Origin of the sequence: Streptoverticillium olivoreticuli subsp. olivoreticuli, from assembly GCF_003391135.1 — a bacterium.
Taxonomy (GTDB): domain Bacteria; phylum Actinomycetota; class Actinomycetes; order Streptomycetales; family Streptomycetaceae; genus Streptomyces; species Streptomyces blastmyceticus.
This window is the reverse complement of record NZ_CP031455.1, coordinates 1,200,780-1,256,874: the sequence shown is the minus strand read 5'-3', so window position 1 is coordinate 1,256,874 and position 56,095 is coordinate 1,200,780. Positions and strand designations below refer to the sequence as shown.

The following is a 56,095-nucleotide window of genomic DNA, read 5'->3' as shown; positions in this document are numbered from 1 at the left end:
GGCCGGGCGTCGCTACCTGGCGCACCGCGCGACCGGTTCCGGGCCGGACCCCTTTCCTGGGCCGACCGGATTCCGGGTGGCCGGACCCGCTGGTCCGGCTCGGAGGCTGTGTTCAGGTGGCCGGGCGGAGCAGGGACCTGCCCGACACCCCTGCAGTGTATGTCCAGCAGCGGGGCACGGCGCCCGGCACGGCACGGCACGTACCGCCCGTACGGACGGGTGGGCGGATCTCCAGGATGGTCGCGGTGCTCGCCACCGCGTGCCGCCGTGCCTCGGACAAGGGCTTTCGCGCCTTGCCCACCCGGATCACCCGCGCGCGTCGTCCCGGTGCGAGGGCCCGGGCGGAGCGCACTGCCCGGTGGCCTCGTGCTCCTGCGCGATCTGTTCGCCCAAGAGCTCACCGATCAGTTCCGCGATCCGCAGCTCCACCGGCGTCGCCTCGGACGGAAGGCGCAGTGCCTCGTCCATGGCGGGCCAGCGGACCTCGCCCGTCTCCTCGTCGACCTCGATCGGCGCGTGGTGCTCGTCATGGTCGATCCCGGCGGCGCGCTCGGCGTCCTCCATGGCCTGATAGTGGGCGACGTACTGGGCGGCGAGATCCCCGATGCCCGGATCGTCCGGGCCCGAGAGGGCTCGGGCGGCACGGTCGAGACGGTCCTGCTCGGCGCGCAGCGCTTCGTCGGCCGAGAGGACACCGAAGCCCGCGGCCTGCATCGCTGCCTCTTCAGGGCCGAAGAACCGCTCCGTGACCAGCAGCGTGTCGAGCTCGTCCGCGCGCAGCGGACCCGCGCCGACCCGGTCCAGCACCTCGCCCACGGCGGGGGAGAGCAGCCCGACGTCGCTGTCGGCCTGGCGCAGGCGCCGCAGGACCGCGCGCTGGGAGCGGATGGCGGCCTCCTTCTCCGCGAGGTCTTCCTCGAGGCTGTCGAGGATCGCGCGCCGGCCCCGGACGTCATCGGCCGTGAGCACGGTGCGGATGCCGTCCAGGCTCAGCCCGGCCTCGGTCATCCGCCGGATCCACAGCAGACGCACGATGTCCTCGTAGCCGTAGCGGCGCCGGTCGTCGCCGCCGCGCCCGGGTTCCGGGAGCAGCCCGACCTGGTGGTAGTGCCTGATGGCACGGGGCGTGGTGCCGGCCAGGGCGGCGGCCTCGCCGATCTTGACGGTGAGGGGTGGCGTGGGGGTGCTGAATGTCATCGGAAACTCCGCCTTTCGCTCGCAGCCCCACAACAGCACATGCCGCTACGTCACGTGCAAACGATCAGCGCCGTACCCGCCGCCGTGGCATCGCGTTCACGGAACCCCGTGCCGGCCGTGCCAGCCGTGCCGGCACGCAACGAAGGCCCGACAGCCGAGCTGCCGGGCCTTCATGCGAGTAGCGGGGACAGGATTTGAACCTGCGACCTCTGGGTTATGAGCCCAGCGAGCTACCGAGCTGCTCCACCCCGCGTCGGTACGGTGAACAGTACGGCATCGAACCGGTGGGGCCGAATCGTCGTCATCGGCCGCATGCCGCGGGCCCTGGGGTCAGGACGCCTTGAGCTTGGCCCAGACCCGTTCGAGTGCCTCGATGTCCTCGTCGTCGAGGCGGTCGTCGAAGGGTTCGGCCAGCGCCGCCCGCCGTGTCGCGTCCGCCTCGGCGAAGGCGCGTCGACCGGCCTCGGTCAGGGCGATCCGTACGGAACGCGCGTCTGTCGGCGAGGGCACTCGCTCGGCCAGTCCCCGGCCGCTCAGCGAATCGACCACCCGGGAGACCTGGCTGCGGCTGAGCAGCGTCTTCGCGCCGAGCTCCGACGCAGCGACCGGCTCGTCCTGGCCGCTGAGCCAGAGCATCACCTCGAACCAGGAGAGCGGGAGGTCGTGGGCCCGTATCAGCGCCTGGTCGACCCGTGCGCTGAGAGTGGTCCCGGCCCACACCAGGCCGTAGAAGGCGTGGTCGCGGGCGGTGAGGGAGCCCAGGGTGAGTTCGTTGCGCGCCATGAGGTGAAGTTTAGTCACTTGCGTGTGTGTACACACAACTCTATTGTGTGTACACACACGCAATGCACGCACGTCAAGGAGACCTTGTGACCGACAGGACCGTTCTCATCACCGGCACATCCTCGGGCATCGGCCTCGCCACCGCCGTGGGCGCGGCGCGGGCCGGCTGGAAGGTCGTCGCGACGATGCGTGACCCGCGCAAGGCGGACGCCCTGCTGAAGGCCGCGTCCGAGGCGGGCGTCGCCGATCGGGTCCGGGTCGAACGGCTGGACGTGACCGACGCGGAGTCCGTCACCGCCTGCCTGGCGGAGGCCGTCGCCGAGCACGGCCGCCTGGACGCCGTGGTCAACAACGCGGGCGCGGGTCACCTCGGTACCGTCGAGCAGGACGACATGGCCGCTATCCGTCGTGCGATGGAGGTCAACTACTTCGGCGTCGTCGAGGTGACGCGCGCCGCGCTGCCGCACCTGCGCGCGTCGCGCGGCCGCCTCGTCACCGTGACGAGCGTCGGCGGGGTGATCGGCCAGCCCTTCAACGAGGCGTACTGCGCCGCGAAGTTCGCGGTGGAGGGCTTCATGGAGTCGCTGGCCCCGGTCGCGGCAACTGTCGGCGTGGACGTGAGCGTGGTCGAACCGGGCGCGGTCGCCAGCGAGTTCGTGGCCGCCCTGGGGGTCGACATCCCGGCGCTGGTGGCCGCGGCCGGCCCGTACGCCCCCGCGCTCCGGGCCTACATCGCCCGCACCCAGCAGTCCTTCGGCAACGCCCAGACCCCGGCCGAGGCCGCCGCCGCGGTCATCGACGCGCTGACCGCGGAGCGGCCGGCGTTCCGGGTCCAGACCTCCGACTGGGCCCGCGACTTCACGGCCACCAAGCTCGCCGACCGGGACGGCTCGGCCGTCCAGTCGCTGATGGCCACCTGGGTGGAGGCCGAGGAGCTCGGCGGCTGAGCCTGTTGCGTCGACGGCTTCGGTGGCCGCGGCTCGGGCGGGGCCACCAGCCCGGGGCAATGTGTGCGGGCCAGGCGCGTTCGGACCACTACCTCAACCATCGCGTCGGCACGCTCCCCGACGTCCAGGCCGTGGAGACAGCCCCCGTCCTCCGCGAGGTCAAACGTCTCGTCCACGGTGTCCACTCCAACAGCGATGGATCCACGGTGAAGTGGCGGAATAGAAAACGTCTATCCGGGTGAAGGGATTTTCCGGGATAAGCGGAGGGGGTTTTGCCATTCATTGGTTCTCCGCCGCCACCTCACTGCAGCAGCCTGAATCCGCGGGGGTGACCGGACCGCATATTCCCAATTCCTCAAGGATCGCAGGTAATGCTCATGGCAACGATGAAGCCCTGGAAGGCACACGGCGGGCGGACGCTGTTCGCAGGTGCCGCCGCAGCCGTCGTTCTCGGCTCCGCCGCATTTCCCGCCGCGGCCGCCGACGAGCCGACCACCGACCAGCTCATGGCCGACTGCGCCAGCGGCACCGGCAAGTGCACGTTCAACAACCCGGTGGTCAAGAAGGCCTACCTCGGCGACTACCACCAGGTGTCCGACACCCTCTACAACTGCAGCACGTCCCCCGCGACGCAGGGGCTGAGCTGGTCGGACTCCGTGGGATCGTCGGACTCGCTCGAGGTCTCCATCACGAGCGGCGGCAAGATAGCGGGCATCGTGGACCTGAGCGTCACCGCGAAATACGGGCACACCTGGAGCACCGAGCACTCGGACGGCGGCAACCTGGGCATGACGGTCCAGCCCGGCGAGGTGGGCTGGATCTCCCGGGCCCAGGTCATGCACCAGGTCGACGGCAGATGGCAGACCCACTACGACAACCCGCACTGGGGCCACTACTACTGGTTCTGGGACGACACCATCACCAGCCCCGCGCCGAATGACACCGACGGGGTCAAGAGCGCCGTGGTCGTCAAGACCCGCCCCATGACCGCCGACGAAAAGGCGTCGTGCGGGGCCCGGAACGCGAAGGTGTTCACCTCGGCCACCAAGGTGGAAGTCCCCCATCAGAAGGCGCCGGGCTCCGGCACGGGGAAGTCCACGCCCATCCCCGGCGACAACGGGACCGCCGCGGTGAATGAGGAAAAGAAGGAAGGCAAGTGAGCGTGCGCCGAGTTCGGTGAAAGGGAGTTTTGAACGGCCGTCGGCCTGCCGCATCCCATGGATGCGGCAGGCCGACGGCGCGGCAGGACCCGGAATTCCGCCGGGCTCCTCGCTCAGCCTCCGCAGATGGGTGAGACGTCTCCCCAGCCGACGAACACGGCATAGCCGTCGCAGCCACCGGGGTGGTGGGAGAAGTGGTACTGCAGGCGCCAGGGAGGCGTCCCCATCGGCTTCACGAGCGAGACATAGCGGAACGCCTCGTCGTGGTCGGCTTCCTGGAGCCGGTCGTACGCCTGGGCGGGCGTCATCGTGACCTTCTCGTCGATCGGCAGGGCACCGATCCACCTGCTGCCGTGCTTGGTGATCGACCCGAGCGTGCCGTCGAGGTCTCCGCTGATCTCCACGGAGGAGTTGTCACGGTTGTTGAAGACGAACCGCCAGTGCGTCACGTCGGCCATGTCCCGGGTCGGCCCGCTCGGCGCGTTCCCCTCCGCGACCATCAGCACCGCTTGTGGATACGAGGCGCGGACCCGGGCCGTCGCCCGGTCGATGAGACCGAGGAGGGACAGCTCGGCCGGAGCGGCCCGGACCGCCTGGCGCGTCGGCTCGTCCACCGTGAAGGTCACCTTCCACGGGATCACGATCTGCGGACAGAAGTAGCCGGGTTCCGGGATGCACCGCTGGTACGCCTCGATCTCGGCGGTACCGGGCCGTACCGCGCGGAACGTGGCCGTCGCGTTGCCGTCCCGCGACGTACCGGCCGTCGTGCGGTCGAAGACCTGGGAGCCGCTCGTCGTGGGCACGCTCCACGCCCATGTGGCGCCCTCCGAGCGGGAGCCCGTCAGCTCCACTCTGACGCCGTCATCGGTCCGGACGTTCAGCGTGCGGCCGTTGTCGGCGTTCCTGAGCGTGACGTCGACCGCCGGATGCGGGCCCGGCGCGGGGGGAGCGGCCGAGGCGGCGGGCGCCGTGGCGACGCTCAGCGCCATGCCCACCGCGAGCGGAACTGCCAGGAGCGCGGCGGACCTGAGGGGCTTCGGAGTCTTCATGGGCATCCGTCCTCGAGTTCTTCAGGAGTCTGAACCGCCCCAACGCTGCTCTTCCGGAACGGAGTTGTCCGTACCAATTCGCGTCATCCGGGGAGCCGGGAACCCTGGCCGGTCGTGGCCGGTCGGTATCAAGCCGCTGCCCGCGAGCGGTCGGCTGTGGGCGCAGCGCGTGATGGCCGGGCGGCGTGAGCGCGTGGCCGTGCGGGGTACGGACAGGGTGGGTCACTACCCGCACCCCGCAGTCACCCACGTCCCGAGGAGCCTCAGATGCAGGACCGATCCGACGCACCGCACCGCCTCGACGTGACCGGAGCCGGCCAGCACGCGGCCAACGAGCGGCTGCGCGCGCGGGGCCCGGTCGTGCCCGTGGTGCTGCCCGGCGACGTCGCCGCCGTGGCGGTCACCCGGTACGAGGAGTTGAAGGAGTTCCTCGCCCACCCCGAAGTCGCCAAGAACGCCCGCCACTTCACGGCACTGCGCGAGGGCGCCATACCGCCGGGGTGGCCGCTGGCCACCTTCGCCACCGTCGAGGGTATGACCACCGCGGACGGGGACGACCACCGGCGGCTGCGCGGGCTGGTCACCCAAGTCCTCACCCCGCGACGCATCGAAGGACTGCGGCCCCGTGTCGAGGAATTGACGGCCCGGCTGCTGGACACGCTGGGCCGGGCCGCGCCCTACGGGGGCACGGACGCCGCGGCGGCGGTCGACCTGCGCGAGCACTTCGCCCTTCCCCTGCCCATGGCCGTCATCAGCGAGCTGCTGGGCGTCGACCCGGACCTGCGGGACGGACTGCACCAGTTGTCGACTCTGATCGTGAGCACCACGACCACCCCGCAGCGGGCCCTGGCCGTCAACCGGGACATGGCCGACGTCCTCGCCCTCGTCGTCGCCCGCCGCCGGGCGGCCCCGGGCGACGACCTCACCAGCGCGCTCCTGGCCGCGCAGGCCGAGGACAGCGACCGGCTCACCGACCGCGAACTGGTCGGCACCCTGCTGCTCATGGTCGTCGCGGGACACGAGACCACGCTCAACCTGATCACCAACGCGGTACGGGCGCTGTGCGCGTACCCGGAGCAGCGAGAGCTGGTGCGCACGGGAAAGGCCGACTGGGCGGACGTGGTCGAGGAGACCCTGCGCTACGACAGCCCGGTGAGCTTCTTCCCGTTCCGCTATCCGACCCGCGACCTGACGGTCGGTGGCACGGTCATTCCCCGGGGCACCCCGGTGCTCGCCTCGTACACCGCCGCCGGCCGCGACGAGCGGGCGTACGGCCCCGACGCGGCCCGCTTCGACATCACCCGGCGCCCCGCGGCCCGCCACCTCTCCTTCGGCCACGGCCCGCACTATTGCCTGGGGGCACCGCTGGCCCGGCTGGAGGCGACGATCGCCCTGAGGGCGCTCTTCACCCGCTACCCGGACCTCGGGCTCGCCGTCCCCGACCACGATCTTCCGCCGCACCCCAGCTTCGTGGGAAACAGTGCGGAGGTGCTGCCGGTGCGGCTTCGGCCGACCGGAATCCCGGCCCACCGCTTTTGAGCCGATCGCGGCGCCACACGGCAGCCCGGGCCACGCACAGTGATCACGCGGGCACCCATGGAGCGCGGCTCATCCCGCGAAAGCCCCTGCCCGTACGGCCCGTTGATCGCTGTGCGTACATGACCGAAAGCGGAACCCTCCCCTCGTAGGCGATCGAAGCCTCTGCGAAAGTCGGGGCATCCACGGAGTCGCCGATCATGGAGGACCGCCTTGAGAGACGCCTTTCTTCCCCGTGTTCTCGGCCGAATACGCGGCCCGTTGGCCGTGGGCGCCTGCGGCGTCGTCGCCGCGGGGCTGATCTACGGAGGCCAGGCGCAGGCCGTGCAACTGCCGCGGGCCGATGTCCGGGCCGGCGCGCAGGCGGACCCGGAGGACGCACCGCTCATCGACTCCGGCTCCGCCGCCGGCCGGAAGTTCCGTTCGTCCGGCCGTCTCGTCGGGGGCGGCGGCACCACCTGCACGGCGACGCTCGTCCACGCCTCGGGCAAGCCGGACCCCGGCGCCAAGGCGCTCGTCCTGAGCAACGGGCACTGCGTCAGCGACACGATGAAGACCAATGAGGTCGTCGTCGACCAGCCCGCGGGGCCCGACTGGAGCTTCACCCCCGCGTATTTCCACGACAACACCGCCGAGCACAGGACGTTCCCCGTCGAGCGCGTCGCCTACGCGACGATGAAGGGCATCGACGTCTCGGTGCTCCGGCTCTCCGCCACCTACGGCGAGCTGGCCCGGCTGAACGTGACGCCCCGCACGCTCGCCGCCGCCCGTCCCGCTCCGGGCACCCCGCTGCAGGCGGCGCATGCCCCGACCGACGGTGTGGACCCCGACCGGCGGTATCTGCGGCTGTCCGCCTGCAAGGCGACGGCGTCCTCGGTCGCCCTGCACGAATACACCTGGCTGTGGCGGGACTTCACCCGCACCGACTGCCTCGGCATCAGCGGCGGCTCCTCCGGCGGCCCCGTCACCACCGCGAGCGGCGAGCAGATCGTGGGCATGCTCAACACCGTGTCCACGCCCGGCTACCTCGGCTGCGGCCTCGGCCGCCCCTGCGAGGGCGGCGCGTCCGGGCTGGTGGTTCCCAAGGACAACACCGTCTACGCGACACCGGTCGACGCGGTCGCCTCCTGCCTGGACGGTACGGGCCTGCGGCTGGACCGGAACGGCTGCCGGCTCGACCGGGGCGAGCAGGCCGACGTCGCCTCGTCTGGGCAGCACACGCAGAGCAACACCCCGCAGGGCCCCGCCCGCTGGGACGCCCGCGTCACACCGCGCAAGGACGCGCACCACGCGTACGCCGCCTTCAAGACCGGCCCGTTCGGCGCCGTCGACTGCACCGACCCGCGCGGCTACACCCGGCCCCGGCCCCTGCCCGCCACGGGGCTGGCGTACACCGAACTCCTGCCCGGGCACGACAACCTGTACGTGCTGTGCGCCGTCGGCGGACCGGATGCCCACCTGGGCGGCGCCGAGTGGGCGAAGTCGCTCGCGCACCCGTCGTACGCCTACGCGCGCGTCGACAACACCCCGCCGACCGTGGCTCCTCAGGCCGACATCCAGCAGTTCGGCACCGGAGCGGACTCCACGTACTGGGTGCGTCCCGTCTACATGCCGTGGGAGATCACCTCGTACAAGATCAAGTACGGGCCGAAGGCCGGCACCGACTGCTCCGACCCGGAGGGCTACCGGCCCTACCTGGGAGTGCCCGCGACCCTGAAGGGTTCCGAAGCCCCCTGGACGTACTGCGCCATCGGCTACGACAACGCCGACAACCCCACACCGCCGTCCGCCTTCACCATCGGGTAGGCGCTGCCCCCTCCACGGCTCCGGCCAAGGCGCGGGGGGCCGGATCAGCCCCCCGCGCCGACGGCCTTGTCGTAGAGGGCCTTGATGGCGTCGTTGAAATAGGGGCTGTAGGAGGTGTCGTCGGTGTCCCCGCCCGCCTGGTAGCCGCCGATGACGCCGATCACGTCACCGGTGTGGGTGGCGCGGTCGAAATTGGCCAGCCAGGGGCTGCCACTGGTGCCGCCGCTGTAGCCGGTGCAGTCCACCTTCATCTGGTCCGCCTGGAACTTCGTGGCCTTGTTGACGCACGAGATGGGGTCCTCGCCGCTCGACGGGTAGCCCGTGATCCGGACGTGCTTGTCATAACCGGCGTTGTAGCCGAAGCGGTTCGCTCCCAGCATGTCGGCGATGCGTCTGCCGCCCAGTTTGCCGACGATGACGAAGCCCACGTCGTAGTCGGGGTCGGAGGACTGCGCCCAGTGGTTGTCCACCAGCATCTTGCTGACGGGCCAGATGCCGTTGGGGGACTGCCCATTGCGGTAGCCGGGCACGAAGGCCAGATCGGTCTGGTAGCCACCGCCCTTCCCGGCATGGATGCAGTGGGCCGCCGTGATGACGATGGACTTCCCCGGGCTGTCCACGACGCTGCCGGTGCAGAAGTGGTCACCCGTCCCGTCATGACCGAACACCGCGCCCACTCGGGCGTTCGATTCGGTCGGCGGTGGCGTACGGGAGACCCCGGGCTGGCGGTGGAGCGGACGGGCGCCCTCCATCCGGCTGGCTGTCCACTCGTCCGGGTAGGACGCCGCCGGGGACGGCGAGGCCGAGGCAGCGCCTCTCTCTTCCGGCGCGCTGCCGCTGGAGCAGCCCGAGACGATGGCGAGTACGGCCAGAACGATGACTGCCACAGCGGGACGTCGACGCATGGCGGGATTTTAGGGCACCGCCCGAGGCGAACACGCTCGCCGCTCCCTGACGCCTCAAAGGGAGGGAACGAGCCGGTACGAGTCGCCTCGGGATGTCACCCGGCCGCCGGTGGGTGAGGGGAAGTGCGTGCCGAGCAGCAGGGTGTCGGTGTCGGCCAAGGAAGAGAGCAGGCGGCGCCGGGTGGATGCCGCCTGGCGGGGGTCGGTGTCCACGCAGCTGTCGATCCCGGGGTCGTGCAGTTGCACGGGATGGTGGATGCAGTCGCCGGTGATCAGGGCGGTGGCGGTGCCACTGCGGAGCTCCACGGAGATGTGGCCGGGGGTGTGCCCCGGGGTGGGGATCAGACGGACGCCGGGTGCGACCTCGGTGCCCTCCGCCGGGACGTCGACGAGGTGGAGGAGGTCGGCGTCCTTGACGGGGTGGACGGAGTCCCGGAACATCTGGCGCCGCGCATCGTCCATCTCCGCCGTCGCCCAGTGGTTCCACTCCGTCCGGGCCGTCAGGTAGCGGGCGTTGGGGAAGGTGGGCTTCCACAGGCCGCCGTCCGCGCGGGTGTTCCACCCGACATGGTCGGTGTGGAGGTGCGTGAGGATCACGAGGTCGACGGTCTCCGGTGCGAAGCCGGCGGTGGTCAGGCGCGTGAGGTAGTCGCTGTCGAGGTTGTCCCACGCGGGGTTGGCGCGCGTCTTGCCGTTGCCGATGCCGGTGTCGACGAGGACGCGCAGCCCGTCCACCGAGAAGGCGAAGCTGTGACTGGCCAGGCGCAGGGTCCCGGCGTCGTCTGCGAAGTCGGGCCGCAGCCAGGGAGCTCGGGCCACCACGTCCGGGCCGGCTGCCGGGAGCAGCCAGGAGCCGGTCTGCGAGGGCAGGGGCACTTCGTCGACGCGGTGGATGCCGAGGTCTCCCAGGCGCCAGGTCGGGGGCGCGGGGATGGGTGAGGGTGTCGGGTGGCCGTGCATCGGGCGCCTCTTTCCTTAAGGCTATGTGTTTGCTTTAGGTGACGCTAGCCCCTGGCGGCGGCTAAAGCAAACATTTCGCTTTAAGCTGGCGTCGTGAGTCCCAAGGCCATGGCCCGGCCGCGCTCAGTGTGCGGGCTGTTCGGTCAGAGCGTCGATGAGGTCTCGTACGACGGGTTCGGCGGAGTGAGGGGTGAACCGTCGCCGGTACTGGTGGGCGAGGCCGGGAGGCAGGCTGCCGACCAGGGCGAGGGCGCGGTTCCGGGAGTGCGTCGCGGATCCGGAGCTGTGGCCCAAGGCGGTGGAAGAGGTCCTGCGCTACCACCACAACGGAGTCCTCGGCATGCCCCGCATCGCCACCAGGGACGTCACACTGCACGGTGTCACGATCCGTGAGGGGGAAGGCGTCTGCTGCCCCATGCTGGGAGCCACCCACGACCCCGCGCACTACCCCGACCCCTCCCGCTTCAACATCCACCGCACCACCGACGCCTCGGCCACCTTCGGCGCAGGCCCTCACTTCTGCCTCGGCGCCCCGCTCGCCCGCCTCTTCCTGCACACCGCCTACCGGGCCCTGTTCACCCGCTTCCCCGGCCTCGTCCTCGCCGTCCCCGAGCGTGAGATCCCCTGGGAGGACAACCTCCTCTTCACCAGACCCGCGAGCCTCCCCGTCGCCTGGTGACACCCGGAGGGCGTGGGATCCGTGCTCACCACGTCACCGGAATACCGGCGGGCATGATCGCCATGCGGTTGGGGTGCCAGGGCACCTCCTCCGCCGGTACCGCGAGACGGATGTCCGGCAGGTGGTCGAGCAGGACGCGGAAGGCGGTGTCGGACTGGCTGCGCACCAGATGGGCGCCGGGGCAGTGGTGGCGGCCGTAGCCGAAGCGCATATGGGGGTTGGGGGAGCGGGTGGGGTCGAAGGTGTCGGGGTCGGTGAACGCGGCCGGGTCGTAGTTGACCGCGTCCAGGGAGAGCAGGATCAGGTCACCCTCCTTGACGGCCTCGGTGCCGAGCTTTTTGTCCTCGGTGACGAAGCGCGGGATCGCGTTGCCCAGAACGACACTGCACCGCAGCAGCTCCTCCACGCAGCCCGGCATCGTCTCCGGGCGGGCGCGCACCGCGCTCATCACATCGGGGCGCTGGAGGAGATTGAACACGGCGACCCCCAGGAAGCTGGCGAAGTCCTCGTAACCGCTGACGAAGAGCACCGACCCGATGTTCGACAACTGCTTGTCGTCGAGGCCATGTTGGACCTCGTTGAGGTCCGCGAGGCGGTCCAGCAGGCCGCGCGGCTCCCCGGGGCGGCGGGCGGCCATGTGCTCCTGCACATAGACACGGATCTCCTCCCAGTTACGGGCGAGCTCCTCGTGGGTGGGCGTCACCATCGTCAGATCGAGGTCGGCCCGCGTGGCGAGCCACTCGCGGTCCTCGAAGGGCAGGCCGAGCAGCCGGCACATGCACTGCGCGGCGACCCACTCCGCGAAGTGGCGCTGCAGATCGCCCGGGCCGCCCTCCCGGACCATCGCCTCCAAGCCCTCGCGGGTGACCTCGGCGACCCAGTCGGCGGGCAGGTCCGGCTGGTTGCGTCCGAGCGCCTTGAGCACCTCGTCGCGCAGACCGGCCCCCTGGAGGTGGTTCATGGCGTCCAGCAGCTCGGGCGCCAGGATCGGGGCGTCCTGCCCCGGGCTGTCGGGGTCGCCCAGCACCGACCGGGCGAACGTCCGCTCCCGCAGGATCTGCTGGGTCAGCTCGTAGCCGGTGACCAGCCACGCCTCGCCGCCGGAGTTGGTGCTGACCCGGGCCACCGGGCAGCGGCGCTGGAGATCGCCGAGTTCGGGGGCGAGGCGGTCGCCCCGGGTGCTGAAGGGGTAGTGCGGCAGGGCTTCTTCGGATGCGTGTACGTCCGGTGCGGTCATGTCTTCCGGGCCTCTCTCGTGTGGTGGGCGGGTGGCGGGGCAGGTCACCAGCGCACCGGCAGCCGGGCCGGGGCGCGCAACGGCGTGGACTCGTCCCAGGGGATCGACTCCGCGGGGACGGCGAGTTCGATGTCGGGCAGCCGCTCCAGCAGCACCCGCACGGCTGTGCCGAGCTGCAGCCGGGTCAGATGACCCCCGGTACAGGCGTGCGGCCCGTGCCCGAACGCGATGTGCGCGTTGGGCGTCCGGGTCAGGTCGAGGCTGTCGGGGTCGGCGAACGCCGCCGGGTCGCGGTTGGCGGAGGCGGGGACCGGGACGACCGCGTCACCGGCGCGGATCCGCTGCCCGTGCAGGGTGAAGTCCTCCTCCGCGACGAGGATGTTGATGGCGTTCATCAACGGGACGTACCGCAGCAGCTCCTCCACCGCCGTACCGATCCCCTCGGGGGCATCGCGCAGCTTGCGCATCTGTTCGGGGTGGGTGAGCAGCGCGAGCAGCGCGTTGCCGGTGTGCTGCATATTGGTCTTGTAGCCGGCCATGAGCATGGTGACGACGAAGCTGACGACGTCGTCACGGGTCAGCTCGCTGCCCGCGCGGCGGCTCTCGGCCAGCAGGAGGTGGATGTAGTCCTCGCCCTCTTCCCGCTCCTTGCGGCCGATCAGCTCGGAGGCGTAGTCCTGCAGCGCGTACAGGGCCGCGAGCACCTCCTCCATCGACAGCCCGGCTGCGCCGAGGAGGGTGAGGGTGTGCGGCAGATACACGTCACGGTCCTCGTGCGGCAGCCCGACCGTCTCGCACAGCACCCGCAGCGGCAGCGGCTCGACGTACGCGGCGATCAGGTCCGCCGTGCCGCCCTCGGCCGAGGCCGTCATCGTGTCGATCAGCTCTTCCGCCATCGTCCGGATCCGGGGCTCCATGAACTCCAGCCGGCGCCGGCCGAAGAGCGGCAGCACGGCACGGCGCACGCGCTCATGGTGCGCGCCGGTCATCTCCAGGAACGTCGGCAGACACGGCGGCGGTGCGTCCTCTCCCTCGCGGGGCGGCCAGGCCGAGAGCAGCGGCCGGACGAGCCGGGGATCGGCGAAGGCGGCACGCGCGTCCTCGTAGCGGCTGATCAGCCAGCCCGTCTCGCCGTTGGGCAACTGTGCTTTGACGACCGGTTGCTCATCGCGCAGGCGGGCGTACGCGCACGGCGGGCCCGCGGTGCCCGGTTCGACGTCCGGGACGGGGACGAGTGCTTCGGTGTCGCTCATGCGGTGTGCTCCGTTTCGGACGGGGAGCCGTGCTCCGGCACCGGCCGCCTGATGTAGCCGGAGGAGAAGAAGTACTCCAAGTACCGGTCGAGCAGGGCGGAGTCGACCGGCGGGCAGTGCAGCCCGCTGTCGGCCAGGGCCTCCTCCGCGTTGCGTCGGCCCAGCACCGGGAACGTGCCCTTGACGTACATCTCCTTGACCGACATGTCGGCGTTGCGGCTGCGGTCCACACACAGCGACACGAACGGTGCCGTCGGGCTGGTCGGGTTCCGGCTGACGTGGCGCACCAGCTCGCCCACCCACTGCGCGTACGGCAGCGTCCGCACCTCGCAGCCCGCCGCGCGCATCCGGTCGAGCACGTCCGACAGCATCGCCGGGCGCGGGTTGGTGACGTGGAAGGTCTGCCCGGTGGCCGGGCGGCGCGTGGCGATGTGGACCACGGACTCGGCGAGGTGGTCGACGGGCACGAAGTCCATCGGCAGCTCCATGTCCGGAGCGAGGCCCGTCTCGGCGATCGTCTTGAACAGCGAGCAGATGGCCGTCTCGGTGTTGCACGCACCGTGCACCCTGTCGCCCGTCACCTCGTACGGCCGGTACACGGCGACCGGCAGCCCCTGCTCCGAGGCCTCGCGCAGCACGCCCTCGGCGACCCACTTGCTCTCCGCGTAGCCCATGGTGAGCCCGTCCGCGTGGGCCAGCGGGGCGTCCTCGTCGACCTCGTGCACACCGGCCGTGCCGAAGCCGGCGACGACGGCGACGGTGGAGATGAAGTGCACGGGCACCCGCCGGGGTGCCGCGAGCCGGATGATCTCCCGGGTGCCCTCGACGTTCGCCTGCCGCAACTGCTCATAGGGATAGAGGAAGTTGACGCGGGCGGCGTTGTGCACCACCAGGTCCACACGGCGGGACAGCTCGGCGGCGTGCTCGGGGGACAGCCCGAGGCCGGGCTCCGCCAGGTCCGCGGGGAAGCACTCCACCCGCTGCCACGCGGCCTCGTCCGGGCGCAGACCGTAGCGGGCGAGAGCGTCGCGCACCCGCTGCCCGGCATGCGCACGGCTCGACGCCCGTACGGGGCAGTGGACGCGCGCGGCCGTCGCGCGCAGGAGGCGGTCCAGGAGGAACGCGCCGACGAAGCCCGAGGCGCCGGTGAGGAGCACATCGGCCGGATCGTCCGGGCGCGGGGCCGGGCCCTGCGCGGGCGGCAGCTCGAAGCCGAGCGCGCTCTCGCGGACGAAGTCGACGGTCGGCTCCGGCCGCGCCGTGCCGCCGCCGCGCAGTTCACGTACGGCCGCGGTGAAGCCCTCCAGGGTGGGCGCGGCCAGCAGGGCCCTGATCAGGGTGGAGCCCAGCGCGGCATCGAGACCGAGCACCGCGAGGGTGCGGGTGACGGCCTCCGAGGCGAGCAGGGAGTCGCCGCCGAGGAGGAAGAAGTCGTCCTGCGGGGCGGGGCGCACGCGCAACACCTGCTGCCACACCTCGGTGAGCGCGTCGAGCAGGCCCTCGACCTTCGTCTCGTCCGCTTCTTCGGGGAGCGGGGCGGCGGCCTTCAGCCGGGCGCGGTCGACCTTGCCGCCGCTGGTCACCGGTAGGTGCTCCATGGCCACGAGCGCCGGTACGGCCTGGGGCGGCAGCCAGTCCGCGCAGTACTGGCGCAGGTCGGGCAGCGGCAGGGCGTCGCCGGGGCGGGCGGCGGTGACGTAGGCGGTCAGCGCCCCCGACTCGACCTGGACGACGGCCTCGCCGACCTCGGGGTGGGCCCGCAGGCGGGCCTCGACCTCGTCGAGTTCTATGCGCGCGCCGCGCAGCTTCACCTGGTGGTCGAGCCGACCCCGGTACTCCAACAGGCCGTCGGCGCCCCGTACGACGCGGTCGCCGGTCCGGTACAGCAGCCCGTGCGGCTCGATCGCGGGCAGGCTGACGAACCGTTCGGCGGTCAGCCCCGGGTCGCCGAGGTAGCCCAGGGCCAGGCCGTCCCCGCCGACGTACAGCTCCCCTTCCTCGCCCGGCGCCGCGGGCGAGCCGTCCGGGCGCAGGACGTGGCAGGTGGACGCGCCGAAGGGGCGGCCTATGGGGACGTGCGTGGCGTCGGCGGGCAGCGCGCGCACCACATGGGCGGTGGAGACCACCGAATTCTCGGTCGGGCCATAGAAGTTGACCACCGTGGTGCCGGGGCACGCCGCCAGGACGGCGCGCGTGAGGTGGGGGTCCATCGCCTCCCCGCCGGCCGAGACGAAGCGCAGCCGGGCCAGGGCCTCGGGACGGGTCCGCGCCACGAGGTGGAAGACGCTGGTCGTGAGGTAGGCGACCGTCACACCCTGGGCCCGGAACAGCTCCTCCAGCGCGGTGGGCGAGAGCAGGTCCTCGCGGTCCGCGAGTACCAGGCAGGCGCCGGTGAGCAGCGCGCCCCAGATCTCGATCGTGGAGGCGTCGGAGGACAGGCCGTAGGCGTGCAGCACGCCGTCGCCGGGGCCGGGCGGGGGCAGCTCGCGGTCGGACAGCACCAGGCGGACCACACCGCGGTGCGGGATCGCCACCGGCTTGGGACGGCCGGACGAGCCGGAGGTGAACACCACATAGGCGCAGTCGGCGGCGGAAGCGGCGGTCGTGACCCGGGCGGGGGCCGGGCCCGCGGGAGCGGTGCCGTCGACGGCGTCGAGCTCGACGCGGACGCTCAGCCCGCGCACGCGGCCCGCGCTGCCCGGCAGGACGACGGCCGCGCGCAGCCCGGCGTCCTCCGCCATGGCCCGCAGCCGGGCGGGCGGAAGGTCCTCGTCGAGCGGTACGTAAGCGCAGCCGGCCTTGAGGATGCCCAGCAGGGCGACCAACGCCTCCAGGGAACGGCTGCCGCACACGCCCACCGGCGAACCGGGCTCGACGCCCCGCGCGAGCAGGCGCGCCGCGAGGGCGTCCGAGCGGGCACCCAACTCCCCGTAGGTCAGCGTGCGATCCCCGTGCCGGGCCGCCAGCGCCCGCGGCCGGGCAGCGGCCTGCGCCTCGAACAGCTCCGGAACGCGGTGGTCCCGCGGGTAGTCGCGTATCTCCGGGCCGTACGAAGCCGCTGGGACGGACGGGGCGGATGAGGTAACGGAAGCCGTTCGGACGAAAACGTCGATATCTGCCATGAATTCCTGCTCGCTTCGGGTGCGGGGTATGTCATGTCATCCATTGCCTGACGTGCGTCGTGCGGGGCGTCAGCCGCTCTTGCCGTCCTCGGCGAACTCGGCCGCGAAGGCGGCGAAGTTCGCGGTGCGCCAGTGCTGCGGGCGCATGCGGAAAGTGATGTCGTCCTTGAGCTGATCCGATGTCGCCGTCAGATACGCCCGGGCTTCCTCGGGGTCCAGATAGCGGCGGGCCATGGCCTCGCGCAGGACCGGGTCCACCGGGTCGGTGACCGAGGTGACGGGGCCCTCCACGCTGACGTACCGGTACGGCCGGTTCTCGTCCTGCACGCACAGGCTGAACCGGCCCGCCGCGCGCAGCAGCTGGGCCTTGATCGTCTCCCGGCCGGTCTGCACGACGACCTCCCCGCCGGGCTCGTAGTGGTACCAGACCGGCACGAGCAGGGGCGCGCGGCTGCCTCGGGTGTCGGTGACGCCCAGAACGCCGACGTGCAGGTCGGCGAGGAAGCGTTCACGTTCGTCGTGCGGCATGGTGGGCAGCATGAGTCGGTCTCCCTGTCTCGGTGGTGCTTCTCGGTGGCGCTGTACGCGGTGGAGATCTCCGGGGCCGGACCCGTGCGACGTGACCGTGATCCGACCGATCCGATGGGCGAAATACCCTATAAAACATGCCTGTTGAGGCATTTACTGCCAGTAATCTTGTTATTACGGGCTGTTCAGCTGATGAGACTGGACGTTTCCGCTCCGTCTGTCAACCACCAACATCACGGACCGGCCACCCGGCGTCACGCGAGGGATGAAAACGCCAACTGCCCGTAGCGGCCGACGGCTAGCGGTCCCGGGTCCGGCCGGGCCGGGGGAGCAGGAAGGAGGCCACGAGCGTGACCGCGAGCAGGCCGGCCTCCGCACCCAGGGTGATCTTCATGGTTCCGGCGTAGCCGAGCCTCACCGCAGCCCGGCCTGCCTCGGCGGCAGGGCCGTCCGTCAGCCGACGGCAGGAGTCGGGCGATGTCGCGGGGTCCTTGGACCCGGCGGTCTCCCGCCCGCACTCGCGCAGAGCCACGACGAGCGCGGACCGCTCCGCACCCGTCACCCCGGCCGAACCCGCCCCGGGGGCAACCGTGTCCGCGGCGCCAGCGACCTGGCCGCCGAGCACGGAGAAGAACACCGTGCCCAGCACCGCGACTCCCAGCGCGCTGCCCAACTGCTGCACCGCGGTCAGCGTCCCGGCGGCCGAGCCCGTCTCGTGCGGCTCCACCGCGGCCAGCACCGTATGGAAGAACGGGCCCATCACCAGCCCCATCCCCAGTCCGACGACGGCCAGCGCCGGTGCGCCATGCCACACCGTGACCCGCGCGCCGACGAGTTGGAGCGTGAGCGCGAACGCGCCGGTGCCCAGCGCCATCACCACCACGCCGGTCTGGACGAGCCCGCGGCCGAGCCGGTCGAGCGCCCCCGAGCCGTCCAGTATCTGCACGACGACGAAGCCGACGACGGTCCCCGCAGACCAGGGCAGTACGGCCAGACCGGCTTCGAGCGGTGTGGCGCCGAGCCCCGACTGCAGAAACAGGCTGAGCACCAGTGAGAAACCCGCCACCGCGGCGAACAGCACCGCGCCCGTCACCAATCCGGCCGAGAAGGCCCTCTTGCGGAACAGCCCCGGCACCACCAACGGATCGCCGCCGCGCCGCGCCGTGCGCGTCTCGTACCAGCCGAACAGCCCGAACAGGGCCACCCCGGCCGCCATGGAAGCGAACACCCACACCGGCCAGCCCAGTTCCCGTCCCTGCACGAGCGGGAAGACGACCGGCAGCGCGGCGGCCGAAGCGAGTACGACCCCGACGAGGTCCAGTCGCGCTGTGGCCGTACGGCCCGACTCGGGCAGGAACCGCCACCCGCCGAGCAGCGCGAGCAGCCCGAGCGGCAGGTTGATCAGGAAGACCATGCGCCAGCCGGCCCCGAAGAAGTCGGCGCTCACCAGCCATCCGGCCAGAACCGGGCCACCCACATACGACAGCCCCATCACCGGCCCGTACATCCCGAACGCCTTGCCCGCCTCCCTGCCGTGGAACATCTCCTTGATGAGGCCGAGCCCCTGCGGGATCATCACCGCGCCGAACAGCCCCTGCAGCCCGCGCGAGCCGATCAGCACCCCCGGCGACTGGGCCACCGCGCACAGCAGCGAGGCGACGGTGAACCCGGACACACCGACGAGAAACATCCGCCGACGCCCCACGACGTCCCCCAGCCGCCCGCCGGTGATCAGCCCGACCGCCATCGCCAGCGCGTACGCGGCACCGAGCCACTGCGTCACACTCGTCCCGCCGCCCAACTCGGCGCGGATCGACGGCGCCGCGATGTTGGCCACCAACGCGTCGAGCATGTCCATCGCCTCACCGGCGAGGATCACCCACAGCGCCACCCAACGCCATGTGTACGGCGGTGGCCCGAGCGGCTCGGAGGGTTGGCCGGGGGCGGTGGATACGGCGACGTCGTCAGCGTAGGAGTCGGACATGAGAAGGATCTTGCCCGGGAACATCGGGAAAGAGGCGAACTCGCGTGCTGTTGGCGGGAAAGTGTGCCAACGCATGTCGGTCGATTGGCCGGCAACTGATGGCGTGGTATCGGACTCCGTCGCAGGTGAAGGTCCGGCCATGGCCGATCGGTCACTGAGCGCGGAAACCCCTCGCCCCGCAACCGCGGGCTGCGGTGCCAGGAGGCCTCAGCTCTCTCCCAGCACCGCCCGGATCACGTGCCGGGCGGTGTGCGCCATCGCCGGATTCGTCCTCCGGTAGTACGGCAGCGCGATCAGCGCCTGCGAGAGCGTCCGTCCCCGGCCGCGGTTCCAGGTCGCGTCGTCCACGCCGAGCGCCTCGCGGAAAACCTCTCTTGCACCGGCCGGCAGCAGATTCCACGCAGGGAACAGATCGCAGGCCGGATCACCCACACCCATGCACCCGAAGTCGATCACTGAGGTCAGCCTGCCACGGTCCATCAGAAGATTGCCCGGCATGAGATCGGCATGCAGCCACACAGGCGGGCCGTCCCAGTCCGGGGCCCGCAGCGCGTCCTCCCATGCGGCGGTCGCGGCATCGCAGTCGACGCCTTCCTGCGGGATCCCGCGCAGTTCCTCGATCGCCGCGCGGGTCGACGCGTCGAGCGAGGCGATCGGTCCGCCGCGGTAGGCCTCCGGTGCCTCCGGCAGGGTGATGCTCCGCATCGCCGCCACGAACCCGGCCAGATCCCCGGCCAGCAGCACGGGCTCGCCCAGCGCCCCCGCCTCGGGGTTCTCTCCTGCCAGCCACCGGTATACCGACCACGGTCAGGGATATCCCTCGGCGGGCTCCCCGGCCCCGAGCACCTCGGGGATGGCCGCGGGCAGTCGGGGCGCGAGGCGAGGCAGCCACTGCCGCTCCATCAACGCGTCCTGCGCTCCGCTCTTCACCAGCGGCAGCCGAACGACCATGTCGTCGCCCAGCCGGTACATGCCGTTGACTGTGCCGCCGGACGGAAACCGTTCCACCGCCAGCCCCGCCCACCGGGGGAACTGCCCGGCGATGAGCCGCCGTACGAGGTCGTCGTCGATGGGGTGCTGGCCGGGATGCATCTGTCCTGTGCTCATGGTGCACAGACGACCGCTTTCATCCCCGCATTTCAACCGTATACCGGACGGGGGGACTTGCCGCAAGGCCCCCATAAGGGGCGAAAATCGCTTCTCATGCGCCGAGGGTCCGGCGCGGGACGGGAGCGAGATGCGTTTTCTGTTGTCCACGATCGGGTCGCGCGGAGAGGTCCAGCCACTCGTGGCGCTGGCCGTGCAGCTGAAGGCGATGGGGCACGACGCCGTGGTGTGCGCGCCGCCCGACTTCCATGAATGGGCCGAGTCCCTGGGGGTCGCGTACGTCTCCGTCGGACCCGAGCTGCGCGGGACCGCGAAGCGGAGCGCCGGCGCCGTCCCCACGCCCGAGCAGCGGCGTCGGATGATCGAGGGCACGGTCGCCGAGCAGTTCGAGGCGGTCGGCGCGGCCGCCGAGGGCTGCCACGCCGTCGTGGGAGGCGGAGGGCTGGCGGTCGCCGCCCGCTCGGTGGCCGAACAGCGTGGCATCGGCCACGTCCACGCCGCGTTCGCCCCCGTCACGCTGCCGTCCGCGCACCACGCACCACCCGTCTTCAAGATGCTCGGACAGGAACCGCCGGACGGGCCGGTCGACAACCGCACGCTCTGGGCCGAGGATGCCGCACGCTGGAACACCATGTGGGGCACGGCTCTTGACGCGCGGCGCGCGGCCATCGGACTGCCGCCGGTCGAGGACGTGCGCTCCCACATCCTCACCGGCTCCCCGTGGCTGGCCGCGGACCCGGTGCTGGCACCCTGGCCGGAGCCGTCCGAGCCGTCCGAGCCGTCCGAACTGGACGTGGTCCAGACCGGGGCCTGGATGCTGCCGGACGACCGGCCGCTGTCCGCCGAACTGGAGGCGTTCCTGGATGCCGGCGAGCCACCCGTCTACTGCGGGTTCGGCAGCATGCGTGCGCCCGAGGGCGTCACCAGGACGATGATCGATACGGCCCGCTCGCTCGGACGGCGCGTGATCCTCGCGAGCGGCTGGGCCGACCTGTCACCCGTGGACGACGAGCCCGACTGCCTGTCGATCGGCGAGGTGAACCAGCGGGCACTGTTCCGGCGGGTCGCCGCCGTGGTGCACCACGGCGGCGCCGGCACCACCACCGCCGCCGCGACATCCGGAACACCGCAAGTGATCGCCCCGCAGATGTTCGACCAGTTCTACTACGCCCACCGCGTCGGCCGACTCGGCATCGGCAGCGCACTCCCGCCCGGCGCCCCCACCCCCGACTCGCTGCTCACCGCTCTCCGCCACGCCCTCGATCCCAAGGTGGCGGACAGGGCCCGAACCGTCGCCGGTGACATGCGCACCGACGGCGCACTGACCGCGGCCCGACGACTGATCGAGATGCGGTAGCGGGGGCGAACGCGCCGTCCTGGTCGGACTGTTCGGCGCGGCATCCAGAGCTCTCGGGCAGACCTCCGGTGGGTGTCTTGAAGTAATTTCCGCCCATCGGAGGAATCTCGTGCGAACGCACGCCGGACGCGCGGCGGACGTGCAGGCTGTTCCGCATGACGGGGTGGCGGAGAACAGGGCACGCGGTGATGCTGGCCACGGCTGCCGTGCTCGCGGTGACGGGCGAGGCGGCGGCGGACGACGGGGGCGCGCATGCCGCGATAGGCAACACGGCGGTGGACGCCGTCCTGCACAAGCTCCCGCCTCTGCTGCCGCCACATCCGCCTTCGCATGTCGCCGTGAGGGCACTGGGCGGCACCGCGCAAGCGGAAGTGACCGACAACGGCAAGGGATGCCTGGACGTCACCGCGAAGGTTCTGAATGCGGATGCGGAGGTGTGGCTGAAGTGCCGTAAAGCGCCGCCGCCTGCTCCCGCGCCTCCGGCCCCTGTGCCTCCGGCCCCTGCGCCCCCGGCTCCCGCGCCTCCGGCCCCTGTGCCTCCGGCCCCTGCGCCCCCGGCTCCCGCCCCTCCGGCCCCTGCGCCACCTGCTCCGGCTCCGCCGGCACCAGCGCCACCCGCACCTCCCGCCCCTCCCAAGCCCGGCCCCCCGGCTCCCGCGCCGCCGCCCGGGCCGGGAGCCCCGGCCCCCGCGCCGCCGCCTCCACCGGCTCCTGCTCCACCAGCGCCCGCCCCACCGGCCCCTGCGCCTCCGCCTCCCGCCCCCGTACCTCCAGGCCCGCCCCCACCCGGTGCCCCGGCGCCCGCACCTCCCGCTCCCGCCCCACCGCCTGCTCCGGCCCCGATGCCACCTGTGCCCGCCCCGCCACCGGCCGTACCGCCCGCACCCCCATTTCCGGCTCCTCCCGCCCCCGCGCCCGTGGTCCCGCCTTCCGCGCCCGCGCCGCCCCCGGCGCCCGCACCACCCGTCCAACTTCCGCCGGGGCCCGCCCCCATCGCCAACGCGCCGTCCCGCCCCGCTCCGGCTCCCGCGGCGGTCCCGCCGGTGTCGACCCCGAAGCCGCCCACACGCCCGCACGGTTCCACGGGCCGCCACCCCATCTACCGGAACGCCGTCCCATCGATGAACAAGAAGCAGGTTCGCCGCATTTCACTGGTCACGCTCACTCTGCTGCTCACCACCCCGGCCATCCTGGCGGCCGCACTGCTGCGGCCGCGCTCGGGGGTCCGGCGAAACCGGTGATCGGCGGTTCCTGAAGGCCGGGCACCGGCGTACTGCTCCGGACGCCGTCCCCTCCGGTAGCCAGCCGTGCGCAATGCGTGATTGTGGCGGTATTCGATCACGTCTATTCCGTTATAGGGTGTTTCCTTCTCTCTGTGGTGGGCCCGCGCGACCTATGCATCCTGTGTATACATGCTGTGTATAGTCGTGTCCCGTGAGGCAGCGTGCAGTGCTCTGGCGCTGCGCGCACCCGGCACCGGAGAAAGGCAAAGCCCATGTCCATCGGCCACACCCTCCTCGGGCTCCTCGAATCGGGCCCATGCCATGGGTACGACCTGAAGCGCGCCTTCGACGAGAAGTTCGGGCACGACCGTCCGCTGCACTACGGGCAGGTCTACTCGACCATGTCCAGGCTGCTGAAGAACGGCCTCGTCGAGGTCGACGGCGTCGAGGCCGGCGGCGGTCCCGAACGGAAGCGGTACGCCATCACCGCCGCCGGGGTCACCGACGTCGAGACATGGATCAAGCAGCCCGAGAAGCCCGAGCCGTACCTCCAGTCGACCCTCTACACCAAGGTCGTCCTCGCCCTGCTGACCGGTCGCGACGCGGGCGATGTCGTCGACACCCAGCGCGCCGAGCATCTTCGCCTGATGCGTGCCCTCACCGAGCGCAAGCGGCACGGGGACCTGTCCGACCAGCTGATCTGCGACCACGCCCTGTTCCACCTCGAAGCCGACCTGCGCTGGCTCGAGCTGACCGCCGCACGCCTCGACCAGCTCGCCACGGAGGTACGTTCATGATTCCCGAAGGCTCCCTGCTCGTCGCCCGCGACCTGCACAAGGCCTATGGCCCCACACCGGCACTAGACGGCGCGGAGTTCTCCGTCCACCCGGGCGAGGTCGTCGCCGTGATGGGGCCCTCCGGCTCCGGCAAGTCGACCCTCCTGCACTGCCTCGCCGGGATCGTCACGCCCGACTCCGGCACCATCACCTACGACGGCCGTGAACTCTCCTCGATGCCGGACGCCGAACGCTCCGCCCTGCGGCGCACCGAATTCGGCTTCGTCTTCCAGTTCGGCCAGCTGGTGCCGGAGCTGACCTGCGTCGAGAACGTCGCGCTTCCCCTCCGCCTGACCGGCGTCAAGCGCAAGGAGGCCGAGCGCACGGCGCTGCACTGGATGGAGCGCCTGGAGGTCGCCGACCTCGGGCACAAGCGCCCCGGCGAGGTCTCCGGCGGTCAGGGGCAGCGCGTGGCCGTGGCCCGCTCCCTCGTGACCTCGCCGAGAGTCGTCTTCGCGGACGAGCCGACCGGCGCGCTCGACTCGCTCAACGGCGAGCGCGTGATGCAGCTCCTGACCGAGGCGGCCCGCTCGACGAACGCGGCCGTCGTCCTCGTCACGCACGAGGCGCGGGTCGCCGCCTACTCGGACCGCGAGGTCGTCGTACGCGACGGGAAGTCCCGGGACATGATGATGGAGCACACCGTATGAGCCGGCTCTCCGACCTCGCGCTCGGCACCAAGTTCGCGCTCTCCGGCGGCCGTGAGGGCTGGACCCGCACCCTGCTCACCGCGGTCGGCGTCGGCCTCGGCGTGGCGCTGCTGCTCGCGACGACCGCGATCCCCGGCGCGCTGAGCAAGCGGGACGCGCGGGACAACGCGCGCAACGACTTCGGCGCCGGCGCCGTGTCCGTGTCGTCCGCCGACCCCCTGCTCATCGGCCGCACCGACACCAAGTTCCAGGGCAAGGACATCCGCGGCCGCCTGCTGCAGCCCGAAGGCCCCAAGGCACCCGTGCCGCCCGGCCTCTCGGGGATCCCGGGCGACCGGGAGATGGTGGTCTCCCCGGAGCTCAAGTCCCTGCTGGACTCGCCCGGCGGCGCACTGCTGCGCGAGCGGCTGCCGTACAAGGTGATCGGCACGATCAAGGACACCGGACTGCTCGGCCCGCACGAGATGGCCTACTACGCGGGCAGCGACGCCCTCGCGCCCCGTCTGACGACGGAGGGCGACGGGAGCGGCGTCACCCAGGTGACGGGCTTTGTCGACAAGGGCGCGCAGGAGAAGATCGACCCGGTCCTCGCCCTGCTCATCGTGATCATCTTCGTGGTGCTCCTGATGCCCGTCGCGGTGTTCATCGCGGCCGCCGTACGCTTCGGCGGCGACCGGCGCGACCGGCGCCTCGCGGCTCTTCGCCTGGTCGGCGCGGACCGCCGCACCACCCGCTGGATCGCCGCCGGCGAGGCACTCGCCGGATCGGCGCTCGGCCTGGTCCTGGGCGCGGTGTTCTTCATGATCGCCCGCCAATTCGTCGGCGACATCTCGGTCAACGGCCTCAACGTCTTCCCGGCCGACATCGACCCCGACCCACTGCTGGCCCTGGCGGTGGCGGTGGTCGTCCCGACGGCGGCGGTCGGGGTCACCCTTCTCGCGCTGCGCGGTGTCACGATCGAGCCGCTGGGGGTCGTCCGCAACTCGGTGTCGCGCAAGCGCCGGGTGTGGTGGCGGGTGCTGCCGCCGCTGGCGGGTCTCGCGCTCCTGGTCCCGATGGCGGGGCGGGGCCGGGACAACGGCACCTTCAACCAGGTCCAGGTGGTCTCCGGCACCGTACTGCTCCTCATCGGTGTCACCGCGTTGCTGCCCTGGCTCGTGGAGGCGGTGGTACGCCGGCTCGGCGGTGGCGGGGTCGGCTGGCAGCTGGCCGTCCGCAGGCTGCAGTTGACCTCCGGTACGGCGGCCCGCCTGGTGAACGGGATCGCGGTCGCGGTGGCCGGGGCGATCGCGCTCCAGATGATGTTCAGCGCGATCGAGGGCGACTATGTGAAGCGCAGTGGTGCGGACACCGATCGCGCCCAGATGTCCGTGCCCATGGGCGAGATCGCTCCGGAACGGGCGGCCCGGCAGATCCGGGCGCTGAAGGACACCAAGGGTGTCACCGGCACGACCACCCTGGGCTACGCCAACCTGGGCGAGAAGCCGAAGGACCCGGACCACTCCACCGACATGACGGTCGGCGGCTGCGCGGAGCTGCGCGAGGTGGCCGAGCTGCCGTCCTGCAAGGACGGCGACGTCTTCCTCGCCAGGGGTGGGGAGTACAGCGGGAATCCGATCCCGGCGGGTGCCAGGCTGTACGTCGACCCCTCCTACAGCGACCGCAGAGGTGTGGCGCTCCCGTGGACCGTGCCGGCGAACGCCCAGGAGGTGCAGGCGCGACCGGACCCGTCCGGCTACCGCCGCAATGGTCTCCTCGTCACCCCGGGCGCGGTCCGCTCCGTGGCGAAGGCGCCGATGCGCTACACCACGTACGTCCGGCTCGACCCTCGCGACCGGCAGGCCGCGGACCGGGTGCTGAACACCGCGACGGCCTCCGACCCGCTGACCGCGGCCTACTCGCTCAACGCGTACGAGACCTCGAACCGTTTCGCGGGCGTCCGCAAGGGCCTGTACATCGGCGCGACGGCGGTCCTGCTGCTGATCGGCGCCAGCCTGCTGGTCTCCACCCTGGAGCAGTTGCGCGACCGCAAGAAGCTGCTCTCCGCCCTGGTCGCCTTCGGCACCCGGCGCACCACACTCAGCTGGTCGGTCCTGTGGCAGACCGCCGTCCCCGTCGCACTCGGCCTCGCCCTCGCGACCGGGGTGGGACTCGCTCTCGGGGCGGTGCTGCTGCGGATGGTCGGCAGACAGATCGTGGTGGACTGGCTGCCGGTGGGGGCCATGGTGGGAATCGGTGCCGGGGTGGTCCTGTTGGTGACCGCTCTGTCGCTGCCCTCGCTGTGGAAGCTGATGCGCCCGGACGGGCTGCGCACCGAGTAGCTTTCGGACCGCGGCCCCTTCCAAACTCTTGGCAGGGGCCGCGGTGCATGGCCCGAGGGCCGGGGGCACTCAACCGGTTCACCACTTCACCATTTGACCGGTTCACTGGTGAGCGCACCCCCGCGCGACTTACGGTGTGTGAGGCGCGCCGGCCTCCGGTCAGACCTCGGCCGTGGCCTTCTCCGCGGTTGCCGCGGGCTCGGACACCGGCGACGTGGGCACCGTCTCGGAAGCGGTGCCCGTGGGCGCGGTGTAGAACACCGACCCCTGCTTCCGCTCGCGGTCCAGACGGCCCTTGGCGACGAGCGCTTCCACCGTGTTGCGTACCACCTGGGCACTCACGGTGCGTTCCGGGTGGGCCTGACCCAGCTCGTTGACGACCTCGCTGACCATGCGCGGCTGGTGGTGCTGGGTGAGGAGACCGAGAACGAGCTCGCCCAACGTGGGTCCGTCGCTCTTCCTGGTGCGCCCTTCGGCTGCCTTCGGCGTTTCCGCGCTCTTGGCCTGCGCCGGCTTCTTCCGGCGGCCGGGTGCGTCGGCCGCCTTCTTCGCCCGCCGCGGCCGCGGAACGTTCCCCGCGGCCGCCGCGCTCGCGGCACCGTCGGCCGAACCGGCCGCGTCGCCCGGGGCATCCTTCTCCCCGGCCACCGTGCCCCGCATGCCGGACAGCCACACGTGCTCCTCCGCCAGCTGCTCAAGACGGGCGCGGAGTGATTCCTGCTCCTTCTCGTTGTTCTCCAGGTCGGCTGCGAACTGTGCCGCATACCGGGCCTGGATGTTGGCGTCGTCCATTCCGTCGGTCATGACCGCTCCCTCTGCTGGACTGGTGTGTTGCTGCGGGATGTTACTCACTCGGACAGGGTGGTAGTGACCATCTGCCGAGCAATGACCTTTTTCACCGCACATGGCAGCACCATTGATGTCGGGACATCGCAGCGCAAGGTTTGAGTACGTGCGCGGTGCCGGACATCTCCTGCGTACATGGATCGCGATGTGCGATGGTCGAACTCTTCAGCGACTTCGTACCTCTGAACCGACCGTCCCCGCAAGCCGGGTGAGGGCGGCGGCCTCCTCGCTGCCTTCCTCTGCGCTGAACACGTGCACGACCAGGCCCGTCTCGCCGGGCGCGGCCGGTACGTGCAGTGTCTCGAAGTCCAGGGTGAGCAACCCGGCCACCGGGTGCCGCAGCCGCTTGCGCCCCGCCGCACACATCTCCACCTCCCCGCTGTCCCAGATCCGCCTGAACTCGGCGCTGTGCACGGACAGTTGGGTGATGAGCGAGGCCAGTTCCGCGTCGTCGGGGTAACGTCCCGCGGCGACCTGCAACTGGCCCACGGACTCCGCCGCCCTGTCCTCCCACTCGGGGAAGAGCTGCCGGGAGGCGGGGTCGAGGAAGAGGTACCTGGCGTTGTTCCGGTCGCGGCGCTCCGGATCGTCCAGGCCACCGGTCAGCTCGGATCCCAGGCCGTTCCAGGCCACCACGTCGAGACGGTGGTTCGTCACGAAGGCCGGGAAGTGGGTCATGGAGTCCAGGACGCGCTGCAACAGGGGGCTGACCCGGGCCCTGGGCGCCGGGCCGCGCCTGGCGTCGGCCAGGGTGGCGAGGTGCCTGCGCTCCGCCGTGTCGAGGCCGAGCGCCCCGGCGAGCGCGTCGAGCACCTCGGGCGACGGCTGGGTGGCCCGGCCCTGTTCGAGGCGTACGTAGTAGTCCACGCTGATCCCGGCGAGCTGGGCCAGCTCCTCGCGGCGCAGCCCGCGCACCCTCCGTCGACGGCCACCTGCGAGCCCGACGTGCTCCGGCGCGACGCGTCCGCGGCGGGCACGCAGGAAGCCGCCGAGTGCCCGCCGGGTGTCGCCGGTCCCGTCGGTGTTCCCGACACGGTTGTCGGTGCTGTCTGTGTGCTCGATGTGGTCCACGCCGTCCATGGGCCCAAGTATGCGTGGTCCTCGCAGTACCAGGATTGACGGTCCATCGGTCGAACCGGGTGCTGGCTGCCCTGTCGCGCTCGGGAGAAAGTTGGCGCATGACCGAAACCACGCCGCAGCCGCGGAAGAAGATCCTCGTCGTCAGCGCCCACCCGGAACCCCGTTCGCTCAACGCCGTTCTGACCACCTTCGCGGTCGAGCACCTGCGCGCGGCAGGGCACGAGGTGCGGGTGTCCGACCTCCATGCGATGAAGTGGAAGGCGGCGTTGGACGCCGACGACGTCCCCGACCACCCCGCGGACCAGCGGCTGCATGTGCTGGCCGCGCATGAGCGGGCCACGTCGGCGGGCCGGCTCTCGCCCGACATCGCGGCCGAGCAGGAGAAAGTGCTCTGGTCGGACGCGGTGGTCCTGCAGTTCCCGCTGTGGTGGTTCTCCGTGCCCGCGATACTCAAGGGCTGGTTCGACCGGGTGTTCACCTACGGGTTCGCTCACGGCCCGGCAGTCGGCCCGCCCTACGGTGAAGGCGCCCTGGCGGGGCGGCGTGCGCTGCTGTCGGTGACGGTCGGGGCCCGGGAGCCGGGGTTCTCCGACCGGGGCATCCACGGGCGGCTCGCGGACGTCCTCCACCCGGTGCAGCACGGCCTGTTCTGGTTCACCGGCATGGCACCGCTCGAACCGTTCGCGGTGTACGGCTCGAACGACCTGCCCGCGGAGCGGTTCGCGGCGGCGAAGCGGGAGTACGGGCGACGGCTCGACGGCCTCTTCACGGACGAGCCGGTCCCGTTCCGGTCGCTCGTCGGCGGCGACTACGACCATGACATGCGACTGCTGCCGGGTGTGGAGGCGCCGGGGGTGAACGGGCTGGAGTTGCATGTCCGCCCGCGGGGTTGAGAGGTCGGGCGACTTGGGGACATCGGGTCGCGCCATCCGCCGTGATGGACGTATCGGTGCTGATCACTTAGCGTTCGGCACATGACAGAGCGACGCGCGATCCTCAGCGGCTCGACGTTCGAGGAGCAGATCGGCTATGCCCGCGCCGTGGTCGACGGCGACTGGGTGCATGTGTCGGGGACGACGGGTTTCGACTACTCCACCATGACGATCTCCGACGACGTGGTGGAGCAGGCCGAGCAGTGCCTGCGCAACATCGAGGCCGCGCTGACCGAGGCGGAGTGCGCCTTCGCCGATGTCGTACGGGTGCGATATCTGCTGCCCGACCGCGAGGACTTCGAGCCGTGCTGGCCGTCCCTGCGCCGCGCCTTCGGCGAGGTCAGACCGGCCGCCACGATGCTGGTGTGCGGCTTGGCCGACCCCCGCATGAAGATCGAGATCGAGGTGTACGCGCGGCGGTCCGGGGCGTAGCTCCGGGGCACCGGGGGAGTAGTCGCCCGCATCCACCATGTCGACGACCGACTCCCCCATGGGGACGCCTCTCCCGTAGGGTCTGCGCATGCTGTTATGGATCAACGGCCCCTTCGGCGGTGGCAAGACACAGAGCGCGTACGAGCTCCGGAGGCGGCTTCCCGGCAGTGTGGTCTGCGACCCCGAACACGTCGGTTTCGGCCTGCACCGGATGATGCCCCCGTCTCTGCGCGGGGACTTCCAGGATCTGTCGGCCTGGCGGCAGGGTGTGTACGAGGTCCTGGATCTGGCCCTCACCAAGCTCGGCGGAACTGTGATCGCACCCATGACAGTTGTGGAGCCGGTCTACTTCCGGGAGATCGTCGGCAGGCTACGGGAGCGCGGTCACGACGTTCGGCACTTCGCCCTGCTGGCCGATCGCGAGACGGTGCTGCGGCGGCTGCGCGAGCGGGGTTTGGGACACGCCGTGCGGTGCGTCGCCGGGAAGGAAGCTCCTTTGAGGCGGGAGAGCTTCGCCGTGTCGAAGCTCGACCTCTGTCTGGAGCGCCTGCGTGATCAGGAGTTCGCCGAGCACCTGTGGACCGATCGGCTCACGATCCCGCAGGTCGCCGACAGCATTGCCACATCGGCCGGACTGACCCTGACCTCCAACACCGACAGCGCGCTTCGTGGGCGCTTGCGCCGGGTCTGGACAGGGGCCAAACATATCCGGTTCGATTGAAGTCATAAGAGCTGACGCCGAATGCGAGGCTCCGTAGTCACCTTCACGAGACCGCAGCGAGTTGCGCCGCGTGGTCACGCCGGGGGAGCAGGAGCGGGGTTGTCAGGATGAGGAGACCGGCGAGCGCGATCGCGGTGCGGGGGCCGGTGACGGCGGCCAGCAGGCCCCATAGCCCGGTCATGGCCGCGGTCGTGGCCTTGCTGGTGACCGACCACGCGGACAGGGTGCGGGCGACCCGGTCCGCCGGGGTCCGGTCGAGCCGGTAGGTGGCGAGCACCGGGTTGAACACCGCACAGCAGGTGATCAGCCCGAGCTCGACCGCCATGACGAGCACGAGCCCGGCAGCGCCGGGGCGGACGAAGGCCAGCCCGAGCGACCAGCATGCTCGCAGTGTCCCTGCGGTGAGCATGACCTTGTGCTGACCGAAGCGCGCGACAAGTCGGCGGGCCAGCCGTGAGCCGATCAGGCCGCCGACGCAGGGCACCGCGAAGGCGAGGCAGTACTGCCAGGGGGCGAACCCGAGGCGGCCGAGCATGAGGACGGCGAGCAGCGGCGAGGTCGCCATGATGAGGCTGTTGACCAGGATCGTGTTGAAGAACAGCGGGCGCAGGGCCGGGTCGGCGAGGATGTACCGCCACCCGTCGGGCAAGTCGCGGGCCCGCAGCCGTGGCCGTGCGTCGGCTCGCGCGGGGCGCGGCTCCGTGCCGCCGATCGCGCGGATCCCCACGGCCGAGAGCAGGTAGCTGACCGCATCGGCCATCACGGTCGTCACCGGGCCGAACACCGCGATCGCAGCCCCGCCGAGCGGCGGTCCGGCCATGGTGGCGGTCCAGGTCGTGGCCTCGAACCGGCCGTTCGCGATCAGCAGGTCCCGCGGCTGCACGAGTGCCTTCAGGCACGCGCCGGCGGCCGCGTTGAAGGTGATGTCGGCTGTTGCGACGACGACCGACACGACCAGGAGCTGGACGAAGCCGAGCCGTCCGAGCGCGTACGCGGCGGGGACGCTCATCAGTGCCGCGAACCGGACCAGGTCCATCGCGACCATCACCGGTCGTTTGCGGCGGAACTCCACCCACGGGCCGAGCGGCACCGCCACCGCCGCTCCCACCGCGAGCCCCGCGGCCGCCAGCGCCGCCACCTCCGTCGGCCCGGCGTGCAGCACAAGGATCGCGATCAAGGGGAACGCGTCGAACGCGAGCCACGTGCCGAACGCGCTGACCGTATACGCGCCCCACAGCCACCCGAACTGCCGCCCCAGCGACCGCCTGACCCCCATGCCCAGCACACCCCTCGCCGCCCCGCTCGAACGTTGACCAGGGACATCAAAGCCAGTAACACGTCAGCGGATCAAACAACCGAACCGTGGAGCAGGCCACAACCACAGGTTGTGCAACTACGATGGCCGACGTGAATCTCGATGCCGTGCGCACCTTCGTCGCCGTCGCGGACGCGGGGCAGTTCCAGGAAGCCGCCGCCAACCTGTCGATCACCCAGCAGGCCGTCTCCAAGCGCATCGCCGGGCTGGAGAAGGACCTCGGTGTGCGGCTGTTCACCCGTACCGCGCGCGGAGCCCGGCTCACCATCGACGGGCAGGCGTTCCTGCCCCACGCCCGAGATCTCCTCCAGGCCGAAGAGCGGGCAGCGGCCTCCGTGCGGCCCGGCAGTCGCGCGCTGCGTGTCGATGTGATCGGCCGGCGGCTCGCGCCGGCGGATCTGCTGCGCGGCTTCCATCGCGCGCATCCCGGGACCCAACTCGACGTTGTGACTCTCTTCGACGCCGACGCGGCCATCGCCGCTGTCCGGGCGGGCACGATCGACGCGTCGTTCCGCGCCCTCACCCTGCCCGCGCGGCAGCTCCCCGACGGCATCGAGGCCGTCCGGGTCCGCGACGAGCCCATCCAGCTCCTCACGGGACCGGCCCACGAGCTGGCCGGCGCCCGCGCGGTCACACCAGCGCAGCTCGCCGGGCACAGGATCTGGATGCCCGGCATCGTCGCCGGTACCGAGTGGGCCGCGTACTACGACGACCTCGCCGCCGCGTTCGGGCTCACCATCGAGGTGACCGGCCCCGACTTCGGCACCGAGCCGCTCCTGGACACGATCGCCGGCTCCCCGGCCCTTGCGACCTTCGTCGGCGAACAGACCAGCTTCGTCCGGCCCGCCGGCCACGACTTGCGGCGCGTGCCCGTGCACGACCCGACGCCGGTCTACCCGCATTCCCTGATCTGGCGCGGCGACAACCCGCACCCCACGCTCGCCATGCTCCGCGACCACCTCGGCTCCACACGGCCCGACCACGGCGCCGCCGGGACATGGACACCGAAGTGGGCTCAGTAACCCGCCACCGCCGTCCCGCCGCTCTCCGCCGGGGCAGGAGCGGGACCGGGCCGCGGGATGCGGGTGGACAGGGCGCGCACCCCGATCGCCAACGCTGTGACCGTCGCGCCTGCGGCGACGAAGGAGCCCCGGGGTGAGACACCGATGAGCAGCGGCAGCAGGAGTATGCCCGCCATGCTGCCCAGACGGGTCGCGGTGTGCTCGACCGCCATCAACCGCAGTCGTTCCGCAGGCGGGAACCTCCCCAGGCGCGCCCGCAGGGTGACGGCCGCGACCGGAGCGACCAGCCCGGTCAGTGCCGACAGCAGCCCCAGCGCCGACACCCGCCCCACCAGTCCCATGCACGCGGTCGCCACCCCGTCCACCGCCCACGCGTAGCAGCAGACGGCGAGCCAGCTCGTGGGTCTCCAGTTGCCGACCAGCGGATTGCCGACCAGCGCACCGACGCCGACAGCCGCCGTGACCAGACCGTAGACACCCGCCTCCGCGCCGTAGCGGGTGACGAGGAGTACGGGCATCCCCACGGTGGTCGCGGCCGAGCACAGCGGCACCAGGCCGTACACCCCGATCGCCAGCCCGACGTGGGGATGGGCGCGCAGCAGCGGCTGCGCCCGTACCGACGACTTCACGGCCACGGGTCGTCGGCCGGTCACGACACTGCCGTACCGGGAGAGCAGGCCGAGCGCCACCGCCGACACGGCGAATGCCACTCCGTTGAACACGAAGAGCTCGATCTTGGAAAACACCAGAAGCAGCAGACCGGCGCTCGCCCGGCCGGTGATGAGGGCGATCCGTCCGGTCAGGTCGAACAGCCCGGTCACCTGCTGTACGTGCTCCCGGTCGGCGAGGGCCGGTACCAGCGCCTCCAGGTTCGGGTCGAAGACGGCGCTGAGGACACCGAGCAGCAGCACGCCGACGAACAGCACGCACGTACCCCGGCTGTCGGGCGTCCAGAGGAACGGCAGGGCGACCGCCACGGCCGCGCGCACGGCGTCCAGCCACGCGAGCGCGCGGCACGAGGAGAAGCGGGCGACGGCGCGCCGCCCCAGCGTGCCGAGGACGACATAGGGCGCCGACTCCAGGACCGCCACCAGCCCTATGAGAGACGCCGGGCAGAAGCAACGGCCCCGACCGTACCGGAGGCCACCTTAGAGGGCAGGGGGGGTCAGGGCTCTGTTTTCGGCTTTTCATCGCCTAATGGTGCGATTCCGGGCATGCCTGCCGGTTGGATCCGGTACATAAGTACCGCAGTGGACCCCCGGTCGTGGACAGTGCTTACTGCATGCAGTATGTCCGTATTGCGCATCGATTCGATCTGTCGTACAGTACAAATGTACTGAACGACGGAGTGGTCGATATCCGACCTCCCCTCTCAAGGAGTGATCCTCATGAAGCCTCCGGCCATCGCCCCCTGCCTCGGCGTGACCGACACCCAGGCGACCGTCGATTTCTACGAGAAGCTCGGCTTCACCGCCCTGCCCGCCGGCAACGACCCGGACGACGACCTGCGCATCCTGCTCTTCGACGGAGAGTTCGCGCTGATGGTCTACCGCGACGCGCACCTGCGGGAGTGGCTGCCGGTCCTGGGGGACACCCCCGTCGGCGCGTTCGGCATGTTCTACCTGGCCGTCGACGACTTCGACGCCTACGTCGAGCGCATCCGGCCCCTGGTCACCGTGACGAAGGACGTCCTGGAGCACCACGGCGACCGGATCTTCTACTTCACCGACCCCGACGGCTACGTCATCGGCGTCAACCAGAAGCGGACCCGGTGACCACCATGACGAAGAACACCGGCAACACGGGCGCGGTCGTGAAGTGCGCGGCCTTCTGGGGCCATGACGGCAAGGCACTCGCCGACTTCTACGCCGCCGCTCTGGGCTGGGAGGTCACCCAGACCTTCGGCGACGCCGCGGCGATGATCAGCGACGGCACGATGGCGTACGTCTTCTACACGGCCGAATCCTTCAAGGCCCCCAACTGGCCCGAGGACGAGCTCGTCTTCCATCTCGACCTCGCCTTCGACGACGTCGAGGCCGCCGAGAAGCGCCTCATCGGCCTCGGCGCCACCAAGCCCGCCCACCAGCCCGGCGGCGAGCACTGGACGGTGCTGCTGGACCCCTCCGGCCAGCCGTTCTGTATCAGCGCCATTGGATGAGAGCGTGTGATCGGGCGCCCGCTGGGACCCGAGCCGGTCCGGCCGTTCGGCGGGAGTCCACAACGTGCGCCCGCCCGGGAAGCGCCGCACGATGGATGTTGGAGCGCTTCTTTCCGGTAGGCCCGGCAGAACTGGCCGGACCCACCGCACCGCGGCCCCCGCGCGCGTAGGCGCCGCGGCGGTGCCGCGTCGTATCGGAAGGGCTCGTACTCATGCCGAACCCCCGTCTCTTGCTCCTGCGCGGCGGCACGGTCATCTCCATGGACGGCCCCGACGGCGTCCTGCCCGTGGGCGACTGGGGCGCGATGCACCGCTCCGGCATCCGCGCGGGCGGGACCGCGCTCGTCCTGGGCGGAGGCGCCGATCGCGTCCTCGACCCGATGTCGCTGCTGCTCAGCGAAGGCTCGTACACCGCCGGCAACGCCTACGGCGAAAGCGTCTACCCCGCCGTCATCGCCGCCCTCGGCCATGGCTCCCTCGGACCCGAGAAGATGATCACGAAGCGGGTGGCGCTCGACGACGCGGTCAAGGAGGCGTTCGGGGCCCTGCTGGACCCGGCGGGGGCCGCCCACCAGGTCAAGGTCCTCGTACACCCGTAGCCGAACGGGCGGGCGTTCCCGGGCGGATCCCACCTCTCAGGAGGCGTCATGAGCAATCCCTCGGCACGCATCGCCTCCGGCGCCGTACACGGCCGCCGTGCGGGCAGTCTCGCGATCTTCAAGGGCATGCCGTACGCGAGGCCTCCCGTCGGGCAGCACCGGTTCCAGGCGCCCGTCGAGGCCGAGCCCTGGGAAGGGCTGCGGGAGGCCCTCCGGTACGGGCCCCGTCCTCCGCAGGTGCCGCTCATCCCGGGAGAACCGCCCTGGACCGAGGCCGAAGGCACGGACTGGCTGAGCGCGAACGTATGGACCCCGGACCTGGGAGGCGCGGGCCTGCCGGTCATGGTGTGGATCCACGGCGGCGGATACCAGTCCGGCTCGGCCGACCAGCCGGACTACGACGCCGCACTGCTGGCCGGGCTGGGGGTCGTGGTCGTCACCTTCAACTACCGCCTCGGCCTGGAAGGGTTCGCGCAGATCACGGGCGCTCCGCCCAACCGCGGACTGCTCGATCAGATCGCGGCGCTGCACTGGGTCCAGGAGAACATCACGGCGTTCGGCGGGGACCCGGGGCAGGTGACGATCTTCGGGGAGTCGGCAGGGGGTGGATCCGTCGCGTCCCTCATGGTCGCGCCGTCGGCGAGGGGGCTGTTCCGGCGGGCGATCGTCCAGAGCGCCTCGCGGCATTTCCTCTCCGAGAGCCTTGCCCATCGCATCGGGAAGGCGATCGCCCACAGACTGGGTGCCGCCCCGACGGTGGATGGGCTGGCCTCCCGGCCCATCGAGAAGACGATCGAGGCGTGCTCGCAGTTCATCGCGGAGGACCTCGTCGGCGAACAGGTGGAACTCTGGCTCGCACGGATCGCGTTCGCACCGGTCGTCGACGGACACGTACTGCCCCAGACGCCGTGGACAGCCCTGTCCGTCGGAGCGGCCGACGGCGTCGACCTGATCGCGGGCTTCACCGCCGACGAATACCGGTTGTTCTCCACGGTGCTCGGAACGACCGAGGGCATGACCGACGAGGCGTTCTCCGCCACCGCGTCGGCCCTGGCCCCTCCCGGCGCCGATGCCGCCTACCGGCAGGCACTGCCCGGGGCCACGCCCATGGACCGGACGGCCCGGCTGCTGTCGGACGCCCTCTTCCGCATGCCCGTCGCCCACCTCGCGGACGCCCACCAGGACGCCGGCGGCACCACGTACGCCTATGAACTTGCCTGGCCCGTACCGGGATTCGACGGCGCGCTGAGGGCATGCCACGGTCTGGACATCCCCCTCACCTTCGGCACCCTCGACACACCCTTCATGGAACTGCTGCTCGGCGGATCGGCCGAGGCCCGCGCCACCGCCGAAGAACTGTCCCGCAGCATCCGCACCTCATGGACCGCCTTCGCCGCCACCGGCGACCCCGGCTGGCCGCGCTACGACCCGCGGAAGGCGGCAACCCGCGTCTACGACACCGAGATCACGGACATCGACAACCCCGAAGCGGATTCCCGACGCCTCTGGGCGAACCACACCTTCGCCCCGCTCCGATGATCCGCGGGGCGGATTGGCCGGGGAGACGGTGGCGCTGTCGGTGGCGGATTAAGGATGCTGGAGCAGCGGAAGCCGGGTTCCCGGCGACGCGAGGGCGATGCCCCGATCGTCTGAAGGGGGAGGCTCACATGGAGATCCGTCAGCTCACGCCGTTCATCGGGTCCGGGATCACCGGGGTCACTTTTGAGGACTTGCAGCACCCTGACATCTTCGGCGCCCTCCACGACACGCTGCGTCAGCGCGAGTTGATCGTGGTGCGCGACCTGACCCTCACCCCCGAACAACAGGTCGTCCTGGCTCGTAAGATCGGCAAGCCGGTCCCCTTCCCCGACGCGAGGTACGGGCATCCGTCCTTCCCCGAGGTCACCGTCATGTCGAACGTCGTCAAGGGGAACAAGCCGGTGGGCGCGGCCCGTGCCGGGAACTACTGGCACCAGGACTCCTCGTTCATGACGGATCCGCCGGCCTATTCCATGCTGTACGGCGTCGACGTCCCGCACACCAGTGGCCACACGTTGTACGCCAACGCCTGCGACGTCTACGACCGCCTGCCGGACCCCTGGAAAACGAGGATCGACGGGCGCACGGCCGTGCACACCTTCGCGGAACACTTCATCATCGGCCCGGAACATGCGGGTCTGTCCGTGGCCGAATTACGGGCCCTGATCGACATCAAACACCCTCCCGTCGAACAGCCACTGGTCAGGTGCGACGCGTTCACCGGACGCCCCTATCTCTACGGCGCCCCCGAGTACCTGCGCACAGTGAACGGCTTCGACGCCAACCAGAACGAGGAGTTCCGCACCCTGCTCGACCACCTCATCCGGGACCCGGAGCACATCTACACACACCGCTGGCTGCCGAAGGACCTCATGGTGTGGAAAACAGCGACCGCCTACCACGCGGCCACACCCGTCGAGCCGGGGGTTGACCGCACCGTCCACCGCATCAGCATCGATGCCCCTTCGTGATCAGGGTCTACGAGACGTGTGCGGACAGGCGGTCGAGGGTGGCGATCACGGTGCGGCCGGCCGGTGAGTGCGGCTCGATGGGGGTGTAGTGGCCGACCCCAGGAAGCGCGATGAGTTCGGCGTCCGGGTGTGCGGCGGCGTAGTCGGTGAACTGTTGGCGGGGGATCTCCTCGTCCACGGAGCCGTGCAGCACGACGGTCGGCACCCCGGTCGTGCCCGCGCCGCGGAGCAGCGTGAGCGGGTCCACGGAGGGGAGCCGGGCGGGTGCCTTGTCTGCTCCTCCCAGGAGTTCGAGGGCGGCGCCGGAGCTGAGGTCTTCGCGGATCGCCCCGGCGAGGTCGGTGATGGGGGCGAGGGCGAGCACCGCGGCCGGCAGGTCGGTGGAGCACCACGGTGAACGGTCCGGCAGCAGGCCGCGAGCGGCGGCCCACAGGGCGAGGTGGCCGCCGGAGCTGTGGCCGGCCAGGAGGAAGGGCCGTCCGTCCGCGATGGTGTTCATCGCCAGGGCGACGTCGTCGAACGTGACCGGGTAGCCCCCGGCTCCGCCCGGGCGGCGGAACTCCGGCAGGGCCGTGGTGAAGCCGTTCTCCGCGAGGTGGGCGGCGAACGGCGTCAGGTGCGTGCGGTCGTACCGCCAGAAGCCGCCGTGCAACAGGATGACCAGCGGGGCGTGGGGATCGTCGGCGGGCCACAGGTCGTACACCTGGTCGGAGCGGTCGCCGTACGCGCGGTGGACGGGCGGGGTGACCGGCTCCATCGACAGGACCCGGCGCTCCTCCTCGGCCGCGAAGGCGGAGATGCTCCTAGGCATGCCCGCGTGCCGTCCGGAACTCGGGGAACACGGAGCGGGCGGCTGTCGCACGGTCGTTGCGCCGACGCGGGACGAGCCCGAGCGGGAACTCCAGGTGCGGGTACATCGCCGACGGGAGGCCGGACGCCGTGCCGGACGCCTCACGGAATCCGCTGAACCGGGCCGGGGCCGGGGCCGGCGCGGCGATCGGGTGCCGGGCGGCGTCGCGGGCCTGAAGCGTGCGGTGGCCGCGGCGCAGCGAGTCCATGGCCCGATCGTAGTCGTCCTCGTGCAGGACGTCACGGGCGGTGCGCCGTGCCCGCGCGACCTCGGGCAGGCCGTCGACCTGGCGGCCCGCTCGACGCTCTCGCAGTGGACCCACCACCTGCTCGGCCTGCGCCCGGCCGACGACATCATGGCGGCCCTGACCTGGACCCCGCCCGGCCGCGCCGGGTCTCAGCCCCGTAGCCGGTCCGCCAGGGCCAGGAACAGGTAGAGGTTGGCGACTTTGCGGACGCTGGCGGCGTTCAGGAGGCTGCGTCCTCGGGCGTCGCGGATCCACACCGAGGCGTTCGACACGCTGACCTCGGTGATCTCCGTCCAGGCGGCGGACTTCCCCTTGTACGACACGCTGTTCCGGTCGAGGGAGACATGGCCGAACCTCAGCGTCTCGCCCCTGCCCAGCCGTTCGAGCGCCGTCTGCCCCTGCGTGCGCAGTATGCCCTTCTGGATCTCCGGACCCCACTGCCCCTCGTACCGGACCCAGGGGCCGCGCGTGTACGACAGCACGCCCGCGGCCGCCAGATCGCGCTTGAAGAGACCGTGCGTGCCGGGCCCGATCGTCAGCGCGGCGCCGCTCGGGTCGATCAGCGTGTACGCGGCGTCCCTGATCGAGCCGTTGACTGTGCTCAGGTTCTGGAGGACGCTGATCGACTCCCAGCGGAACACCCACTCGCCGCCCTCGGGATCGGTGACGACCAGCCCCTCCTCGTACAGGTGGAGCCGCGCATCGCCCCAGGCTTTGCCGAAGCGGCCCTTCTTGTTGGCGGCCGCCATCCGCCAGCGACCCAGCCGCGCCTGCTCCGCCAGTGCCGTCACCCGGCCGTCCGGTCCGGGTATCTGCTCGTCCATGGGAACCCCCGTGATGAGACGTCAGTTCTGGCGATCAACCTAGACCATTTGAATGCGCCCCGGCCTGGAGGCCGGGGCATCCTCCGGGTGCCATGTGATCCGCCGAGACCCCGCGGTTCGCTTCGGGAGGGCCCGCCCCGGGCCGGGCGTCGGCGGAGGTCAGCCGCAGCTGCCCGCCGGGCGGGCGCGGGTGACCAGGTCGGTGTAGCCGGTGGTGGCGTCGAGCCACACCACCTGTCGGCCGCCCGCGCCGGCGGGCCGGAGTTGCTCGCCGCGGTTGCAGGAGACCCGGCTCCTGCGCGAGCCGTCCGGCGAGAACTGCCACAGCTTGCCGAGCGCCTCGTTGCCCGGCCGGGTGTCCGGCGTCCGCGCGCCGACGGTCACCGCGTCGTCGGAGGCGGTCAGGGTGACGCCCTGCAGTGCGTCCTTGCCCGCACCGGGACTGATGTCGACGGTGCCGGTGCCGTCGAGGTTCGCGCGGCGTACCGCGGTCAGTCCGCTGTTCGGGTCGTTCCCGGCCAGCCAGTAGACGTACGTGCCGGTGATCGCGGTACGGCCGACGACGTCCGGCGTACCGAGCTGCCGCATCGTGGTGCGTTTGCCGGTGGCGGTGTCCAGGACCTCGGTGTCGTACTGCCACCCCTTGTTCCCACGGTGGAAGTGGGAGAAGGCGATCCGGCCGTTGCGGAGGGACGCGTCCGACGTACTGGCGTAGCGGCTCCAGGGGACCGGGGGCACGGCGACCGGGTCGGTCTCGCCTATCCGCAGGTACATCACACGCGGGCCGCCGCGGTGCTGGTGGGCGGTGAAGGTCACGATCTTCCCCTCGACGCTCAGCGAGGAGATACGGCCCAGGTTGGCGGAGTTGGAGAACAGTTTCCTGACGGGCCCGCCGGCGAGCGGCCGTGCCAGGACGTCGGAGGACAGGCCCCGGTACGCCTGCCACACCACGGTCCTGCCGTCCGTCGCCGGATCCGTGTGGAAACGCCCGTCGTTGGGGCTGATCAGCTTCTTCTCGCCGGTGCCGTCCAGGCGCCCGGCCCAGACCGAGTACGGTTCGGAGCCGTCGTCGTCGGACTTGGACGCGGCCCACCAGCCGCCGCCCGCGCCCATGGAGGTGTAGCCGTCCGTGTTGATCCTGCCGAGCAGTTGGTCGGAGTCCACGCCCGTGGCCTGCTCCCAGCCGGGCACGATGCCATGGGCGTCGAAGGCGCGCTCGACGGACCTGAACCCGGAGCCCGGGACCTTGAGGTCCCTGGCGGCGGCGATGACCGCGTCGCGGCCCTCGGTGAAGCCGTCGAGCGGGGTCATGTATTCCGTGAGCGCCTTGTAGACGATCCTGTCGGCGAGTGTGCGGTCCAGGTCCTTGCGGATGTCCCACAGGGCGCCCGAGAAGATCGTGGAGTTGAGGTGCACACCGCCGTTGTCGGTCGCAAACGCCACGCCGAGGAAGGACTTGGAGGTGGTCCTGCCGTCGTTCATGTCACGGGTGGCGCACTCGCGGGGGCCCTTCGTACGGCACAGCGCCTCGCCCATCAGCCCGGAGTCCGGGCTGTCCATGGGGATGCCGTACGCGTCGGTCTTGACGGCGTCGCCGAAGTAGTCGGCGACCGCCACGCCGAGCGCTCCGGACTGGCCCGCGTGGACGAGGTTCGCGCTGCTCTCGATGACGCCGTTCGTCATCTCGTGGCCCACGACGTCCAGCGCGGCGGAGGCCGGGCGGTACTGGCCGTCGCCGCTCCCGTAGATCACCTTGGCGCCGTCCCAGACGGCGTCGTCGGAGTAACCCCAGCTGATGCCCACCAGGGAGTTCACGGCCATGCCGCGGCCGTCCAGGCTGTTCCGGCCGTGCACCTGCTTGTAGTAGTCGTACACCTTGCCGGCGCTCCAGTGCGCGTCGACCGCGCCCGCCTCGGTCGCCTCCTTGCCGAAGGCCGGGTCCGGCGATCCGAACTCCTTGAGGCCGGGTGGCCAGACGCCCGACACCTCGGACAGGCTCCGGCCCCGCGCGTCCCACGTGGAGAGCCGGTTCCTGTCGCCGCCGTCCTCCGACCGGGTGCGGTCGCGCAGCACGTACGTCTTGCCCGAATCGTCATGTTCCACCTGCAGCCCGACGGCCTTCCCGTCGAGCTTGACGCCGGAGCCCTGCGTCCCACCGGCGCCTTGCGCAAGGGCGGGGCGGCCCTGCCGCTCCGGTGAACTCCCGGATCCAGCAGCCTCCTTGGTCCCGGATGCCGCCCTGTCGGATGGCTCGGCGAACGTCTTGATGCCGCTGTACTGGAGGACCGGGTACCCGGTCCGCGCTTCGATGTACACCTCGCGCAGCACCGGCGCCCCGGTGGCCGGGTCGGTGCCCCGCACGGTGACATGCCGGGTGAGCACACCGGCGCCCCTGGGCAGGACGACCAGCCCGCGGGCGGTGCCGGTCAGCGACTCCTCGGCCTCGTCCGGCCCCTCGTCCTTCCCGCCCCGGCCGGGCCGCCACGGGCCGAGCTGCGCCTCGACCGCGCCGACCGCCCGCTCGACCGCGAGCTTCTCGTCGATCCCGGGCTCGACCGCGACCTTCAGTCCGGTGAAGTACTTGCCGGAGGTGCCGGTGACGACGCGCTCGCCGCCCTTCGTCTCCATCCGGACGACGTACTGCCCGCCGAGGACGTCCACTCCCCGGTGCTTCTGCTGCAGCCGTACGGTCTCCGAGTGGCCCTCGGTGGTGATCCGTACGGGCTCCAGGTCCCGGTCCGGACGCGCGATCCGGTAGCGGCTCTCCTTGTCCGCGAGGTACCCGCGCGCCGCGTCGGCGGCGCTCCCCGCCGCCCTCACCCGCTCCCGGATACCGCTCACCAGCGCGGGTGTCGCGGTGCGCTGCCCCTGGATCACCTCTCCCGGACCGGAAGGCGGCGCCGTGGCCGCGATCGCGGGCACCGCGGAAACGACGAGTGCGGCGGCGCCGATCAGCGCCGCCGCACCGGACAGGCCATGCCGTGCTCTGGACGCTTCCGTTCTTCGTCCTGCTCCTGCCGCACGCGCCCTGGGCTTACGCACGGGTACCCCCTCCACGAGACGCCTGCCAGGGCATGCCTGACAGTCGGAACATTTCCGGGCAGGGCCATGCAATCGGTGCCGCGTCCGCCCGTTCAATGGGGGCGACGGAAATGCGTGGGCGAGTTTCGGACCGGTGGCGGACCGTCCGGCCCGGTACCGCGACCGTGCTCGTGGCGTCGACCGGCGCGCCGGAGCGTTTCGTGGGCGGAGGGCGCGCGGGGAGTGGAGCGCCCTGGTATTCGCAACCGCACCACCGGGCCGAGTGCGCCGGTCGCGGCGCGGCTGGTTTTCGTCGCCGGTGGCCGGGAATCGTCGGTGCGGCAGGGATTTCTGGGGGCAATGCACCCCATCGGCCAGGAGCGCTCCCGGGTCATCGGCCGGGGCGCGCGAGGCTCCGCCTGCCGTGGCTGATCGGAGGGGGTCCTTGGCTGTCGCGAAGAACGGGAAGCGGCCCGCGGACCGTTCCTCCACGCCACCCGGGACCGATCCCCACCAGGGCGGAGCAGCTCATGCGGGCGCCTTCGGCTGTTTCGAGCAGGGTTCTTCCGGCAGGCTCTCTCCCGACCGGCTGCTGAACGTGCTGCGCCGGACGGGCATTCTGCCCGACGACCCCAGGATCGCCGAGACCGTCGCCAACCTGGACCGCGCCCGCCCCGCCCCGCCGCCGGCCGAGCCGTGGCTGCTGGCAGCCGAGGAGTTCGCCGCCGCCACCCAGCGCAACCGCGGCATCATCGAACGGGCCGCCCGCGGCGAACTCGCGGTTCCCGACTTCCCCGCGCTCGTGGCCGACCTCCAGCGCATCTACCAGGAGGTCCGCGCCGACCGCAGGGGCGCCGTCGCCGCGTACATCCCCCAGCTCGCGCGGGTGGACGCCGACCAGTTCGCGATCTCGGTGTGCACGGTGGACGGGCAGCGCTTCTCGATCGGCGACGCGGACGTGAACTTCTGCCTGCAGTCGGTGTCGAAGACCGTCAACTACTGCCTCACCCTGGAGGAGCACGGGCCCGACACCGTCCACCGCCATGTGGGGCGGGAGCCCAGCGGGCAGGGCTTCAACGAGCTGACCTTCAACAAGGCGGGGCTGCCGCACAATCCGATGATAAATGCCGGGGCCATCATGAGCTGTTCCCTCATCCAGCGCGGCCTGGACGCCGCGGACCGCTTCGACTTCGTGGCCGACACCTGGAAACGGCTCGCGGGCGGCCGCGGCGTCGGGTTCAACAACTCCGTCTATTTATCCGAGCGCAACACCGCCGACCGCAACTTCGCTCTCGGCTACTCGATGCGCGAACGCGGCGCCTTCCCACCCGGCACCGACCTGCTGGCCACCCTGGAGTTCTACTTCCAGTGCTGTTCGATCGAGGTCGACGCACAGCAACTGGCCATCGCCGCGGCCTCCCTGGCCAACGCCGGGGTGTGCCCGCTGACGGAGGACCCCGTGTTCTCCGCCCGGACGGTGCGCCACTGCCTGTCGCTGATGTCCTCATGCGGCATGTACGACTTCTCCGGCGAGTTCGCCTTCACCATCGGTCTGCCCGCCAAGAGCGGGGTCTCCGGCGCCTTGATGCTGGTCGTGCCCCAGCTGATGGGCATCGCCATCTGGTCGCCCCGGCTGGACGCCCACGGGAATTCGGTGCGGGGGATCGAGGTCTGCCGCGGCCTGGTCGACTGCTACAACGTCCACACCTACGACCTGCTCACCGGCACCGGCGCGGGGTCCGGCAAACGCGACCCCCGCCTCAGGCGCCAGCAGAGCGCCATCGAGGGCATCGTGGGGCTGTGCTTCGCCGCCAGCCAGGGCGACCTCAACGAGATCCGCCGCCTGACCGCCTGCAACGTCCCCCTCGGCGCCGCCGACTACGACGGACGCACCGCCCTGCACCTGGCCGCGGCCGAGGGGCACCGGGACATCGTGGAATTCCTCCTGTCCATGGGAGTCGACCCGCAACCGGTGGACCGCTGGGGCGGGACACCCCTGGACGACGCCAACCGGTTCGGACACCGCGAACTGGTCCAACTGCTCGCCGACGCCACCGACACGGAAGCGGCCGGGCAGTAGCCGTGCGGCGCCATGAAACGGCCGCTGCCATGCGGTGCCACGCCGCCGCGGATGCCCGGGACGTGGCCCATGAGAAGATCCCTCGCGGTATGCGCCGGTTCAGGTCATGGAAGGTGACGATGTACGCGATATCTCTGGGCGACGACGGCGCGGAGCTGCGCCCGCTCGAACCGTGGCGGGCCGAGGAGTTCCTGGCCCACATCGACCGGGGGCGGGAGTTCATCGGTCGGCACAACGGGCTGCCCGACGTCGTCACGGACCTGGAGTCGAGCCGGGCGTTCCTCCAGGCGTACGCGGAGAAGACCACGGCCGACACCGGGCGGCTCCACGGCATCTGGGCGGACGGTGGACTGGTCGGCGCGGTCCTCTTCCGGAGGCTGGACTTCGAGCAGGGCATCGCCGAGGCGGGCTGCTGGCTGGAGCCGTCGGCGGCGGGCAGGGGCCTGGTGACCCGCGCCGTGCGCGTGATCATCGACTGGGCCGTCGAGGAGCGGGGCATCCACCGCGTGGAGTGGTGGGTCTCGGCGACGAACGAGGCCAGCATCGCCGTGGCGCGGCGGCTCGGGATGACGAAGGACGGCGTGCTGCGGGAGAGCTACCTGTACCGCGGGAAGCGGCACGACGAGGAGATCTGGTCGGTGCTCGCGCCGGAGTGGCGGGCGGGCAAGCGGGCGTCCTGAGTGCCTGATGCGGCGCGGGTCACAGACGCCGCACCGGCGCCGGCAGCCCCGACCCCCGATACCGGGCGAGACCGGCACGTAGCGGTCCGCTGTTGCGAACCCCGAGGGACGAGCGAAGGAGGGCCTGATGGATACTCGCTCCTCTTGCCCGAATGATTTACAGGGGACCACAGCAATGACCGCCACACAGGTCGACAAAGCGCCCGAACCGGAACCAGTCACCCGCCCCTGGCGGGCCTGGCTCCTGGAGGGGCTGAGCGAGCAGTCGGCCCGCCACCCCGGGCCGCACGGCACTCCGCCGGCCGAGCACAAGGGCCACCGGTGGTGGCGTGTCATGTGCCTGACCGGTGTCGACTACTTCTCGACGCTCGGCTACCAGCCGGGCATCGCCGCGCTCGCCGCCGGGCTGCTCTCGCCGCTGGCGACCCTTGTGCTGATCGCGCTCACGCTGCTCGGGGCGCTGCCCGTCTACCGGCGGGTGGCGAAGGAGAGCCCGCACGGCGAGGGCTCGATCGCCATGCTCGAGCGGCTGCTGCCCTGGTGGGCGGGGAAGCTGTTCGTGCTGGTGCTGCTCGGCTTCGCCGCCACCGACTTCATGATCACCATCACGCTGTCGGCGGCGGACGCCTCGGCGCACGCCGTGGAGAACCCCTTCGCGCCGCACTGGATGCACGGCGGCAGCATGTGGATCACCCTGGTGCTGATCGCCGCCCTCGGCGCGGTCTTCCTCAAGGGCTTCCGCGAGGCGATCGACGTGGCCGTGGTGCTGGTGTCGGTGTACCTCGTCCTCAACGTCATCGTGCTCGCCAGCGCGGTCTGGCAGATCATCGGCGAACCGGTCGTCGTCGACGACTGGTGGCACGCCGCGACCGCCGAGCACTCCTCGCCCATAGCCATGATCGGCGTGGCCCTCCTGGTCTTCCCCCGTCTCGCCCTGGGCATGTCCGGCTTCGAGACCGGCGTGGCCGTCATGCCGCAGGTCCGCGGGGACTCCACCGACGCCTACGAGAAGCCCGCCGGGCGGATCCGTGACACCCGCAAGCTGCTCACCACCGCCGCCCTGATGATGAGCGGATTCCTGCTCGTCAGCAGCCTCGCCACCACCATCCTCATCCCGGCGAAGGAGTTCGAGAAGGGCGGCGCGGCCAACGGCCGCGCACTGGCCTACCTGGCGCACCAGCACCTGGGCGAGGCCTTCGGCACGGTGTACGACATATCGACCATCGCCATCCTGTGGTTCGCCGGAGCCTCCGCACTGGCCGGGCTGCTCAACCTCGTCCCGCGGTACCTCCCGCGCTACGGGATGGCACCGGAGTGGGCCGCAGCCGTACGCCCGCTGGTGCTGCTCTTCATGGCGATCGCCTTCGCCGTCACCTACCTCTTCAACGCCGACGTCGACGCCCAGGGCGGCGCCTACGCCACCGGCGTGCTCGTGCTGATGCTGTCGGCGTCCTTCGCCGCCACCATCGCGGCCCGCCACCGGGCGCACCGCGCCGCCACCTTCGGCTTCGGCTTCATCACCCTCGTCTTCGCCTACACCTTCGTCACCAACGTCATCGAACGTCCCGACGGGCTGAAGATCGCGTCCATGTTCATCGTGGGCATCCTGATCACCTCGCTCGCCTCCCGGATCCACCGCGCCTTCGAACTGCGCGCCGCCGACGTCACCTTCGACGAGGCCGCCGCCCGCCTCATCGACGACGCCGCCCGCTCGGGCCCCCTGCGCGTCATCGCCAACGAACCGGACGAGCGCGACGCGGCCGAGTACCGCACCAAGGAGTACACCCAGCGCGAGGAGACCCACATCCCGAGCGGCGGGCCCGTCCTCTTCCTCGAAGTGACCGTGCGCGACTCCTCCGACTTCGCCGCCGATGTCACCGTCACCGGCGAAGAGCTCTACGGGGTCCAGATCCTGCGCGTACAAGGCGCCGGTGTGCCCAACACCATCGCCGCGGTCCTGCTCCAGCTGCGCGACCGCACGGGTCAGGTGCCCCACGCGTACTTCAACTGGACCGAGGGCCATCCGCTCAGCCACCTGCTGCGATTCCTCGTCTTCGGCGACGGCGAGGTCGCCCCGGTCACCCGCGAGGTCCTGCGCCGCGCGGAACCCGACCTCACCCGCCGCCCCCGCGTCCACGTCGGCTGACCCATCGCCGCCGCCCGCCGGGTCGAGCTTCCCGCGGGCGGCGGCATCGGACCGCGTGCTGCGCCGGGTCGAAGCGGGCTCCGAGCGCGGTGGGCCGTCTCGGAGCCCTTCGTACCTGTCAACGGCGCTTCTTGGTCTTCCTCTTCTGCGGAGGGGTCCACTCGCCGCGATGGAGCTGGCAGCGGGAATACCCGACCATCGCGGGATTCCCGCATGGCTTGCCCGACTTCGTTCGGGTCGAACCACACTTGGCCTGTTTACCCATGCGCCCTCCCGATCTGGCTGGCGATATATCAGATATATCGTCACCGACCGGAGGCGCATGTCGTGGCAGTTGCTGACACTCGGGGCCAATTTCTATCCATTCAAGGCCGGTTCCTGCTCTTTTGGTGCGAGCAGTGCGCCTTTGCGTCACCTGTGCCAGCCTCGTCGTGTCGCGCACCAGAAATCCTGTGCGTAACCCACGCACCGTCAACGCCCACGCGGCCCGATTCCGTTCACGAGCAGAAGGCGGGCATGCGAACTAGCCCAGTTCGGGGTAGTAGCCCTGCTGGTACGGACTCAGCTGGGAGATGACCAGCTCGCCTCCGCCGCGGCAGATCGGGCAGACGCGCTGCCTGCCGCATTCCCGGCAGTCGGCCCGTCCGTGGGGCTCGCCGGGCAGCCGGCCGCGTCCACCGCATCCGGGGCACGCGCCGAGGCCGTCACACTCGTAGCACAGCACGTATCCGGGCGTGAGGGTTTCGAGCGTTCGCACCGGCTCCGGCCACTGGAACTTCTCCGGCGTGCGCAGGGCCGACATCGGCGTCTGTGCGGTGAACAGCACGGCGGAAGTGTGGTCGCCCGCGCGGATGCTTATGCCGCTGCCGCCGTGGCGGCCGGTGATCACGCCGCTGCGTTTCGCGCCGTCGATCTCCTCCGACGCCGCGACTTCCCAGCCCGCCGAGCCGAGCAGGGCGCTCGCGCGGGATGCGATTTCGGCGGCGTCGACGCTCGCGGGGCGCTCCCCGCGGAATACGGCCGAGTAGTGATAGCGCAGCGGCTCGTGCCAGTCGGCGACCCTCGGTTCATTGAGAAACAGCAGGCCGAGGTCGCTGCCGGGGGTCAGGTCGGTGATCATTTCGACCAGTTGCGCGCGCAGGGCTCGGCCCAGCCGGTCCAGCTCCTCGCGTGCGCCCGGGATCTCGCCCATTGCGGCCCCCTTCTTGGCGGCCCCTGCTGCCGCCCGGTCGTGTGCGAGGAACGGTGTCAGAAATCGATATTCTCCTCGGCCCGCCATTCAGGGGCGAGGATCGCCCAGACCTGCTTGTCGTGGCGGGAGCCTCCGTAAGGCCAGGACTGGCGCCGCACGCCCTCGAGCGTCATGCCGAGCCGCTCGGCCACCGCCGAGCTGCGCTCGTTGTCGGCCCGGCAGTGCCACTCGGCGCGATGCAGCCCCCGGGAGGTGAAAGCCCAGTCCAGCAAGGCGCGGCACGCCTGGGTGACCAGGCCGTGACCCTCGGCGACGGGCTCCAGCCAGCAGCCGATCTCGCAGGAGCCAGAGGCGACGCTGAAGTCCGTGAACATCACGCCGCCGACCAGCGCGCCGTCGAGCCTGATGCCGTACAGGCGGGCGCCGTCCGCGGCCTGCCGCTCCGCGTACCGGCGCAGTGTGGCCCGTGCTCCGTCGAGATCGTCGGTGACGAAGGCCGGCCCGACCCACGGCCGGATGTGCTCGCGGGCCCGGTCCAGGTGGGCGGCGAACTCCTCCGCGTGCCATATCTCCAGCGGCTCAAGGCCGGCGTTGTCCCGCAGCGGGAGAGAGAACATGGTGATCCTCATTTGCATAACAAGCGTTACGGTTATGTACCGTAGCAGCATGCCACGCACCAAGGGGAACCACGAGGCCCGCCGTCGCGACGTCTCCGAGGCGGTCTGGCGGGTGCTGGCCGCGCACGGCTTCGGCGGGCTGACCCTGCGCGCCGTCGCCGCCGAACTCGGCGCCACCACCGGCCTGCTCACCCACTACTTCCCCGCCAAGCGCGACCTGGTCGCGTACGCCCTCGACCTGCTCGAACAGCGCAGCGCCTCCCGCCCCCGGCGTGCCGCCGGAGCGGGCCTGTCCGCCGTGAGAGCGGCCATGCTCGACATCCTGCCGCTGACCACCGAGGCCACCGACGCCAACCGGATCTGGGTGTCCTCCTGGGATGTCGCGCTCGCCGACCCCGCTCTGAGCGATGACCACGCCCGCAGGTACGCGCAAGGCCGCGACAGGCTGCGCGACCTGGTCGCCGCGGCCCAACAGCTCGGTGAACTGCCCGCCGGAGACCCGGCGCGCATCGCCGCCGGCGCCCAGGCCTTCGTGCTCGGACTGGTGGTGCAGGCCCTGTTCGCCCCCACGGCCTTCCCACCCCATCGCCAGGTCGAGCTTCTCGACGACTACCTGGCGTCACTGACTTCCCCGCTCACGCCGCGCGACGAGGGCGGGGTCAGGTCCTGACAACGTGGCGTCGATGAAACGCGCTTGGGAACTCGTCCCGTGGGCGCTGCGGCTGTCCCAGGCTGACCTGGACCGCCTTGAGGCGTCCTGGGCCAGGTGTCACTGTGTTGTGCTCTGGATTCCCAAGACGTCGTAGAGGTGCTGTCCATGGGCCCAATTCTTCAGTTCAGGGCGGCCCATGAGGATGAGCTCGTGGTACGCGGCGAAGTCGATCGCAGGCTGAGTGAATCCATTCAGCGCGATCATGATTGGTAGGTCCGCTCCGTGATGAGGGCGAGCTGTGCCGTTGAACTTCTGGACATGCCCTGACCCGACCGGGTTTTGGTACTGCTTGCATTGCAGGATCAGAAGGCGGTCTTCGTCGTCACGAGCGCTGACGTCCACGCCGAGGTCTCCCGCGCCTCCGACCCGCCGCGTGTTTCGGAATCCGTCACGGGCCAGGAGCTCCGCGCACGCCTGCTCGAAGCCCGTCGCGCTCATCGCGGAGAGCTGCTTCATCTTGAAGGTCAGCACATCCGGGATCGCCGATTCGCCCGGCGGAGCGGTGGATGCGTAGTCCTCGCCGTCACTGACATAGGCGTAGGTCCCAGAGTCGAGCAAGAAGGACAGCAGCTTGGCGAGCAGGAGGAGCGCAGACAGCCCGCCGGCGACGATGAGCGTGGTCCACCAGGGGTGATCGGCTATCAGGCGCCACAGGTCCACGGTGATCCATTGGCCGACGTCCTCGGTGAGCCACTTCCACAGCACCTTGCCGACAGCCAGCGCGACGACGGCGAGCAACAGGAACTTCAGCAGCGGGTCGAGTGACCCGTCTTCATCGAACACCACACCTCCGGGATATCGGTGACGGATGGGAATGCCTGTCAGGCGGCACGCTTGAACCGGCCCCGGCGGGTGCGTGCGGAAAGACCGAGGAGCTCGTGCAGCGCGGTGCCGCCTTCCGCCCAGCGTCGGAGCCTTTCCCGGTCGACCCAGTGGACGCCGTGCTGGTCGCCCCAGGCCATCGCGTCCCGGGTGAAGGTGCCGTTGGTGACGACGACGGAGTGGTCGGCCCGGTGGACGGGGCCGGCCGTTCCTTTCACCGCGTACATCACCGATGACCCCACCTTCCCTCCCACGCGAGTGTGTTTGGCCTGTACGACGATCCGGCCGCGCTGTCGATGGTCACCGATGACGTCGGCGGCCTGATCGCCACCACCGCCCACGCGGCGGGCCGGCCAGCCATCGCGGGCCAGCAGGTTCCGCAACGCGTACTCGAACTGCCGGTCGTCCATGGCGTCGAACTCGGCGAGCGTGACGCGCAGCGTGGCCAGCCGCTCGGCGTCACGCCGCCGCCCGTACATGGTCCGCGTGATCCGCCAGATCCCGAGGGCCCCCGCCGGCAGGGCGAGGGCCAGTACGAACGGCCATGCCTCCTTGAGCGCCCCGATGGCCGCGGCGGCCATCCGGACGGCCAGGAACAGGACTGCCAGCGCCACGACAGCCGCCGAGAGAACCTCGGCCGCGCCGCGCGGGCGTCGCAGACGGAACGGCTTGCGTCCCATCAGCGGGTGGCCGCAGTGGAGGCAGTCGGCTGCGGATGCGCGGGCGGCGTCGAAGTGGTCGCCTCGCCGAACCCGAACACCTGCCCCCACAGCCAGACGGCGGCCAGCAGACCGGCGACAACCCAGCCGCTCATCCGCTTCGCGCTCCGCGGCTTCGGGTTACGGCGGATGTGCGCGCGTACGACGTGGAACCCGTCCGGCACCTTCGGCATGGTGTCCCCTCCCGTCGGCGAGCCACGGTCGCGGCTCGTTCCTCGAATCGGTGTAGCAGCGGCCACTGACAGAAACTGATGGATCATCACGGCGCGGACCGCGGCCGAGCCGTCATCAAGCCACGGGCGTCACACCGCCGGGTCGCCGATGAGACCGAGAGCCTGAGCCGCTGACCTCGGCGGACGTGCTCCAACTCCCGTGCGGCCGGGCGCAGGACCTCGCGAGCTACGGCGACTGGGCATCTCCCACCTGCGGCGACAGCCGTGGCCCGCCAGGCGGTGCCCCGGTGATGAATGGCGAAAAGCAGCGGACGGTGACGGCGGAGGCCGCTCCCGTCGCACGCTGGCTCCAATGGCGCGATGGTGAAGCGCTCGCATGATCCGGTGGACAGGGTTTCGAGTCGCGTGAGTGCTCGTCCGCCGGACACGGCCGTGCGGCGCATGCATCATATGGAATCCGTACCGCGCCGCAGGCGCACCGAGCGGGGGAGTGCGCCATGAGGGCTGTTCGCCGGGAAGAACTCGACGACGTGCTGCTGTGGGTGCGCAGGAACGGGTTCCCCGGCGAGTTCCAGGACGGTGACCTCGACGACGCGCGGCGATTGCTCGCCTCCGCCCCCGGAATCCGGGCCGTGGTCGTCGCCCTCGGGGCCCAGATGTTCTGGTGGGTGGACGCAGCCGGGGACGAACCCGTGCAGCTCGTCGCCGAGTTCCCCGCCGGTCCGCGCGAGACAGCGGGCGGTTTCGCCCTCGGCACCGGCGACGGCGCCACGCTTCCCGGCCTCCCGGTGTCCTGGACGCTCCTGGAGTTCCGCTGCCCGCAGGGGGACACCACGGTGCTCGTCGCGCGCTACCCGACCACACCACTGTCGTGCCCTGAGCATCACGTGCCGCTGGAACTGCGCGAGGCCGGCACATGAGTGACGCATCCGGCATCGCGAAGGGCGTCGGCCAGTTCACCGCGTCGCGGTTCGCGGTCGTCAGCTATCTGCCGTCCTACGTCGCCGTGTTGTACGTGACGGCCCTGCTCGCGGCGCGGACGCGGACCGGCAGGATCGATCCGGGCCGCGCGCTCGACCGTCTGCACGGCCTGTCGGCCGCAGAGCTCGCCGTGCTCGCCGTCATCGTGCTGCTCGTCGCGGCCTTCCTGCAGCCGCTGCAACTGCCGCTCGTCCGACTCCTCGAGGGGTACTGGCCGCGGGGAACCGGCGCCCTGACGCGGCTCGCGGTGAAAGGACAGGAGCGCGTCCAGCGCCGCCTCGCCCTGGACGCGGAGGTTCCATCGAACCCCACGGAAGCCGAGCGGCAGCGGGCCCTCGTCGCCGCCTGGCAACTCGGCCGCCGCTACCCGCCCGATACGGTGCCGCTGCTGCCCACCGGGCTCGGCAACGCGCTGCGCGCCGGTGAGGCGAGCGCGGGATCGGCGTACGGCGCGGACGCGGTGCCGTGGTGGCCCCGGCTCTACCCGGTGCTCGGCGACCGGATGCGCGCGGTCGTCGACGACCGGCGCAACCAGCTCGACCTGGCCTGCCGCCTGAGCGTCACGGCGGGCTTCACGGGGCTGCTGAGCGTCCTCCTGCTCATCCGCAGCGGCTGGTGGCCGGTGAGTGCGGGCGTACTCCTCGCGCTGGCCTGGGTCGCCTACCGCGGTGCCGTGGCGGCGGCTCTCGGCTACGCGGAAGCACTGTCGGCAGCCTTCGACCTGCACCGTTTCGACGTCCTCACCGCCCTGCACCTGCAACTGCCCGCCGACTCGGCCGCCGAGGAGACGCTCAACCGCAGGCTGTCGCGGTTCTGGTCCCAGGGCGTGCCGCTCACCGGCGTCCGCTACGTCCACGAACCGGCCGCACCGGGCGAGGACGCCGACTGAGAGGTCCACCATGCCCGACTCCACCACCCGCCTGCTCAAATTCAGCCGGGACTGGGCAGGGCTGTGCCAGAGCGGCCGCATCCTCGTCAGCATCGACCGGATCGTCCACGGCGACACGCTCGACGAGATCCTCGCGCACGAGACCGCGCACGACGTGCTGTTGAAATCCACTCAGCTGGGCTGGGTCCTGCTGGCCCTGAGCCCGTCCGCCCTGGACCCCTACCCACCCGGACCGCTGCGTGACAGATGCGCGCGACTGCTCGAGGCCGGGATCCTCGCCTCACGCTTCACCCAGGAGGCAGTCGCGACATTCCTGCCCGGCCTCACCGTCGAGGACGCGGAGATGGCGGCCTACCGGGCCCGGCACCCACGGGACTACCTCGACGCCGCGGACGCCCTGGAGTGGCTGCGCGCCCGCGACCTGCCCCTGGAGACCAAACAGCAACTCGTCTTCACCATCGGCAAGCTCGCACTGTCCGTCCCCGTCCTGGACGCGTGGCGGCCGCAGGGGCTCCACCGGCCGGAACGTGCCGAGCGCTGGTTCCACACTCCGCGCAACCGGCCGGACCGACGCTTCCCCGCCCTGTGCCGCGCCCTGAGGGACCAGCCCGACGAGGTCCTGCGGAGCATGGCCTCCGGTGAACCGGCCGCCGCCGCCCGCATCTGCGACCATGTCCGCGTCGACGGGAAGCCGTTCCGGTACGGATGGGTGCCGACGGACGCCCCGTCGCCCGCATGGCTGGGCGGGCTCGTCCGCGACGTGATCCGCCCCCTCGTCACCGACCCATCACTGCCACAACAGGAACGCGACCGGCTCGAAACGACATGGGAGCATCCGACGGCGGCCATGCCCGGACTGCAACCGGCCATGATGTCGGTACTCCTCACCTACACCACGTCCACTCACGGCATGATCGAGGTGGACCCCCCGACCGACGGGCTGCACGGCTACCCACTCGTGGAAGTGCAGCACAACGCGCTCCCTCTCCCGGTGCCGGGCGTGGAACCGCTCGGCACCGACCCGATGTGGCTGCGCCAGGGCGAGACGGCACTGTGGTTCATCTCGCCCTGGAAGGACAACCGCGCCTGCCACCTCTCGCCCCCGTGGCTCCGCGAGTGGCTCGACGAACTCGACGACGACACCACGCTGTGCGTACGCGACGGCGCCGACCTCGCCGGGATCCTGCTCGACGACCCGCGACTGGCCAGGCGGAGGCGCGTCGTCCTCCTCCAGCACCGGACCCCCCACTGGGCCCTCTTCGTCGAACTGCCGGTCATGGGTCTCGACGAGCGGCGCGGGCCGGTGACGATGACCGTGGCGAACTCCGAACTCGAAGGAGTGGCCTACCTGATGCTGCGCCCCGAGTGCTCCTCGCCGGTCGTCATCGTCCCGACCGCCCGGACCACCGCCGAACGCGCGGCCCGGGCCCTTCAGGCCCAGCGCGGCAAGATCCGCTTCGACCTCGTCGACCTGCCCACGTTCCTCACCTCCGGCGCGATGACCCGGGACGTCATGCGGGTGCTCCACAACTTCGAGGCCAAGCCGTGGCCGGAGATCCTGAAGCCGCCCGTCCCACCGGCCCCCCGCAGGCCCACCCGGGCCGAAGCCGAGGCAGCCATGGACGCACCCGCGGCGCGGATGGCCGAAGCATGCGACGCGTTCGAGGCGGCGCCCACCGCGGAGGCATTCGCCGCCGTGGCCGAAGCCGTCGAAGCCACGCTCGCCTGCCCGTCGCTGCCATCCGTGTCGTTCGGGTGGCGGATCTGGTTCCTGGACAACGCCGTCCGGAGCTTCTGCACCGGGTACGAGAAGCTCGCCGACCCTGACGCGCTGGGGCGGGCGATCGAGATCCAGAGCGACCTGGTGGACCTGCTGCCCGCCGACTG

General features: G+C 71.1%; 49 protein-coding genes, 1 tRNA gene and 1 pseudogene (1 of these 51 running past the window's edge). 25 read left to right on the top strand and 26 right to left on the bottom strand.

The window, feature by feature from the left end; translation table 11 throughout:
- Window positions 1–306: 306 nt before the first annotated feature.
- The 3 genes from DXZ73_RS05470 to DXZ73_RS05460 form a co-directional block, all read right to left on the bottom strand.
- The gene (locus DXZ73_RS05470; RefSeq protein WP_116209888.1) at window positions 307–1,197 is read right to left on the bottom strand and encodes a MerR family transcriptional regulator; all 891 of its coding nucleotides are present in this window, start codon (window positions 1,195–1,197) and stop codon (window positions 307–309) included.
- 179 nt (window positions 1,198–1,376) lie between these two features.
- Window positions 1,377–1,450, bottom strand: a tRNA-Met gene (locus DXZ73_RS05465).
- A gap of 77 nt (window positions 1,451–1,527) precedes the next feature.
- Window positions 1,528–1,980 (bottom strand): MarR family winged helix-turn-helix transcriptional regulator, encoded by a 453-nt coding sequence (locus DXZ73_RS05460; RefSeq protein ID WP_116209887.1) that lies wholly within the window; start codon window positions 1,978–1,980, stop codon window positions 1,528–1,530.
- 62 nt (window positions 1,981–2,042) lie between these two features.
- Here DXZ73_RS05460 and DXZ73_RS05455 point away from each other — a divergent pair, with 62 nt between their 5' ends.
- Window positions 2,043–2,927 carry an SDR family oxidoreductase gene (locus DXZ73_RS05455; RefSeq protein ID WP_116209886.1) on the top strand — a complete coding sequence of 295 codons (885 nt, stop codon included), beginning with the start codon at window positions 2,043–2,045 and terminating at the stop codon, window positions 2,925–2,927.
- 377 nt (window positions 2,928–3,304) lie between these two features.
- Window positions 3,305–4,087, top strand: a complete 783-nt coding sequence (locus DXZ73_RS05450) for a hypothetical protein (RefSeq protein ID WP_240351200.1) — start codon at window positions 3,305–3,307, stop codon at window positions 4,085–4,087.
- Between the two features lie 113 nt (window positions 4,088–4,200).
- On the opposite strand, the gene DXZ73_RS05445 is transcribed toward DXZ73_RS05450, so the two are convergent.
- A complete protein-coding gene (locus DXZ73_RS05445) occupies window positions 4,201–5,136 on the bottom strand; it encodes a protease inhibitor I42 family protein (RefSeq protein ID WP_116209885.1) in 936 nt (311 codons plus the stop codon).
- Window positions 5,137–5,403: 267 nt separating this feature from the next.
- Between DXZ73_RS05445 and DXZ73_RS05440 the strand changes: the two genes are divergently transcribed.
- A complete protein-coding gene (locus tag DXZ73_RS05440; protein WP_116209884.1) occupies window positions 5,404–6,675 on the top strand; it encodes a cytochrome P450 family protein in 1,272 nt (423 codons plus the stop codon).
- 210 nt (window positions 6,676–6,885) lie between these two features.
- The gene (locus tag DXZ73_RS05435) at window positions 6,886–8,478 is read left to right on the top strand and encodes a trypsin-like peptidase domain-containing protein (RefSeq protein WP_116209883.1); all 1,593 of its coding nucleotides are present in this window, start codon (window positions 6,886–6,888) and stop codon (window positions 8,476–8,478) included.
- Between the two features lie 44 nt (window positions 8,479–8,522).
- Here DXZ73_RS05435 and DXZ73_RS05430 read toward each other — a convergent pair whose 3' ends face one another.
- Window positions 8,523–9,383 (bottom strand): trypsin-like serine peptidase, encoded by an 861-nt coding sequence (locus tag DXZ73_RS05430; RefSeq protein ID WP_240351198.1) that lies wholly within the window; start codon window positions 9,381–9,383, stop codon window positions 8,523–8,525.
- A 54-nt stretch (window positions 9,384–9,437) separates the two neighbouring features.
- Complete coding sequence (locus tag DXZ73_RS05425) at window positions 9,438–10,343, bottom strand: MBL fold metallo-hydrolase (RefSeq protein WP_116209881.1); 906 nt, start codon at window positions 10,341–10,343, stop codon at window positions 9,438–9,440.
- A gap of 190 nt (window positions 10,344–10,533) precedes the next feature.
- Here DXZ73_RS05425 and DXZ73_RS05420 point away from each other — a divergent pair, with 190 nt between their 5' ends.
- Window positions 10,534–11,022, top strand: a complete 489-nt coding sequence (locus DXZ73_RS05420; protein WP_116209880.1) for a cytochrome P450 — start codon at window positions 10,534–10,536, stop codon at window positions 11,020–11,022.
- A 25-nt stretch (window positions 11,023–11,047) separates the two neighbouring features.
- Here DXZ73_RS05420 and DXZ73_RS05415 read toward each other — a convergent pair whose 3' ends face one another.
- The 6 genes and pseudogenes from DXZ73_RS05415 to DXZ73_RS05390 all read right to left on the bottom strand — a co-directional run bounded on the left by DXZ73_RS05415 (window position 11,048) and on the right by DXZ73_RS05390 (window position 20,253).
- Window positions 11,048–12,259, bottom strand: coding sequence for a cytochrome P450 (locus tag DXZ73_RS05415; RefSeq protein ID WP_116209879.1), 1,212 nt, complete (start codon window positions 12,257–12,259; stop codon window positions 11,048–11,050).
- A 44-nt stretch (window positions 12,260–12,303) separates the two neighbouring features.
- Window positions 12,304–13,512, bottom strand: a complete 1,209-nt coding sequence (locus DXZ73_RS05410) for a cytochrome P450 family protein (RefSeq protein WP_116209878.1) — start codon at window positions 13,510–13,512, stop codon at window positions 12,304–12,306.
- Complete coding sequence (locus DXZ73_RS05405; protein ID WP_116209877.1) at window positions 13,509–16,634, bottom strand: amino acid adenylation domain-containing protein; 3,126 nt, start codon at window positions 16,632–16,634, stop codon at window positions 13,509–13,511. Before DXZ73_RS05405 ends, DXZ73_RS05410 begins: the two co-directional genes overlap by 4 nt.
- A 69-nt stretch (window positions 16,635–16,703) precedes the next feature.
- Window positions 16,704–17,174: a pyridoxamine 5'-phosphate oxidase family protein gene (locus DXZ73_RS05400; protein WP_116209876.1), complete on the bottom strand. Its 471-nt coding sequence runs from the start codon at window positions 17,172–17,174 to the stop codon at window positions 16,704–16,706.
- Window positions 17,175–17,460: 286 nt separating this feature from the next.
- Complete coding sequence (locus tag DXZ73_RS05395) at window positions 17,461–19,146, bottom strand: MFS transporter (RefSeq protein WP_116215427.1); 1,686 nt, start codon at window positions 19,144–19,146, stop codon at window positions 17,461–17,463.
- A 207-nt stretch (window positions 19,147–19,353) separates the two neighbouring features.
- Window positions 19,354–20,253 (bottom strand): annotated as a pseudogene (locus DXZ73_RS05390) (aminoglycoside phosphotransferase family protein).
- 130 nt (window positions 20,254–20,383) lie between these two features.
- Between DXZ73_RS05390 and DXZ73_RS05385 the strand changes: the two are divergent.
- Entirely contained in the window at window positions 20,384–21,610 is a 1,227-nt protein-coding gene (locus DXZ73_RS05385) for a glycosyltransferase (RefSeq protein ID WP_116209875.1), read from the top strand.
- 402 nt (window positions 21,611–22,012) lie between these two features.
- Here DXZ73_RS05385 and DXZ73_RS38735 read toward each other — a convergent pair whose 3' ends face one another.
- Entirely contained in the window at window positions 22,013–22,501 is a 489-nt protein-coding gene (locus tag DXZ73_RS38735) for a hypothetical protein (protein ID WP_205519113.1), read from the bottom strand.
- A gap of 604 nt (window positions 22,502–23,105) precedes the next feature.
- Here DXZ73_RS38735 and DXZ73_RS05375 point away from each other — a divergent pair.
- From DXZ73_RS05375 to DXZ73_RS05365, 3 genes are read left to right on the top strand one after another with little or no spacing between them, the layout of a single operon-like run.
- A complete protein-coding gene (locus DXZ73_RS05375; protein WP_116209873.1) occupies window positions 23,106–23,630 on the top strand; it encodes a PadR family transcriptional regulator in 525 nt (174 codons plus the stop codon).
- A complete protein-coding gene (locus DXZ73_RS05370; protein ID WP_116209872.1) occupies window positions 23,627–24,319 on the top strand; it encodes an ABC transporter ATP-binding protein in 693 nt (230 codons plus the stop codon). Before DXZ73_RS05375 ends, DXZ73_RS05370 begins: the two co-directional genes overlap by 4 nt.
- The gene (locus DXZ73_RS05365) at window positions 24,316–26,640 is read left to right on the top strand and encodes an ABC transporter permease (protein ID WP_116209871.1); all 2,325 of its coding nucleotides are present in this window, start codon (window positions 24,316–24,318) and stop codon (window positions 26,638–26,640) included. The genes DXZ73_RS05370 and DXZ73_RS05365 overlap by 4 nt, the downstream gene beginning before the upstream one ends.
- A gap of 159 nt (window positions 26,641–26,799) precedes the next feature.
- Here the strand turns inward: DXZ73_RS05365 and DXZ73_RS37915 are convergent, their stop codons facing one another.
- Window positions 26,800–27,444: a hypothetical protein gene (locus DXZ73_RS37915; RefSeq protein WP_162890054.1), complete on the bottom strand. Its 645-nt coding sequence runs from the start codon at window positions 27,442–27,444 to the stop codon at window positions 26,800–26,802.
- 207 nt (window positions 27,445–27,651) lie between these two features.
- Window positions 27,652–28,566, bottom strand: a complete 915-nt coding sequence (locus DXZ73_RS05350; RefSeq protein WP_116209868.1) for a helix-turn-helix domain-containing protein — start codon at window positions 28,564–28,566, stop codon at window positions 27,652–27,654.
- 98 nt (window positions 28,567–28,664) lie between these two features.
- On the opposite strand from DXZ73_RS05350, the gene DXZ73_RS05345 reads away from it, so the two are divergent.
- The 3 genes from DXZ73_RS05345 (at window position 28,665) to DXZ73_RS05335 (ending at window position 30,651) form a co-directional block, all read left to right on the top strand.
- Window positions 28,665–29,459: an NAD(P)H-dependent oxidoreductase gene (locus DXZ73_RS05345; RefSeq protein WP_116209867.1), complete on the top strand. Its 795-nt coding sequence runs from the start codon at window positions 28,665–28,667 to the stop codon at window positions 29,457–29,459.
- Between the two features lie 81 nt (window positions 29,460–29,540).
- A complete protein-coding gene (locus tag DXZ73_RS05340) occupies window positions 29,541–29,930 on the top strand; it encodes a RidA family protein (protein WP_116209866.1) in 390 nt (129 codons plus the stop codon).
- 88 nt (window positions 29,931–30,018) lie between these two features.
- Window positions 30,019–30,651, top strand: a complete 633-nt coding sequence (locus tag DXZ73_RS05335) for an AAA family ATPase (RefSeq protein ID WP_116209865.1) — start codon at window positions 30,019–30,021, stop codon at window positions 30,649–30,651.
- 43 nt (window positions 30,652–30,694) lie between these two features.
- Here the strand turns inward: DXZ73_RS05335 and DXZ73_RS05330 are convergent, their stop codons facing one another.
- The gene (locus DXZ73_RS05330; protein WP_116215426.1) at window positions 30,695–31,927 is read right to left on the bottom strand and encodes an MFS transporter; all 1,233 of its coding nucleotides are present in this window, start codon (window positions 31,925–31,927) and stop codon (window positions 30,695–30,697) included.
- A 131-nt stretch (window positions 31,928–32,058) separates the two neighbouring features.
- Here DXZ73_RS05330 and DXZ73_RS05325 point away from each other — a divergent pair, with 131 nt between their 5' ends.
- A complete protein-coding gene (locus tag DXZ73_RS05325; RefSeq protein WP_116215425.1) occupies window positions 32,059–32,988 on the top strand; it encodes a LysR family transcriptional regulator in 930 nt (309 codons plus the stop codon).
- On the opposite strand, the gene DXZ73_RS05320 is transcribed toward DXZ73_RS05325, so the two are convergent.
- Window positions 32,982–34,088 (bottom strand): hypothetical protein, encoded by a 1,107-nt coding sequence (locus tag DXZ73_RS05320; protein ID WP_338059156.1) that lies wholly within the window; start codon window positions 34,086–34,088, stop codon window positions 32,982–32,984. The two genes, DXZ73_RS05325 and DXZ73_RS05320, sit on opposite strands and share 7 nt — an antisense overlap.
- 288 nt (window positions 34,089–34,376) lie before the next feature.
- Here DXZ73_RS05320 and DXZ73_RS05315 point away from each other — a divergent pair, with 288 nt between their 5' ends.
- The 5 genes from DXZ73_RS05315 (at window position 34,377) to DXZ73_RS05295 (ending at window position 38,255) form a co-directional block, all read left to right on the top strand.
- Entirely contained in the window at window positions 34,377–34,763 is a 387-nt protein-coding gene (locus DXZ73_RS05315; protein ID WP_116209863.1) for a VOC family protein, read from the top strand.
- A 5-nt stretch (window positions 34,764–34,768) separates the two neighbouring features.
- Complete coding sequence (locus tag DXZ73_RS05310) at window positions 34,769–35,146, top strand: VOC family protein (protein ID WP_116215424.1); 378 nt, start codon at window positions 34,769–34,771, stop codon at window positions 35,144–35,146.
- Window positions 35,147–35,358: 212 nt separating this feature from the next.
- Window positions 35,359–35,745, top strand: coding sequence for a hypothetical protein (locus DXZ73_RS05305; RefSeq protein WP_116209862.1), 387 nt, complete (start codon window positions 35,359–35,361; stop codon window positions 35,743–35,745).
- Between the two features lie 48 nt (window positions 35,746–35,793).
- Complete coding sequence (locus DXZ73_RS05300) at window positions 35,794–37,284, top strand: carboxylesterase/lipase family protein (protein WP_116209861.1); 1,491 nt, start codon at window positions 35,794–35,796, stop codon at window positions 37,282–37,284.
- A gap of 128 nt (window positions 37,285–37,412) precedes the next feature.
- The gene (locus DXZ73_RS05295; protein ID WP_116209860.1) at window positions 37,413–38,255 is read left to right on the top strand and encodes a TauD/TfdA dioxygenase family protein; all 843 of its coding nucleotides are present in this window, start codon (window positions 37,413–37,415) and stop codon (window positions 38,253–38,255) included.
- A gap of 7 nt (window positions 38,256–38,262) precedes the next feature.
- On the opposite strand, the gene DXZ73_RS05290 is transcribed toward DXZ73_RS05295, so the two are convergent.
- The 4 genes from DXZ73_RS05290 to DXZ73_RS05275 all read right to left on the bottom strand — a co-directional run bounded on the left by DXZ73_RS05290 (window position 38,263) and on the right by DXZ73_RS05275 (window position 43,218).
- On the bottom strand, window positions 38,263–39,066 hold the full coding sequence (locus tag DXZ73_RS05290) for an alpha/beta hydrolase family protein (protein ID WP_116209859.1): 804 nt from the start codon (window positions 39,064–39,066) through the stop codon (window positions 38,263–38,265).
- Window positions 39,059–39,427: a hypothetical protein gene (locus DXZ73_RS05285; RefSeq protein WP_162890053.1), complete on the bottom strand. Its 369-nt coding sequence runs from the start codon at window positions 39,425–39,427 to the stop codon at window positions 39,059–39,061. The genes DXZ73_RS05290 and DXZ73_RS05285 overlap by 8 nt, the downstream gene beginning before the upstream one ends.
- A gap of 74 nt (window positions 39,428–39,501) precedes the next feature.
- Window positions 39,502–40,176 (bottom strand): DUF6585 family protein, encoded by a 675-nt coding sequence (locus DXZ73_RS05280; RefSeq protein WP_116209857.1) that lies wholly within the window; start codon window positions 40,174–40,176, stop codon window positions 39,502–39,504.
- A 159-nt stretch (window positions 40,177–40,335) separates the two neighbouring features.
- Window positions 40,336–43,218 (bottom strand): M4 family metallopeptidase, encoded by a 2,883-nt coding sequence (locus DXZ73_RS05275; RefSeq protein ID WP_425315818.1) that lies wholly within the window; start codon window positions 43,216–43,218, stop codon window positions 40,336–40,338.
- Window positions 43,219–43,642: 424 nt separating this feature from the next.
- Between DXZ73_RS05275 and glsA the strand changes: the two genes are divergently transcribed.
- The 3 genes from glsA (at window position 43,643) to DXZ73_RS05260 (ending at window position 48,103) form a co-directional block, all read left to right on the top strand.
- Window positions 43,643–45,277, top strand: coding sequence for a glutaminase A (gene glsA, locus DXZ73_RS05270; protein WP_162890052.1), 1,635 nt, complete (start codon window positions 43,643–43,645; stop codon window positions 45,275–45,277).
- 119 nt (window positions 45,278–45,396) lie between these two features.
- Complete coding sequence (locus DXZ73_RS05265; protein WP_116209856.1) at window positions 45,397–45,957, top strand: GNAT family N-acetyltransferase; 561 nt, start codon at window positions 45,397–45,399, stop codon at window positions 45,955–45,957.
- Between the two features lie 175 nt (window positions 45,958–46,132).
- Window positions 46,133–48,103, top strand: coding sequence for an APC family permease (locus DXZ73_RS05260; RefSeq protein ID WP_116209855.1), 1,971 nt, complete (start codon window positions 46,133–46,135; stop codon window positions 48,101–48,103).
- Window positions 48,104–48,626: 523 nt separating this feature from the next.
- On the opposite strand, the gene DXZ73_RS05255 is transcribed toward DXZ73_RS05260, so the two are convergent.
- Window positions 48,627–49,295, bottom strand: coding sequence for a hypothetical protein (locus DXZ73_RS05255; protein WP_116209854.1), 669 nt, complete (start codon window positions 49,293–49,295; stop codon window positions 48,627–48,629).
- A gap of 56 nt (window positions 49,296–49,351) precedes the next feature.
- Complete coding sequence (locus DXZ73_RS05250; protein ID WP_116209853.1) at window positions 49,352–49,912, bottom strand: GNAT family N-acetyltransferase; 561 nt, start codon at window positions 49,910–49,912, stop codon at window positions 49,352–49,354.
- 49 nt (window positions 49,913–49,961) lie between these two features.
- On the opposite strand from DXZ73_RS05250, the gene DXZ73_RS05245 reads away from it, so the two are divergent.
- A complete protein-coding gene (locus DXZ73_RS05245; RefSeq protein ID WP_116209852.1) occupies window positions 49,962–50,582 on the top strand; it encodes a TetR/AcrR family transcriptional regulator in 621 nt (206 codons plus the stop codon).
- A gap of 99 nt (window positions 50,583–50,681) precedes the next feature.
- Here DXZ73_RS05245 and DXZ73_RS05240 read toward each other — a convergent pair whose 3' ends face one another.
- The 3 genes from DXZ73_RS05240 to DXZ73_RS05230 are packed head-to-tail and all read right to left on the bottom strand — an operon-like array spanning window position 50,682 to window position 52,338.
- Window positions 50,682–51,407 carry a restriction endonuclease gene (locus tag DXZ73_RS05240; protein ID WP_116209851.1) on the bottom strand — a complete coding sequence of 242 codons (726 nt, stop codon included), beginning with the start codon at window positions 51,405–51,407 and terminating at the stop codon, window positions 50,682–50,684.
- Window positions 51,408–51,445: 38 nt separating this feature from the next.
- The gene (locus tag DXZ73_RS05235) at window positions 51,446–52,126 is read right to left on the bottom strand and encodes a restriction endonuclease (protein WP_116209850.1); all 681 of its coding nucleotides are present in this window, start codon (window positions 52,124–52,126) and stop codon (window positions 51,446–51,448) included.
- Window positions 52,126–52,338, bottom strand: coding sequence for a hypothetical protein (locus tag DXZ73_RS05230; RefSeq protein WP_116209849.1), 213 nt, complete (start codon window positions 52,336–52,338; stop codon window positions 52,126–52,128). The genes DXZ73_RS05235 and DXZ73_RS05230 overlap by 1 nt, the downstream gene beginning before the upstream one ends.
- Window positions 52,339–52,835: 497 nt before the next feature.
- Between DXZ73_RS05230 and DXZ73_RS05225 the strand changes: the two genes are divergently transcribed.
- The 3 genes in view from DXZ73_RS05225 to DXZ73_RS05215 are tightly spaced (at most 10 nt apart) and all read left to right on the top strand, a layout consistent with a single transcriptional unit that may run on beyond the window.
- Window positions 52,836–53,258, top strand: coding sequence for a hypothetical protein (locus DXZ73_RS05225; protein ID WP_162890051.1), 423 nt, complete (start codon window positions 52,836–52,838; stop codon window positions 53,256–53,258).
- Window positions 53,255–54,208 carry a hypothetical protein gene (locus tag DXZ73_RS05220; RefSeq protein ID WP_116209847.1) on the top strand — a complete coding sequence of 318 codons (954 nt, stop codon included), beginning with the start codon at window positions 53,255–53,257 and terminating at the stop codon, window positions 54,206–54,208. Before DXZ73_RS05225 ends, DXZ73_RS05220 begins: the two co-directional genes overlap by 4 nt.
- A gap of 10 nt (window positions 54,209–54,218) precedes the next feature.
- Window positions 54,219–56,095, top strand: the 5' portion of a protein-coding gene (locus DXZ73_RS05215; RefSeq protein WP_116209846.1) for a hypothetical protein. It continues 142 nt past the right edge of the window; only the first 1,877 of its 2,019 coding nucleotides appear in the window; it begins with the start codon at window positions 54,219–54,221; its stop codon lies beyond the right edge, outside the window.

What these genes read in the sequence shown, in the direction of transcription:
- DXZ73_RS05470 (WP_116209888.1), bottom strand. Translation starts at nt 1,197, where the DNA reads ATGACATTCAGCACCCCCACGCCACCCCTCACCGTCAAGATCGGCGAG.
- DXZ73_RS05460 (WP_116209887.1), bottom strand. Translation starts at nt 1,980, where the DNA reads ATGGCGCGCAACGAACTCACCCTGGGCTCCCTCACCGCCCGCGACCAC.
- DXZ73_RS05455 (WP_116209886.1), top strand. Translation starts at nt 2,043, where the DNA reads ATGCACGCACGTCAAGGAGACCTTGTGACCGACAGGACCGTTCTCATC.
- DXZ73_RS05450 (WP_240351200.1), top strand. Translation starts at nt 3,305, where the DNA reads ATGGCAACGATGAAGCCCTGGAAGGCACACGGCGGGCGGACGCTGTTC.
- DXZ73_RS05445 (WP_116209885.1), bottom strand. Translation starts at nt 5,136, where the DNA reads ATGAAGACTCCGAAGCCCCTCAGGTCCGCCGCGCTCCTGGCAGTTCCG.
- DXZ73_RS05440 (WP_116209884.1), top strand. Translation starts at nt 5,404, where the DNA reads ATGCAGGACCGATCCGACGCACCGCACCGCCTCGACGTGACCGGAGCC.
- DXZ73_RS05430 (WP_240351198.1), bottom strand. Translation starts at nt 9,383, where the DNA reads ATGCGTCGACGTCCCGCTGTGGCAGTCATCGTTCTGGCCGTACTCGCC.
- DXZ73_RS05425 (WP_116209881.1), bottom strand. Translation starts at nt 10,343, where the DNA reads ATGCACGGCCACCCGACACCCTCACCCATCCCCGCGCCCCCGACCTGG.
- DXZ73_RS05415 (WP_116209879.1), bottom strand. Translation starts at nt 12,259, where the DNA reads ATGACCGCACCGGACGTACACGCATCCGAAGAAGCCCTGCCGCACTAC.
- DXZ73_RS05410 (WP_116209878.1), bottom strand. Translation starts at nt 13,512, where the DNA reads ATGAGCGACACCGAAGCACTCGTCCCCGTCCCGGACGTCGAACCGGGC.
- DXZ73_RS05405 (WP_116209877.1), bottom strand. Translation starts at nt 16,634, where the DNA reads ATGGCAGATATCGACGTTTTCGTCCGAACGGCTTCCGTTACCTCATCC.
- DXZ73_RS05400 (WP_116209876.1), bottom strand. Translation starts at nt 17,174, where the DNA reads ATGCTGCCCACCATGCCGCACGACGAACGTGAACGCTTCCTCGCCGAC.
- DXZ73_RS05395 (WP_116215427.1), bottom strand. Translation starts at nt 19,146, where the DNA reads ATGTCCGACTCCTACGCTGACGACGTCGCCGTATCCACCGCCCCCGGC.
- DXZ73_RS05385 (WP_116209875.1), top strand. Translation starts at nt 20,384, where the DNA reads ATGCGTTTTCTGTTGTCCACGATCGGGTCGCGCGGAGAGGTCCAGCCA.
- DXZ73_RS38735 (WP_205519113.1), bottom strand. Translation starts at nt 22,501, where the DNA reads ATGGGGGTGCGGGCGGTACGGCCGGTGGCGGGGCGGGCACAGGTGGCA.
- DXZ73_RS05375 (WP_116209873.1), top strand. Translation starts at nt 23,106, where the DNA reads ATGTCCATCGGCCACACCCTCCTCGGGCTCCTCGAATCGGGCCCATGC.
- DXZ73_RS05370 (WP_116209872.1), top strand. Translation starts at nt 23,627, where the DNA reads ATGATTCCCGAAGGCTCCCTGCTCGTCGCCCGCGACCTGCACAAGGCC.
- DXZ73_RS05365 (WP_116209871.1), top strand. Translation starts at nt 24,316, where the DNA reads ATGAGCCGGCTCTCCGACCTCGCGCTCGGCACCAAGTTCGCGCTCTCC.
- DXZ73_RS37915 (WP_162890054.1), bottom strand. Translation starts at nt 27,444, where the DNA reads ATGACCGACGGAATGGACGACGCCAACATCCAGGCCCGGTATGCGGCA.
- DXZ73_RS05350 (WP_116209868.1), bottom strand. Translation starts at nt 28,566, where the DNA reads ATGGACGGCGTGGACCACATCGAGCACACAGACAGCACCGACAACCGT.
- DXZ73_RS05345 (WP_116209867.1), top strand. Translation starts at nt 28,665, where the DNA reads ATGACCGAAACCACGCCGCAGCCGCGGAAGAAGATCCTCGTCGTCAGC.
- DXZ73_RS05340 (WP_116209866.1), top strand. Translation starts at nt 29,541, where the DNA reads ATGACAGAGCGACGCGCGATCCTCAGCGGCTCGACGTTCGAGGAGCAG.
- DXZ73_RS05335 (WP_116209865.1), top strand. Translation starts at nt 30,019, where the DNA reads ATGCTGTTATGGATCAACGGCCCCTTCGGCGGTGGCAAGACACAGAGC.
- DXZ73_RS05330 (WP_116215426.1), bottom strand. Translation starts at nt 31,927, where the DNA reads ATGGGGGTCAGGCGGTCGCTGGGGCGGCAGTTCGGGTGGCTGTGGGGC.
- DXZ73_RS05315 (WP_116209863.1), top strand. Translation starts at nt 34,377, where the DNA reads ATGAAGCCTCCGGCCATCGCCCCCTGCCTCGGCGTGACCGACACCCAG.
- DXZ73_RS05310 (WP_116215424.1), top strand. Translation starts at nt 34,769, where the DNA reads ATGACGAAGAACACCGGCAACACGGGCGCGGTCGTGAAGTGCGCGGCC.
- DXZ73_RS05305 (WP_116209862.1), top strand. Translation starts at nt 35,359, where the DNA reads ATGCCGAACCCCCGTCTCTTGCTCCTGCGCGGCGGCACGGTCATCTCC.
- DXZ73_RS05300 (WP_116209861.1), top strand. Translation starts at nt 35,794, where the DNA reads ATGAGCAATCCCTCGGCACGCATCGCCTCCGGCGCCGTACACGGCCGC.
- DXZ73_RS05295 (WP_116209860.1), top strand. Translation starts at nt 37,413, where the DNA reads ATGGAGATCCGTCAGCTCACGCCGTTCATCGGGTCCGGGATCACCGGG.
- DXZ73_RS05290 (WP_116209859.1), bottom strand. Translation starts at nt 39,066, where the DNA reads ATGCCTAGGAGCATCTCCGCCTTCGCGGCCGAGGAGGAGCGCCGGGTC.
- DXZ73_RS05280 (WP_116209857.1), bottom strand. Translation starts at nt 40,176, where the DNA reads ATGGACGAGCAGATACCCGGACCGGACGGCCGGGTGACGGCACTGGCG.
- DXZ73_RS05265 (WP_116209856.1), top strand. Translation starts at nt 45,397, where the DNA reads ATGTACGCGATATCTCTGGGCGACGACGGCGCGGAGCTGCGCCCGCTC.
- DXZ73_RS05260 (WP_116209855.1), top strand. Translation starts at nt 46,133, where the DNA reads ATGACCGCCACACAGGTCGACAAAGCGCCCGAACCGGAACCAGTCACC.
- DXZ73_RS05255 (WP_116209854.1), bottom strand. Translation starts at nt 49,295, where the DNA reads ATGGGCGAGATCCCGGGCGCACGCGAGGAGCTGGACCGGCTGGGCCGA.
- DXZ73_RS05250 (WP_116209853.1), bottom strand. Translation starts at nt 49,912, where the DNA reads ATGTTCTCTCTCCCGCTGCGGGACAACGCCGGCCTTGAGCCGCTGGAG.
- DXZ73_RS05245 (WP_116209852.1), top strand. Translation starts at nt 49,962, where the DNA reads ATGCCACGCACCAAGGGGAACCACGAGGCCCGCCGTCGCGACGTCTCC.
- DXZ73_RS05235 (WP_116209850.1), bottom strand. Translation starts at nt 52,126, where the DNA reads ATGGGACGCAAGCCGTTCCGTCTGCGACGCCCGCGCGGCGCGGCCGAG.
- DXZ73_RS05230 (WP_116209849.1), bottom strand. Translation starts at nt 52,338, where the DNA reads ATGCCGAAGGTGCCGGACGGGTTCCACGTCGTACGCGCGCACATCCGC.
- DXZ73_RS05225 (WP_162890051.1), top strand. Translation starts at nt 52,836, where the DNA reads ATGAGGGCTGTTCGCCGGGAAGAACTCGACGACGTGCTGCTGTGGGTG.
- DXZ73_RS05220 (WP_116209847.1), top strand. Translation starts at nt 53,255, where the DNA reads ATGAGTGACGCATCCGGCATCGCGAAGGGCGTCGGCCAGTTCACCGCG.